This window comes from Methylocella tundrae (assembly GCF_038024855.1).
In the GTDB taxonomy this organism is placed as follows: Bacteria; Pseudomonadota; Alphaproteobacteria; order Rhizobiales; family Beijerinckiaceae; genus Methylocapsa; species Methylocapsa tundrae.
The window spans coordinates 2,257,844-2,313,268 of the sequence record NZ_CP139089.1 but is presented as its reverse complement, the minus strand read 5'-3'; the positions used below and the strand labels follow the sequence as shown (position 1 = coordinate 2,313,268).

Here is a 55,425-nt window from a genome sequence, read left to right as displayed (position 1 = left end):
GAGCCAAACTGGCGCGCCGTCGCCGCCGAGTTCAACAGCATCCAGCTCGATTTGCCGCTGACCTATTCCGACCCTGAGGGCAACGCAAAGAAGATTCTCGACACGCTGCGGGCGGCGGCCCGCCGACTCCCGAACCACCCCGAGATCGAGAATCTCAACGTCGTATTGTTCGGCTTTTCGGTCGGCGCGGCGGCGGCGGGCGGAACCGCGTCCAGCCCGCTTCTCTCAAACGCCGATTCGCGACTGCCGCCGCAAAGGGTTCTCGCGGTCATCGGCCTCGATGAACTCGATCAGCCGCCCTATCAGGCGCCGGCGTGGGTTCCGCAATTATTCCTTTCCGATCCGGACGACGGCTTTGGCGGACTTTTAACCGACGTCGAGGATGCAAACCCCAAGATTACGCACGACGCCTTCGCCCGCAACCTCGTCGCAAAAGCCGGCGCGCCCCTCACCTTGATCAGCCAGCCGGGGCATTGGCATGGCGGCTCGGTGCATGGATATCAGCATAGAATCGACTTTCGGTTTCTGCGGGTCTGGCTTGAGGAAGTGCTGAAGCTGCGCCTGCCCGCGACGCCTCCGCTCGCCGGCCCCGCTCTTGCGCCGGACTGGCGGAACCACGCCGGATGGCTTGGGACTTACGATGTCGCGGTCAGGACGTCGACGCAGCCCTGGAGCGACGGCGAGCGCATGGTCAATGTTGCGATCAGCCCGCGCGACAGCTACCACGATCCGCGGCCGTTCATCTGGCTGCCGAGCGAACGCGCCGCGAAGGTCTGGCGCGCTTACGCCGCCACGGGCAATATGCCGCCGCTGACGCCAGACCAGCCAATGACGCCTCTTGGCGCTTTCATCCGCCCCGGCCCCGATCCCACAGCCAAGGTCAATGATGCGATGGCGGCGGTTTCATCGGATCCAGCCGCCGCCGCGCCGCCTTCCGTGAATTGCGGCTTCGGCGGCGTCGGCGCCGATGGGTCGGTGCTGGTCGCCTTCGACAGGGCGATCAAGGCGGGCGAGGCTGCAAGCGAAGGCGTCGCGGCTGTCGACGCTCCGCCTGAGTTCTGGTCGAACGTCATGATCATCAGGCTGAAGAGCCTTGCGAGCGCGGGCCGGCTGAAGCTTACCCTGAGCAAGCTCACGCCCGCCGACGGCGGCCAGCCCGTTGACGCGGTGGTCACGGCGTCCTGCCGGTGACGACGACGCCTTAGCGGAGCGTCCAGGCGCCAGCGCGCCGATCGTCGTCTTTGGAAGCGTCCCGGGGGGCCGCGCGGTCGGGCTTGAGCCGGCGGCGGCGAACGTCTCCCTTTCATTCAAATGCCGAACATCTTTTTAGATCAGCGGCAAAGTTTCAAGGTCATCTTACCTTGCCAGCGCTGACCAGGCAGCGGCGCAACTTAAAATTGAGTGAATAAGGCAGGCGGGATCTTGGCGATTTACCGTAGAGAATAAATGATTATTAAAAACTGCGATCCCATCGAAATGATGTAATATATTTTCGATGGGTTTTTCAGACTGGTTATTGAGACGGCGCAGTTTTTTACAAAGCTCTAGCTTTGATCGTCAAAGGCCCCCGAAACGCTTTTGATCGGCGGTTCATATTTGGAGGGATGCGGTTATGCCCTATTTTTTTGATCGGCTGGAGGTGGAGTCGCCTCCTCTGACGCTGGCCGAGATCGGAGGCGCCGATCAGGGTCCGACGCCTTCGCTTTGGAGCAGGCTGGCGGCCCGTCCTTCGCCGAAGCCGGCTTTGAGCCCGTGGGGCGAGGTCGCCGATGCGAGGGAAATCGCCCCGGGCATCATGTGGTTTGCGACGCAAACGAGAAGCGGCTACCAGCTTTCTCCCTCGCGTCAGAAAGCCTTGCCGCGCTATCTGCGGACAGAGGACCGCTGGTACGAAGATACAACGGAATGGGCCGCCGTCGCCGTCGTGTTCGATCGAATCTTTGACAGAATGCCGTCGGGCGCGGCGACGGGCCATCAGTCGCTTTATGAGATCGGCAAGGAAACCCTGCGGCAGTGGAAACCGGAAGAATATGAAGCTTGGTTTCAGACGACCTTGGACCCGGACGAGATCTGGGGCCTCGCAGTTATGCAATTCCATCGGCTTCACGCCGACCACTGGATCGTCATCGATGTTTTCGACGATCGTCACGCTTTCGTTCCGGCCGGGCATCTTCATGCTCGGGCGAAGCGAGGGGGCGATCCGCCATACAGCGCCGAAGCCGGTGGAGCCAAGGCTCTGAGCCGCTGGTTCCGCGTGCACGCCCACGAGTTTACGCATAGGCGCGGCAGGCCGTTTCATATCGATCCGGTGAAACATCCTGAAATTGACGAGCCGAACTGCGCCGCCCGGTTTTTAGACGCGAATCACGCCGAATTTGGCGAAGCTTTCGCGATGTGAGGGTTTTCTCGCAGGGCGCGTTAAGGGGCGGCGAGCTATCTGCGCTTGCCAGCCCGTATTGTCGCTCGGCTGATGGACCGACCGCTTAATGTGCAGCTTCGCGCAAGGTTTCTGAAGCACTGTCTCCGCGATCGCAAGCATTGAAGCAATATCGGCGACGCGCAGCACAGGCTCAAAACTCAACTCCCCATGCGGCCGCAAACGGCATGACATCCGCACTGGCCTCGGCTCGCCCGGCATTGCGCCGCTTTATTATTTCCGCGCCAAGGACATCGAGTGATGGTCAGCCTAGTCCAAAGCACGATCGGCAGACGCGCCGCGAAGCCGTTCTCGACGCCTGTCTTTATTGGCATCGTGCGCGTCCTCGATTTCGCGCTTTTTCTTTTCGCCGCCTGCCTCGCGGCGAATGGACTCGCCGCCTGCTTCGAGGCGCCTTTGCCTGGTCCTTCCATGCTCGCCGCAATCATCGGCGCGTCGATCGGTTGCGCCATCCTCGCCTCGACGGGCTGCTATGCGATTGATCGCCTGCGCGTCGCGCAAACGCAGATGTGGGGGATCCTGAAAGCGGTTGTTTTCGCGGATGGCGCCGTGATCGCCTGCCTGTTCCTCGCCAATGCGCAGGCGCCGCCGCTTCGCGCCTTTCCCTTCGCCTTCGCGGCTTCGGGGCTTTTGACGCTGGCCGGCTTCCGCTTTGCCCTTGCGGCGTTGATGCGGCGCTGGATACAGGCTGGACGCTTTCGCCGCCGCATCGCCGTCGTCGCCGTCAGCGACTTCAGCCGTGAATTCATCGAGCGGCTGCGAACTGAGCCGGAGGCCTTCGAGATCGTTGGGATCTACGACGACCGCCTGCGCTCCGGCCGAGTCCCTGCGACGCACGCCAATGTCGCCGTTCGGGGTTCGGTCGCCGATCTCGTGCGCGATAGCCGCGAAGAGAAAATCGAGTTGATCGCCGTTGCGCTGCCGCTCAGCGCGGCGCAGCGCATATCGGATGTATTGGAGCAATTGAGCAGCACGGTCGCGGATGTCTGCCTCACCACGGACCTTGCCGGCCTCGCCTATCGCGGACATCAGTTCCGCGTCGTCGGCTCGAACCCGGTCATCTCGATCGGCGAAAATCCTCTGAAGGACTGGCGGGCCGCGAAGAAGCTCTGTTTCGACTATGCCGTCGGCGGGCTGGCCCTCATTTTTCTTTCGCCTCTGTTTGCCATGCTCGCTTTGATCATCCGGCTCGACAGCCCCGGACCGATCCTGTTCCGCCAACCTCGCCTCGGTTTCAACAACAGGATGTTCGTCTGCTATAAATTTCGCACCATGTATGCGGATATGACGGATGTCATGGCGGATCGCCAAACGAAGCGCGACGATCCACGCATCACGCGGGTTGGAAAATGGCTGCGCAAATCCAGTCTTGACGAGCTGCCGCAACTTTTCAATGTGATGAATGGCACGATGTCGTTGGTCGGACCACGACCACATGCGCCAAACACCAAGGCGGCCGATCGGCTGTTCGCGGATGTGGTGCAACAATATGCGCTACGTCATCGCGTCAAGCCTGGCATTACCGGCTGGGCGCAGGTCAATGGCTGGCGCGGCGAGACGACAACCATCGAACAGGTAGAGAACCGCGTGCGCTGCGATCTGTTTTATATCGACAATTGGTCTGTGCTTTTCGATATCAAGATTGGCGTCATGACCATCCTGCGCGAGATTCATAGTGAAAACGCATTCTGACCAGATTGCTTTATTCCGCAGCGCGATGCCGGAAGTTGCAGGCTCTTCGGACCAATAACGCGCGTTAATACAAACGCTTAAAGAGAGGAATGCGATTCCGCGACGAACGAATGAGTCGGGATAGCCACGGACGCGAGGCGCGTGGCATAGAAGAGGCCGCTTCAGTCCTCACGCTATCGCGCCCATCGCGTTCAAGGCTGCAATGACACCTTTCCGTCTGAAGCAAATTCGTGCTGGAGCGCATCGCTGGACAATTCCTCCAGGATGGCCTCGAGGTGAAGGCGAAAATTCGTGTTGAGATATTTCCGCTCGACCTTCTGACGGCCGCGTTCGCCCATCGCCTTCGCCAGCCCGGGCTGCGTCAGCAGGTCGTGGAGCCGATCCGCCAACGCTGGAACATTGGTCGGATCGATGACGTATCCATCAACGCCATCCGATATGATTTCACTTGGCGCGCCAACCGAACTGCAGATGACCGGCAAACCGTGTTGCCACGCCTCGAGATAGACAATGCCGAATCCCTCCTTGTTGGACGGCATGGCGAAGACCGAGGCCCGCGCGTAGGCCTTTTGCAAATCCTGATCGTCGAGACGCCCGTGAAATGTGACATTGTCGTCAAGACCCAGTCCCCTCGCCATCGCTTCAAGCTCGGGCCGTAGGGTGCCGTCGCCCACGATCTCATATCTGACGCCTGGCAGTCTCTCTTTCAGAGCGGCCACGGCGGTGATCATCAAGCCGACGTTTTTCTCGCGATCGGCGGAGCCGAGACGGGAGACCGTCAAAATTGTGAGAGGCTGCCCGGCGGAAGCGGCGGCCGCGCCTTCCAACGGATCGACCGCGTTCGGCAGCACCCTGAATTTTTCTGGCGCGACATGAAATTCCCGCGCCATGACATCTGCCGTGAACTGGCTAACCGAGGCGATCCGCGTCAGCACGCCGATCAACGGCGTTTCGTAGAAACGCTTCTTGCGGTGGATTTGCTGATTCCATACATCGTCTCCATGCACGAACAGCAAAATCGGCAGTTTGGGGCGAAATAGTCGGACCGCTACGGCGATGGGAAGCAGATTGATAAGGCCCAGAACCAGAATATCGGCTTCCATGACTCCGGCCCAAACGGACGCGATGAAAAATCGCCACCGTCCTTTGGGCGTCGCAATATCGAGCCCGTCGAAGGTTGGAATCTCGACCCCGTCGTCGCCAGCCAATATTGCAAGCGCGGACTGCTTTTGCCGGCCATCGCGTGAGCGCGACGCTACATTGACCAGCACTCGCCGGTTGAAATTCTGCAGGCCGCCAACGCATGAATAGGTCTCGAGCATGCAGATGACCGGGCGCGTCTTTTTGCGCCGCCAAATTGACAGCATAGCAGCCTCACGAATACGAATGACTAATAAATATGAATAAAGTTCAATAAGCGTTAGATATCGAATCGAATATTTTGCGATTCGCCAAGGATCAGCGGCGCAATATTCAGTATATCCCGCCGTTTTTTCAAAGTCTTGACGCGAATGGGTAATCAGCGGGTTGAAAAACGCCGAGGACGCAGGTTGAGGCGCCATGCCAGCAGAGCGAGCGCGCCGTCAGCTCCGGCCAGCCCATGCTCATCGCGGCGCCGGGCGCGCCGCTTTCGTCGGGACGCATCCAGCTAAAGCGTCTTTTCAAGGAGTTGCTCGATCCATTCGGCTTGCGTCTCGCCAATGGAGCGGCCTGTCTCCTGCGTCCCCTTGAAGCAGATCAACGTGCTTTGCAGATGCGCGCCAAAGCGGCGCATCAGCTCCTTTTGCGTGTCGAAATCTACGTTGAAAATCTCGAGTTCCTTGAAGCGCGGATCCGTGCGCAGCTTTTCGATGATCGGCTTTTGCGCCGCGCACACTGGACACCAAGGCGCGGTGATTTCCACGAGGATCGGCTTGCCCGCCTTTTGCGCCGCTTCAAAAGCGCTTTGATCGAAGGGCGTTGGCGGCCCTCCGGCGAGAGCCGCGCGGAAGCTGAGAGCGGCGATCGAGGCGGCAAGCAAAGCGCGGCGACTGAGCATGGCTTAACCCCTTTGGGCTGATCCTCGACCTGGCGGCCGCGGGCGCCATCCGCCCGAGGGCCCCTGATTGCAGCCGCGCCGTCGGTTATCGCGGCTGATCTGCCGGGTCCGCCTCCGCCCAGACCGGATCGGCCTTGACGGTGGCGGGGTCGCGCTCGGCCTGCCAGCCCTCCAGTCCTTCCGGGTACCAGTAAACCTCTTTGTAGCCGAGCCCGACCAGACGTTTGGCGGCGTTCCAGCTGCCCCAGCATTCGGGATGGCAGAAGGTGACGATAGGGCGCGACAGATCTCCGCCCGTCAGATCCGCGATGCGGCGGGCGAATGCGTCTGCAAAGGGCGCGTCGGACGATCCGCCGCCAGCGCCCGGCATCCACACAGCGCCCGGGATCGACCTGTGCGCCGGCATCCATGGCGTCGAATCGGACATGGATGGCGGCTTCTTGTCGGCGAGCGCGACATCGATCAGCACGGGCTTTTTTTCAGCGAGGAGCCTGGTCAGAGCCGCGGTGTCGAGGACGCTCGCGCCTTCGACCGTGTTCGGCGTATAACCGTGCATCGGCCCCTGCCACAGGCCGGTTGGCTCCGGCACATGGCCAGGACTGTCGGCCGGCGCCGCGGCGATCAAGGCGAGGCCGAAAGCAATCGCAGTGAAATGGCGCATGTTCGCCGATCTCAATTGCTCAGCTGCGGCCCGGGAAAACTCTTTTCCCAATGGGCTTTGTTGCTGTCGTCGACCGCGATTTTCACCTCGCCCTGCGGCACGAGGCCGAAGCTGATCACCGGGTTGCTGGCGAGCGAAATATCGGTTGAAAGGTCGAACACTTTTTTATCGCCAGTCGTGACGCTGATCGACTGGATATAGCGCGCCGGTGTATACATGCGGCTGATCTGATCCATCTGCATCCCGTTGAAGTTTGGATGGCGCACCATCAGCGTCGCTTGCGTCGCCTTGCCCGGCGCGGCGTCCGGCGGGAATTTCAGTCGGATGTCGCCTATGTCCTTCATCGCTTCTTCATTGGACATGCCCATCGGCGCGGAGCATCCGCCCGCCGCCTTGATGAACCTGACGGCCTCGTAAAGTCCGCCGTCCGCCGTTTCCGCTATGGCATGGACATTCGTGTAGGTGTTGACGCGCACGCGAAGCTTGATTTCGCGGGGATCGGCGGCGGGTCCGAAGATGAAATGCGCGGCGACGGGCGAGGGATTGTCGTCGATGATGAGATACATGCCTTTGATCGGCTCTTTGCCGGGGAGTGTGACGGTCATCGGCACGAGAGAGGCGTCCTCCGCGCGAAGCGACGTTCCGAGCTCTATGACGCCCGCGCCATCCTTCGGCGCGCGATCGCCGAACACCGTCTTGGCGATGTCCTGCCAGCGGGCTTCCCGCTCCGCCGGATCATCGCCCGCCGCCGCCCGCGCGGGAGGCGAGGCCATGAAGGCGGCCGTCAACGCCGCCACCGCAAAGCCGAAGGAAGCAACGGCCCTTGGCGCGAAAAATGCCCGCATTTTCATCTCCTCCAAGCGGTCTCATCGGTCTTGTGGACGCCGGATGCGCGCCGCCGATATTTTTTGATTTTGAACGTATAAACGGGGACAGGCAACTTCGCCATATCTGTTCCCGCCTCCAAACAAATGTGGGTTCTCGCCTTAAAAAGCAAGACAGCGCCCTGTCAGCCCTGACTTTTCGCGAGCCAGGCTCTGACCCCATCAAGACCGCGGAAATCTTCGAGACCGCGCGCCGGGATTTTGGGATAGGCCTCGCTCGTCATATTCGCTAGCGCCCGGCCGGGGCCAAGCTCGATAAATCTATCGACGCCTGCCTCGACGCAGGCCTCAAGGCAGGCCGCCCAGTCGATCGTTTGCGAAATCTGAGCGGCGAGCTTGTCGAGCCCCGCTTCGACATTCAGCACGGCCGCGGCGTCAATGCCGCTGATGAGGCGTATGCGCGACGGTGGGCGTTGCAGCGGCCGCTCTGCCGCTAAAGCTTGGCGATAGCGCGCGCTGGCGGCTTTGAGGCGGGGGGTGTGAGAGGCGGCGTTGACTTTGAGCGCGCCCGCCTTGGAGGCTCCCTGGCGCAGCGCCTCATCGCACAACGCGCCGAGTTCAATGCGATCGCCGCCGAGAATAAAGGTTTCGCCGGGGTTGATGATGGCGACGGCGCAAGCGTGACGCGCGCAGAGCGCGTCGATGCGCTGGCCGTGGAGGCCGCGGACGAAGGCGAGGCCATCGCCGGGAGCGCCCGCTTCATCCATCATCGCCGCCCGTTGCCGAGCAAGATCAATCGTCGCCGCCGGTGTAAAAAGCCCCGCGCAGCCCCAGGCCGCCAGCTCCCCTATGCTGTAGCCCGCGATCGTGGTGCGTCCGGAAAGGGATTCGACGACAGACGTGAGAGCCGCGAAGCCCGCGAGCGCCTGCGTCACGCAAAGAATTTGCCCGGCCGCGTTGGCGTGCATCGTCGCATCGCTGCTTTCATGAACGAAGGCGCGTGGATCGCAGCCGAGCGCCTCAGTCGCTGCCGCGAAGACGCCGGCGGCTTCCGGCGCGTCCGCCGTCAGAGCGAACATGTCGCGATGCTGGGTTCCCTGGCCCGAGCAGAGGATGGCGAGCGTCATTGCGCCTCGCGCGCATGATCGAATTCGCTCCGCACGGATCGGGCAGGTCGCTCGACCGCGCGGACAAAGAGGCTCATGCTCAGCAGATCAGCCGAACCGCCGGGGCTGAGCTGGCGAAGGACAAATTCGTCATGGACGCGGGCGGCGCTTTCGCGCCAGCCTGGTGCGCCGACGCCGCCCCGGTCCAGAAACTCCGCCGCGCGCCTTTGCGCGAAGGCGAGGCCCTCGGCGCCGCCGCGATGCAGAATATTGGTGTCCGCGACGCCAGCGATGAGCGCGAAGATCGCCTGCACCCGCGCGGCTTCCAGATCATGCGGCGCAAGCCTTAGGCCTTCGTCGAGAGCGGGCGCGCCCAACATGTAAACGCTTGGAAATCCCGTCGCCGCTTCGCCCCTCGCGCCGCTCGCGCCATATCTGCGGCCGGCCCGCGATCCGTGGCTATGCAGCGCGGCGGGGCCCTCGTGGATCGCCCGCCCCCAACGGCGGCTGACGGTCGCGCCAAGCGTTGGTTCGCGGGCGTTGCGCAAGGCGGCGGCGGCGCAAAGGAGGCCAAGGCCGAAGATCGCGCCTCTATGGGTGTTGACGCCGCCGGTCGCCGCCAGCATCTCGGCTTCCGCCGCCATGCCGACGCCGCGCAGGCGATCCATATCGGCGCCGGCGCCGGCGGCCTTTGCGATCGCCGCAAAAAACGGTTCAAGAACACCCGCGCTGCGATGAAGCAAAGCGGCGTCCATATCGGCGTGGCTGCCATTATCGACATGGCTGACGAGGCCGGGCTTTGGCCAGGTGTCGACCTCGAGGCGAAGACAGGCCGTGGCGAGCGCGCCGATCGCTTCCGGCGTCAAGGCGGCCTTTTCGCCGCTCGCCGGGTTTTGGGGCGCTTCCGGGCTGACGCGCAGAGCAAGCGCGGCGCTCACGAGGCGGCGCGCCAGTCTCGCGCTCCCCGAGTCGCGACGCCCGGAGTAAGGAATGCGCGCCGCGGCCATAGAGCGACGTCTTTGATGGTCTTGACCAGGATTTCTTCGGCTCCAGCGGCGAGTTCGCGCCAGTTTGCCGCCAAGCCCGCATCGAGCCGGAGGATCTCTCCGTCGAGCCGCATGGGAGCGCCGGCCTCGATCCGCGCCAGCCCTTCAAGCAGCGCCGCGACGTCAGCGTCGGGCGCGACGGCGAAAAGAAGATCGAGGTCGGAGGAGGGGCTCAAATAATCGAGGCCTGTCAGGGCGGACCAGGCAAGGGCGCCGAAAACGCGCGGCTCAACGCCAACGCCATTGCAAAAGTGGAAGATCGCCTCGATCGCCGGGCGCCACCCTGCTGGCGCGAAGGCTGCGCAATCGGCGAGGAGCGGCGGCGGCTCAAGGCTCAAAATCGCGCCGGGCGCGAGTTGCAAGGCGATGCGCTTCTTGCCATGCGCGGGCGGCAACGGAATGCCGGCCGGAACGAGGTCTCTTGCGTCGCAAGGCGCGCGGCGGCGGGCGATCAGCGGGCGGTCCGCCAGCACCCAATCTTTTAAGAGCGGGTCCGTGAGGTCCGGCCGCTCGGCGAGCATCAAGGCGTAAGCTTGCGCCTCGACGCGAAGCAGCGCGTGGCGCGCGGGCGAAGCTGGCGTTCCCCACGCCGCGAACAAACGATCAGACATCGCTGGCCGCGAGGGACTGGACGCGCAACGCTATGTCCGCGGCTTTGGGTCTCCCGCCGCGCGCCTTGCCGAGGGCGTCGCGGTGATCGCCGGCGGTCGGTTGGCGTTGAAGCAGCTCCGATAGCTGCGCGGCAAGCGATTTATTCGGGTCCCAGCTTTCGAGCACGGCGCCGGTCTGCGCGAGATTATCGAGCCCCGGCGCAAAGACGGGGGTCGATTTCGCCTTCTCTTTCAACACGTCGATTGAAAGCTTCGTCACGCGCGACATGGATGGCAGGTCCATCACTTCGGGGTCGGCGCCCGGCAGGGCGACCAGAACGCGCGTCGAAAGCGCGGTGGCGATGAAGGCGCCTGCGGCGGTGTGGCCATAGAGCAGGCCGATCGTCGCTATGCCGCGGAGATCAGCGAGAATGAGGCTTTTTGACAGATGCGCGAGATATTCGCTGAGGCCCAGCATCTCGTCGCGCTTGCTCATGCGCTGGCTGTCGCTGTCGACGAGAACGAGCAGGGGCCCCGTGTGGCCCGCCTCGATGACCGCCAGCACCTTTCGCGCCAATTTCACCGCGCCGTCGACGCCGAGCGCGGCCCTGTGCGCAATGCCGATCACTTCAGTGCGGGCGCCGTTTTCTGAAGGCCCCGAACCGAAGACAAGCCCTTCATCGTCGACCACGACATCATGGCCTTGGGGAAAGAGCGAGGCCAGGATTTCATCGGGCGTCATGGCTTTTCTCCTGAACCTTGTCGGCGATCTCGATGAAGGCGTCGGTTTCCATGTCGGGAATTTTTTCGGGCGCGGCGACGCCGAGCTTGGCCCAGATTTCCGTCGCGTCCGCGCAGGCGCCGAAGCGCTCCAGCCTTTGTTCGAGCCGCGCCTGCTCGGCCAGCATGGAGGCGAGATCGAAGCGCGGAGCGGTTTGGATCAGTTCCAGCGCCGCCTGGCGAAAACTCTCGATCGAATCATCGGCAAAACCGTCGGCGACGCCAAGCAGGCGGCGGCTCTTGCCGCCCATCGTCCGCCAGACGAGCGCGCGGTCTTGTGAATCGAATTCCTCGACGCCTTTGTTGGTCTCGATCACTTCGGGGCCTGAGACGCTGATGCGGCCTTGCTCGGAGACCACAAGAGCGCTGCAACAGCCGGAGATCAATCCGCCGCCGCCATAACAGCCGGCGCGGCCGCCGATCAGTCCGATGACGCGCCCGCCAGCGGCGCGCAAGTCAAGGACTGCGCGCATGATTTCAGCGATCGCCAGTTCCCCGGCGTTCGCTTCCTGCAGCCGAACCCCGCCCGTATCGAACAGGATGAGCACGTCGCTGACATTTGCGCGGGCGGCGCGCAAAAGCCCGACAAGCTTCGCGCCATGCACTTCGCCGAAGGCGCCGCCCATGAAGCGGCCTTCCTGCGCGGCGATGAAAAATTTTTTGCCTTTGAGCGTCCCGCGCCCGACGACCATGCCGTCGTCGAACTGCTTGGGCAGGTCGAAGATATCGAGATGCGGGCTTTCTTCGCGCTCCGCCGGGCCGATGAATTCCTGGAAACTGCCGGGATCGACGAGGCCCGCGATGCGCGCGCGGGCGCTCGCCTCGTACCAGCTCACAAGGGCGGGATTGGCGTTCAGCAAGGCGCTCAAGCGCTTTCCTCCTCGATCAGCCGCAGCCCCTGGGCGAGCCGCAAGGCGACGGTATCCGGCCGCGCGCCGCCATCATTGATCGACATGCGCAATCCTCCGGGCGAATAGCGCTCGACGAAATCGGCGACGACCGCCGACCAGACTTCCCCGAAGCCATGCGCGGCGGTGGCGACGTCGATCAGGCAATCCTCATCCGGCAGCATGCGCTCGACCAGCACTTCGAGATTGCCGGAGGCGACGACGCCGACGATCGCCTCGCGCTTCGTTCCCGATGCGGGCTTTCTGGCTTTATGACGAAATGTGAGATTTTCCATTGGTCCGCTCCTCACCAGTTGCGGAATTTCGACGGCGGCCGGTAGAGACCGCCCGACCAGCGCACAAGGTCCTTGATTGATCGCGCCGCGAGCAGGCTGCGGTCGGCGTCGAGCACGTCGACGCCAAGATCTTCCGGGCGCTGAATGACGCCGCGTTCGCGCAGGCGCCGCACCATTTTGGCGTCGCGCCCGCGGCCGACTTCTGTATAACCCGCGACGCCCCGCACGGCCTGTTCGCGCTCATCCCTGTCGCGGCAGAGGAGGAGATTGGCGATTCCTTCCTCGGTCACAATATGGGTCACATCGTCGGCGTAGATCATCACCGGCGCCAGATCGAGATGCAGTTTTTCGGCGAGCGCGATGGCGTCGAGCTTTTCAACGAATGTCGGCGCATTGCCCTCGCCAAAGGTCTCACCGATCTGGACGACGAGTTTCCGGCCCCGACGCAGAGCGGGGCTGCCGTCGGGGTCCGCCTCCTTGCCAGCCTGTAGCCAGGGCTGGCTTGGATGGCGCCGTCCGCGTGCGTCGGAACCCATGTTCGGCGCGCCGCCAAAGCCGGCGATGCGCGAAGTCGTGACCGTCGAGCTGTTGCCGTTGAGGTCGATCTGCAGGGTCGAGCCGATGAACATGTCGCATGCGTAAAGCCCGGCGGTCTGGCAGAAGGCGCGGTTGGAGCGCAGCGATCCATCGGGCCCGGTGAAATAAATGTCGGAGCGCGCCTCGATATAATCATCCATGCCGACCTCGGAGCCGAAGCAATGGATCTGCTCGACGAAGCCGGATTCGATCGCCGGAATCAATGTCGGATGCGGGTTCAGCGCCCAGCGCGTCGCAATTTTGCCTTTGAGGCCAAGACGCTCGGCGAAGGTCGGCAGCAACAGTTCGATCGCCGCCGTGTTGAAGCCAATGCCATGGTTCAGCCGCTTCACGCCATAGGGGGCGTAAATGCCTTTTATCGCCAGCATCGCGGTGAGGATCTGCGTTTCGGTGATGGCGCCGGGATCGCGCGTAAACAGCGGCTCAACATAAAAGGGTTTACGCGCCTCGATGACGAAATCAACGCGGTCGCCCGGGATGTCGACGCGCGGCACCTTGTCGACGATAGCGTTCACTTGCGCGATGACGACGCCGCTCTTGAAGGCCGTCGCCTCGACGACGGTCGGAGTGTCCTCCGTATTGGGTCCGGTGTAGAGATTGCCGTTGCGGTCCGCGCTGACCGCCGCGATCAGCGCGACATTGGGGGTCAGATCAATGAAGTAGCGTGCGAACAGCTCGAGGTAGGTATGGACGGCGCCAAGCTCGATCTGGCCGCCGAACAGCATTTTCGCGATGCGCGCCGCCTGCGGGCCGGAATAAGCGTAATCGAGCCGCCTGGCGACGCCGGTTTCAAAGACGTCGAGGTGCTCGGGCAGCACGACGCCCGACTGCACCATATGGAGATCGTGGATCTTGGCCGGGTCGACGTCCGCGAGCGCCCTTGCGAGCAGATCCGCCTGTTTCTGATTGTCGCCTTCGAGGCAGACGCGATCGAAGGGTTTTATCACCGCTTCGAGAAGGGAAACGGCCTTGTCCACGCCGACGATCTTGCCCGCCGCCAGCGATGCCCCCGCTGTGATCCGCTGCGCCCGCGCCGCCCGCTCCGCGCCCCATTGGCTCATGCTTCGCCCCTCGACATTCATTGGTTGGCGCGGGCTTCGGGCGACGGCCAATGTGCCGGCGCCCTCGGCCGCCGCGTCAGGCGCCGCGCCTGCTCGTGTTGTATACAAAAATATGAGAAAATCAATACGCCGTATACACAAAGTCCGTAAAAAGCCGACAGCTCCGCTTACGTATTCCCAGCTGCTCCAAGCGCGAGCTTAATCTTATCCAGCTCGGTCAAACTTATCGATGAGTGGCATAAAGCACCGTGTAATCAATAAATTGGAGACATAGAATAGCTCGCCCGGCTGTCGCATGGATCAAATCAAAAGGATTTGCTGGCTTGCGAAGTTACAGTTCGCCCGCGCGCCTGGATCTTTTTCGCGCTGGTTGCGTATACAAGATTGCGTTTTTAGGATGATCACGTATACTTCTGTCGCCGCCAGCAAGAGCGGCGCTTTTGCAGGAGGAAACGCGGAATGAGCCCTAGCCGTCTCATCATTGGCGCGTCGCGCCGTGACTTTGCCAGGAGCGCGGGATCATGACGATTTTCGGCGTCGCCCTTCTTTCGATCTGCACCCTCATCGGCGTCTTTCTCGGCGATGTTCTTGGTCTCCTTCTCGGCGTCAAGGCGAATGTCGGCGGCGTCGGCCTTGCGATGATGCTGCTGATCGCGGCGCGCGTCTGGCTGCAGAAGTCAGGCGCCCTCTCCCACGGCGTCAAGCTGGGCGTCGAGTTCTGGGGCACGATGTATATCCCCATCGTCGTCGCAATGGCGTCTCAGCAAAATGTCGTAGCGGCGCTTCGCGGCGGCCCGCTGGTGCTTGTGACGGCGATCGGGACCGTCATCGCCTGTTTCGGCGCGACGGCGCTCATCGGGCGGATCGGCAGAGAGCGGCCCTCGGACGTCCATGATGAAGCCGAGGTCGAACGTGGCGGGGAGATTATTTCCGGCGATCTCGTTCCCGATGCACCGAGCAAAAAGGCCTGATGCTCATGATGCATATGATCCAGCACATCTTCATCGAGCAAAGCCTCGTCGCCGCCTTCGCCTTCGTCGGCGTCGTCATGTGGGTTTCGCTCATTATTTCAAAACGGCTGACCATGGGGCGCATCCACGGCTCGGCCATCGCGATCGTCATGGGCCTTGGCCTTGCCTATGTCGGCGGCCTTGTCACCGGCGGCCAGAAAGGGATCGCCGACATTCCCGTCTTTGCCGGAATCGGCCTTCTCGGCGGCGCCATGCTGCGCGATTTCGCGATCGTCGCGACGGCCTTCGAGGTCGATGTCGTTGAGGCGCGCAAAGCGGGAATGCTCGGCGTTTTCGCTCTCGTGATCGGCACCGTGCTTCCCTTCATCATCGGCGCCGCGGCCGCGGTGGCCTTCGGCTATTCGGACGCCGTGAGCATCACGACGATCGGCGCCGGCGCGATCACCTATATCGTCGGCCCCGTCACCGGAGCGGCGCTCGGCGCGAGTTCGACCGTCATCGCGCTTGCGATCGCAACAGGCGTGCTGAAAGCCGTGCTCATCATGGTGACGACGCCGATGCTCGCGCGCTTCGTCGGCCTCGACAATCCGCGCTCCGCGATGGCTTTCGGCGGCTTGATGGGAACGGTGAGCGGCGTCGCCGGCGGCCTCGCCGCGACAGATCCGAAACTGGTGCCCTATGGCGCTTTGACGGCGACATTTCATACAGGCATCGGTTGCCTTGTCGGACCGTCCATTCTCTATCTGGCGGTCCGCGCGATAACAGGATGACTATGGCCAGGATCACGCAAAGCAGCAACGACAAGATTGAGTCGTCGCCACTCTCGGCAAAACGCGACCGCGAGGACCCAGGCCTGCTGTCGGATCAGATCCGCAACGCTCTTACCGATGAAATCGCGTCGGGCAAGCTCCCCGCCGGCGCGGCGCTCGACGAGCAGGATCTCGCCAATCGCTTCGGGGCCTCGCGCACGCCGGTGCGAGAGGCGCTTCGCCAATTATCGGTCAGCGGCCTAGTCGAGATAAGGCCGAGGCGAGGGGTCGTCGTCACGCGCCTGACGCCGGAGCAGATCATGGATATGTTCGAGACGACGGCGGAAGTTGAGGCGATGTGCGTGAGGCTCGCCACCTATCGCATGACGCCGCTCGAACGCAGCCATTTGCTCGATCTGCACGAGGCTTCGCGCAGTCTGGTCGAAAAGGGCGACATCGACGGCTATGACGCCTTCAACAGCCGTTTCCACGAGGCGATCTATCTCGCAACCCACAACAGTTTCATGGCCGAGCAGGCGCTCGCGATCCGCGCGCGGCTCAAATCATTCCGCCGCACGCAATTGCGCCAGGCCGACCGCATCCATCGCTCGCGGGACGAACATGAGGGCATCATGGTCGCCATCGCGCAAGGCGATGGCGAGGAGGCCTCGCGGCGGATGCGGGCGCATATGCTGAACGCTGCGAGCGCTATTGGCAGCTATATCGCGGCGCATTCGATCGCGGATTGAGGCTTCGCCGACGCGTGATAATGCCGAATTCCACACTTCGGAAGTGAAGTTGTCATATCGGAGTTATATGCAACCGCCTCATGTTGAACTGACGCGCTCAGGCCGTACTGGGCGGGCGTCTTTTTTTAACGGGGGGCTAAATGATCAGGTTGCTTCGGTTGGCGTTTGCGTCGCTGGCTTTCGCCGCGGCCTTGGCGATGCCCGGGATCGCGTCGTCGCGGGATTGGGATTGGCATGGTCCTGGCGGCTCTCACCGAATCGAACATGTGTTCGTCATAACGTTGGAGAACGAGGGCTATGACGTCACCTTCGGCGCCGCCTCGAAGGCGCCCTATCTGTCGCAGACCCTGAAGGCGAAAGGCGCGTTGCTGACGCAATATTTCGGCACGGGGCATTTTAGCCTTGATAACTATATCGCCATGATCAGCGGTCAGGCGGCGACCAACGAGACACGCGCTGACTGCCAGACCTACGCCGATTTCCAGCTAAGCGGCATGACGGCGGACGGCCAGGCGATCGGCATCGGCTGCGTTTACCCAAGAACGATCAAAACCCTGCCGGATCAGATGAGAGCGGCCGGCAAGACGTGGCGCGCCTATATGGAGGATATGGGCGCCGATCCCAGCCGGGAAGCGTCAACCTGCGGTCATCCCGTTCTCAACGCGGCTGACAACACACAGAACGCCGAAGCGCCGAACGCCAAAGCGCCTCGAGGCGATCAATACGCGAGCCGGCATAATCCTTTCGTTTATTTCCATTCCATCATCGACTCCGCCGATTGCGAGGCCAATGTCGTCAATCTCGATCGCCTGTCTCACGACATCGCATTTGAGGCGACGACGCCCAATTTTGTTTTCATCACGCCCAATCTTTGCAATGACGGGCATGACGCGCCTTGCGTCAACGGTCAGCCTGGCGGCCTCGTTTCGGCGGATCAATTTCTGCAAAAGTGGGTTCCAATCATCATGTCGTCGCCTGCCTATCAGCGCGGCGGCCTTTTGGTCATCAATTTTGACGAAGGCGGAATTGGGAGCGTCGCCAAAAATGCGTCCGGCGGCTATGTTATCAGCACCCCGGGAGAGAGCTGCTGTAGCGAACAGCCGGGACCCAATCTCGGATCGTTTCCGCAAACCATCAAGATCGGCTCGTATTCGCTCACCAATCAGGGGTTTGGCGGCGATAGGTCGGGCGCCCTGTTGCTTTCGCCTTTCATCAAGCCGGGCTCCGTCTCCAACACGCCCTTTAACCACTATTCTCTGCTGAAGACCGTGGAGGATATATTCGGCCTCGATTACCTCGGTTACGCGGCCCAGCCTGGCCTTGTCGGCTTCTTTGGTTGCGTCTCTTCGGACATCACCGTGAACACTGAAGATCAGTTCTCTACTTGCAGGCAGCGCCGATAATTCGGCTTTTGCGGGCGGGTTCTGGCGGGCGAGCGTCAGGCTCGCCCGTTTTTCCTGTATGAACGAATCGTTCGGGACGCTGAAATCCAACAGGGGCATCCAACAGGGATATGGCCGCTATGAGGTTAGCGGCGTCCCGTTCGCACAACACAGGGCCCGGGGCGGGGCGCCGCCGCGGCCTGCCTCAGGCCGGCACCGCGTCCGCGTCAGACGAGAGCCGCGTCGAGCGTGATTTCCGCTTTCAGAAGTTTGGAAACCGGGCAGCCTTGTTTGGCCTTGTTGGCGAGTTCGAGGAAAGTCGCCTGATCGGCCCCCGGCACTTGCGCGCGCAAGGTGAGGTGGACCTTGGTGATGGTGAAACCGTCGCCCTCTTTCTCGAGCGTCACTTCCGCTGTCGTGTCCATCTGTTCGGCAGTGAGCTTGGCCTCGCCGAGAATAAGCGAGAGCGCCATGGTGAAGCAGCCGGCGTGCGCGGCGCCGATGAGTTCCTCCGGATTGGTGCCGGGCTGACCCTCGAAGCGGCTGGCGAAGCCGTAAGGATAGGCTTTCAATGCGCCGCTTTCGGTCGAGATGGAGCCTTTGCCGTCCTTTATGCCGCCCTGCCAGGCGGCCGATCCGGTTTTTTTCATGGATGTTCTCCTTGCGCTCGTTCGGCGCGCATCCTGCCCGCCGCACCGAGCGATGACCTAAAACCGGCGGCGTGACAAGAGGGTTCCAAGCTGCAAGCAACAGCGCGGCTCAGCCGGTCAGCCAAAACGGTAGCCGGAAATAGCGGCGCCGAAAACATGGTCGCTATAGTCCCTGACGCCCTGATCGGCCCCGGCGGCGCCCGCCGCGACCATCAGCGGGATCAGATGATCCTCATAAGGCTGGCTGATGCGTGCGCCGGGCGCCTGATCCCACGCGGCCAAAGCGGCGTCGCGGGCGGCGGGGTCAGGGTTCGTCACGGCTTTGGTCAGCCATGCGTCGAATGTTTCGGCGACGGCGAGCACGCGGCGGTCGGCGCCATAGAAATTTTGCAGATTGTGGAAGCTGAGGCCGCTCCCGATAATCAGCACGCCCTCGTCGCGCAAGGGCGCCAGAGCGCGGCCGATGGCGATATGGCGCGCGGGATCAAGCGGATGGACCATGGAGAGCTGAACCACCGGAATATCGGCGTCTGGATATAACAGCAGCAGCGGGATGAAGACGCCATGATCGAAGCCGCGCGACAAATCCTCGCCGCTGTCGATCCCGGCGGCTTTCAGGCGAGCGACGACCTCGGCGGCAAGTTCTGGATCGCCGGGCGCGGCGTAACGCAATTCGTAGGTGTGCGGCGGAAAGCCAAAATAATCATAGATCAGCGGCGGATTGGCGGCCGCCGTAACGGTCGGACGGTTTTCCTGCCAATGGCCGGAAATAATCAGGATCGCGCGCGGGCGCTGGCCGACGGCGGCCGGGATGCCGCGCAGGTAAGCCTCCATGGCTTTCCATGCGTTCGGGGCTTTGGCTGGCGGGTCCATGAAGAAACACGGGCCGCCGCCATGCGGGATAAACCAGACGGGCAGGCGGTTTGTTGCAGTCATGGAGCCAGCTTTCTTTTTTCACTTTTTTGGCGGCCAAACAATTCGGCCATGATAGCGGCCTGAGCCCGATCGGCTCAAGTCCATTGTCCTGTTTGCGACACGCCCTTGCGCGAACGCCTCTGATCCAATGCGGCAAGAACCTTGCTTATGGGCCGCGCGGGCGCGCCGGCAAGGCGGAGTCGCAAGACAATTGACGGGGATGTTACATGCCAGCAGATTCGGGTTTCTTCGTGGATTGGGACGGAAATACGCGCAGCACCTCGGATCCAGGGGGCGGCTATCTCTGCGAGATCGACGTTCCAGCCCGCTATGTCGCCGTCACGACCAGGAGCGGCGCGCTGGTGCATGAGGGCACGCTCTACAAGACCCTGGCCGATGTCGAGAAGGCCGGACTGAAGACGCGGTTCGTGCCCGGATCGCATCCCTGGGGCCGTCCTGAAGACGGTTTTTGATCCGAACGTGCAGCGTCGCGCCGCCGGCAAAGCAGACTCGCGGCGGCGCGGGCGGTCGAGAGGATTGCGGACCGCTTACTCCTGCCGCTCGAACCCCGCGCTGATAATGAGATCGACCTCGTCGCCGATGAGCGGCAGATAGGTCTTCACGCCGAAATCGCTGCGCTTGATCGAGCCCGTCGCATTGAAGCCGGCGGTATATTTCTTGTTCAGCGGGTTGACCCCGGCGTCGTTGAATGTGACGGCGAGCGTGACGGGCTTGGTGACGCCGTGAAAGGTCAGATCGCCGGTGAGCTTGCCGGTTCCCTTGCCGGTCTCGACGACTTTGACCGACTTGAACGTAATGTCGGGAAATTTCGCCGCGTCGAACCATTGGTCGCCCTTCAGCTCGCCGTCGAGCTTGGCGTTGCTGGTCGAGACCGTGTTGGTTGGAATGTGGATCTCGACGGCGCTTTTTGCCGGCGCTTTCGGGTCGAGGTCCAGCGTGCCGGTGACATTGGTGAATTCGCCGTACCAGGTCGTAAAGCCCATATGCGAAACGCTGAACAGAACGCGGGTATGAATAGGATCGACCGCATAGGCGCCGGGCTGGACGGCGGCGGGATTGGTCTTGCGCGCGGACGTGGCGGGCGGCTCGGCCTTGACGCTCGACCCGGCGAGGGGCGACGTCAGAAGGGCCGCGCCGAGGAGGACTGGAAAGAGTTTTTGCAACATGGCTTTGGCTCGCTCTCCGTGGGGCTGAATGCGCCCCAGATCGGCGTGACATAGCCGCATCTTTGTGCCAAAAAAACTGATAAAGAATTGATAAGCTCTATCCGAAAGTTCGATAATGTCCGTCTCGGCCCCGTCGTTCGACCAGTTGCGCGTCTTGCTGGCGGTTGTCGAGGAAGGCAGCTTTTCCGGCGCCGCGCGGCGGCTGAACCGGGCGCAATCGGCGATCACCTACGCCGTCCAGCGACTGGAGGAGCAACTCGGCGTCGTCCTTTTCGACCGCGCGGGCTACCGTCCGATCCTGACGGAAGCCGGGCAAACGCTGCTGCCGCGCGCGCGGCTCATCGCGGACGAGATGCAGGCTCTTTGCAATCATGCAGAGGGGGTCAACGCGGGCATTGAGCCTGAACTGCGGCTTGTTGTCGACGCAATGTTCCCGATGTGCGCCCTTGTCGAGGCGCTGCGCGATTTCAGCGGGCGCTTTCCTTCGGCCCCGCCGCGCATTTTCGTCGAGACTTTGGGCTCTGCAACCGAACTGGTGCTGAACGAGACCTGCGCCATTGGGCTGCTCTTGGGCTTCAACAGCGATTTTGAATCGCTGCAACGGCAGAAGCTCATGGAAATCGCCATGATTCCCGTCGCCGCGCCAGATCATCCGCTCGGGCTCATGGGCCGCGCCGTCGGCAAGGAAGAGCTTCGCCAGCATGTGCAGCTCGTCCTTTCGGACCGCTCGGGGCTCTCGGGCAGCCGAGATTATGGCGTGTTCTCGCCGAAGACATGGCGGCTCGCCGATCTTGGCGCGAAGCACGCCATGCTGAAGGCCGGGCTTGGCTGGGGGAGCCTGCCGGCTCACCTTGTCGAAGAGGATCTGGCGGCGGGCCAATTGCGCCGGATCGAGATTCTGGCGGAGGACGGCGCAGTCGAGACTGTGACGCTGCCGCTCTGCTCCGCCTATCGCCGCGATCGGCCGCCGGGTCCAGCCGGGCGATGGCTGCTCAATCATCTCGCCGGGTTGACGGAAATCCGGAAGATCGCCGGATGAGCGTCCTCAAAGGACGCTCTTGGCCTCGACGTCCGGTCCGCGCACGCTTTCCCTCGGAGACGCCGCGAAGCGGCCTTCCTCGGCCTTGTAGAAATATTGGCTCGCCACCAGCCAGCCTTTGAGCGGTCGGAGCGGCAAAATGCAGGAGATCAGCAGCACGGGCAGGCTGGTCACGAGATGAACCCAGAGCGGCGGCGCATAGGCGTAGTCGAGCCAGACGGCGAAGAAAACCGCGGGGACGCAGAAGAAGCAGATGACGAAGAAGGCCGGGCCATCGGCCGGGTCCGCGAACGAATAATCGAGATGGCAGATCTCGCACTCTCGTCGCAGCTTCAGAAAACCCTGGAAGAGATGCCCCTTGCCGCAGCGCGGACACCGCCCTCTGACGCCCGTGCGGATCGGGCTGAGCGGCGGCCACTCCTCGTTCGTCTTGGATTCATCAATCATCGGCCTGTTCCAATCCCGGCAAATTGTATGCAATCAATTTGCGCGCCCGTAGCTCGCCCGACGCCAAACCCGCCCCGCCGGAGTCCGGAAACATTCCACAAGGGCAGAATTGCTCTCAGATTGTATGTGGACAGGCGCTCCGCCTTGTCAAGCGCAGCCGTGGGTCGGCCCGGCGGCGCGAATGTCGCAGTGCGCCGCTCGCCCAGGTGATCGCCTGGAGATGGGCGCTGGATCGCTGGCCGCGGCTAAACCACCGTCGAGGACATCGCTGGCGATTGCGCGAGAAGATCAGCGACGATCTCGAGGCTTTGCGCAAGCTCCTGCCGCGTCGCCGCCGCGCCGAGGCCAAGCCGCACCGCTTCCGGCGGCGCCGACAGCGCAAAGGCGTCGCTGGCGACGACGCTGACGCCGGCCGTGCGCAGCAAGCTGACGAATTCGCCGCGCGTCCAGGGCGCCGGCAGCCTGAGCCAGAGATGAAACGCTTCTTTATTGGCGCCGCGCGCCGCGATTGGGAGCTTCTCTGCGACGATCGCCTGCCGCGCCGCGGTCTCCTTACGGATGGCGGCGAGCGCGGCCTCGGCGACGCCGTCGTCGATCCAGCGTGTCGCGATCGCGGCGGTCAGCGGCGAGGCCATCCCCATTGTGGCGCGGATGGCGCCGGCGAGACGGGCGGCCATCCTGGCGTCCGGGGCGACGAGATAGGCGATGCGCAGCGCCGGCGACAGGCATTTGCCGAGGCCCGCGATATGATAGACGAGATCGGGCGCCAGAGCTGCGAGCGGCGGCGGCGCCTTCCTTGGCAGCAGGCCGTATGCGTCGTCCTCGATGATCGGAACCTTATGGCGCAGCGCCAGCGCGGCGAGCGCCTCGCGCCGCCCGAGCGACATGGTGGCGGTGGTCGGATTATGCAGGGTCGGCGTGCAATAGAGGGCTTTGGGCCGCTCCTTGCGGCAGATTGCGTCGAAGGCCTCCGGCACGACGCCTTCCGCGTCGATTGCGACCTCAGTAAGCTTGATGCGCAAATGCGCCGCCAGCGCGCGAAAGCCGGGATAGGTCAGCGCCTCGGCGCAGATGGTTTCTCCGGGCGCGGCGATGAGGCTCAAGATGGCGAGCAGGGCGCCTTGCGCGCCGGGAGCGACCAGCACGCGCTCGCTCAAAAGCCCCGGCAGGCGCCCCGAGAGCCAATGCGCGCCGGCCGCGCGGTCGGCGCTCGCGCCGCCCGGCTCCTGGTAGCGCATCAGGAGACCAAGGCCGTGGCTCGCTTCGAGTTTGGCCATGGCTTCCCACATCCGCGAGGACAAAGCTGGATCGTCAAAGCGCGGCGGCAGATTCATGCTCATGTCGATGAGGCCGCTCGCGGGACCCCCCTGAGGCGCCGCCCGCTTCTGGCGGACATAGGTGCCTTGCCCGACTCTGCCCTCGATGAGGCCGCGCCGGCGCGCCTCGGCATAGGCGCGGCTGACCGTCGTGAAGTCGATCCCCAGCGAATCGGCGAGCGTCCTCTGCGGCGGCAGGCGGACGCCGCCTGCAAGCGCGCCCGAAGCAATGTCGGCGGCGATGGCGTCGGCGATGGCGAGATAGAGAGGGCCCGCCGCTTTTCTGATCGACGGCGTCCAGACGCCTGCGTCAATATCGTCCATCGCGGTTCCTTGCTGCGGTTCCCTGCGGCAAATTCTATCAATGTATGTATATTGTATGCTTATGTTGCTGCGCAAGGGTGTTTGCGACGCCAGTTCCGTGAGGGACGTTCAGAACCGCGTCGTCAAGGCGATGAGCCAAGCAGGGCTTGCCGAAAGCGCCGCCGCCTCCAATGCGCGGTCGAACCCCGTGAGAATCGCGAGGCCGGCGGCGATCAGGACGATCGCGAAGGCGGCGCGCCCGAGCCGCGCCGTCCGTCCGGCCATCCAGCGCCCGCGCGCGGCAAGCCGGCCAAAGCCGTAGCCGACGCCAAGCAGCGCGAGCGCCGCCCCCAGCGAAAACAGAAACATGGTCGCGATCGCAGCGGCGACCGAGCCGCCGCTGGCGGCGAGCGCAAAGGCCGCCCCGAGGGTCGGGCCAACGCAAGGGGCCCAGGCGAAAGCCAGCACGACTCCCGCCCCGGCGAAGCCCCAGAGGCCCGCGGATGGCAAATGTTTTGAAAGACCTTCGCCCCATTGCGACAGGGAGGAAAGCGCGCGCTCCGATCCAAGGCCGAGCGCCGGGATCAGGATGATGACGCCGGCGGCCACCATGATCGCCGCGGCGATGGCGCGCACGACGCGCGCCTCGCCAAGCCCGACGCCAAAAGACGCGATGGCGCCGCCAACGACGCCAAAGGTCAGGGCGAGCCCCAAAGCCAGCGCGATCGGACCGCGCGGATCGCGCGATCGCGCGCCGGCGATGATGATTGGCGCCAGCGGCAGCACGCAGGGGCTGAAAACGCTGAGCAATCCAGCGATGAAGGCGAGGCCGAGATTCATAGTGTCAACGGCTGCCTGCGCGCGCGCGATTCTTTGCCTCCGCTGTGCTGCACGGCGGGCCGGCTCCTTGCATGATGGGCGATCGCAGTCTGACGCGAAAAATCAGCCGCGCCGACGGCGTCTTTTGCGCATCATAGCCGGTTTTGCAAAGGAAGTGGGGCGCAGGCCGTCGATTGAGGTCAGATCCTCGCGGCGGTGAGGCTCGCCGACCCCCAGGTCGTGCGCCAGCGCGTTTTCACCGACGTCAGGCCGACGAGAGCCAGCACAGCAAGCGCGGCGAAGACCATGAGGCCGAGCTGATAGCTGCCGGTCAACTGCTTTGAAAAGCCAAGGCTCGAGGCGAGGAAAAAGCCGCCGACGCCGCCGGTCATGCCGATAAGGCCCGTCATCACCCCCATTTCGGCCCTGAATCGCTGAGGCACGAGCTGAAAAACGGCGCCATTGCCCATGCCGAGCGCCAGCATCCCGATGATGAAGATCGCCAGCGCCATGCCCGCCTGGGGCAGATGGAAGCTGACGATGGCGAGCACCGCCGCGGCGACGGAATACATGATGGTCAGCGTTCTGATGCCGCCGATGCGGTCGGCGAGCGCGCCGCCGATCGGGCGCACCATTGAACCGGCGAAAACCGCCGCGGCCGTGAAATAGCCAGCGCTGATCGCGCTGAGGCTATATTCTGTATTGAAGTAGATGGTCAGGGATGACGCGAGGCCGGAAAAGCCGCCGAACGTCACGGCGTAGAAGAACATGAACCACCAGCTGTCCGGGATTTTCAGCACCGCCATATATTCCTTCAAGGTTTTCGGCGGCGGCGTCGTCGGGCTGTCTTTGGCGAAGACCGCATAGACGATGAAGGCGATGATGAGCGGTATCGCGGCAAGGCCAATGACATTCATCCAGCCATAGGCGGCGGCGAGCGCCGGCGCGAAAAGCGCGGCGAAGACCGTGCCGGAATTGCCGGCGCCTGCGATGCCGAGCGCGATTCCCTGATATTGCGGCGGATACCAGCGCGAGGCGAGCGGAAGCGCGACGGCGAAGGACGCGCCGGCGAAGCCGAGCACGAGCCCGAACAGCAGGATCTGGGCGAAGCTGTCTATGCCGATCAGCCAGGCGGCGACGACGCCAAGGATCACGATCGTCTGGCCGATGAGGCCGGCGGCCTTCGGCTTCACGCGATCGACGAGCACGCCCATGACGACGCGCAGCAAGGCCCCGGCGAGAATGGGGACCGCCACCATCAAGCCTTTCTGGGCGGGATCAAGATGCAGGCTGCTGGCGATCTGAACGCCGAGCGGGCCGAGGATCACCCACACCATGAAGCTCATGTCGAAATAGAAGAAAGCAGAAAGGAGAGTCGGTAAATGGCCTGCTTTTAAGAACTCTCGCTTGATCATCGCCCCTCGCGTATCGTTATTATGGATGGCCTCCCGCCAAATCTTGGCGCATCGGACCGTTCTTGAAGAAAGCAATCGTTGTGCCGGTTGAAACAAACGGGCGCCTCCTCGCCGCCGAGCCGCGGAGCCTTCGCCATTGACCCGAGATGCGCCGCCTCCCATCGCCGATAGCGGATCTGGCCGCCTCGACGTGCAAGCCGGCCTCAAAAGCGAGCGCGGCCGTCGTGAGCGCAACGAGGATTACGCGGGCGTCTATTTCGGCACGCCGGATCAAAGGGCGCGGCTTGGCGTCGTCGCGGCGATCGCCGACGGAATCGGCGGCGCCAAGGGCGGGCGCGTCGCGGCGGAGCTCGCCGTGCGCAGCTTCATCGACGGTTATCTCAGCCAATCGGAGACGCGCGGCGTGCGGCTCGCCGGCGCAAGATGCCTCGAGGCGATCAATCGCTGGACCCATGCGATGGGACGCGCCGACGCCGGCCTGCAGGGCATGGGCTCGACCTTCACCGCTTTGATTTTACGCGGGCGCCAGGCCCATATTCTCCACGTCGGCGATTCCCGGCTCTATCGTCTGCGAGACGATCGATTGAGCCTTTTGACCAATGACCACACGCTGAGAGGGGCGGGACGCAACCACATATTGACGCGCGCGATCGGGCCGGCGGCGGGGCTCCAGATTGATTATGTGATGGAGGACGCGCGCCCGCATGACCGCTTCCTTCTGTGCAGCGACGGCGTTCACGGCGTTCTGTCCGAGCGGGCGCTGGAGGCGGAACTCGCGCGCCGCGCCGCCCCGGAGGAGACGGCGGCGCAAATCGTCGATGCGGCGATCGACGCCCGCGGCGGCGACAACGCCACAGCCCTGGTGATTGACGTATTGAGTCTTCCGGCCGCCAATCTCGCGGATTTGCAACTGGCGGCCGCCGCCATTCCGATCGCGCCGCCGCCGAACGCCGGCGCACGCGTCGATGATTATTTTTTAGGCGCCATGATCTCCGATGGCCCCTACAGCCGCGTGTTTAGCGGGATCGACGAGGCGACGCACCAGCCGGTTATTGTCAAGTTTCCGAAACCGCTGGTCGCCGCCGACGCCATTCTGCGGCAAGCTTTTCTGCGCGAAAGCTGGATCGCGACGCGCGTGCGCAGCCCCTTTGTGGCTGAGTGCGTCGAGGTTCCATCGCAGCGGCGAAGCTGCCTCTATACGGTGATGCCGCTCTACCAGGGCGAGACGCTGGAGCGCCGGCTGCTGCGCGCGCCGACGATCCGCCTCGCTTCCGGGCTCGGCATTGCGATCAAGCTCGCCAAGGCGGTGGCGGCGCTGCACCGCGCGGGCGTCATCCATCGCGATGTGAAGCCGGATAATGTCATCCTTCAGCCGGACGGCGGATTGAAGCTGGTTGATCTCGGCGTCGCCCGGCTGCCGCAACTGGAGGATGTGCCGATGGCCGCGGCGCCTGGCACGCCGAGCTTCATGGCGCCCGAATTGATCGCGGGAGCGGCGGGGGATGAGAAGTCGGATCAGTTTGCGCTGGGCGTCACAATCTTTCGGATGTTTACGGGCGCGCTGCCCTATGGCGAAATCGAGCCGTTTTCGCATCCGCGCTTCGGCCGGGCTGTGGCGCTGACGAAATTGCGCCCGGATCTCCCGGCCTGGCTCGACAGGCTTCTTGCCCGCGCCTTCGCGCTCCGGCCGGAAGACAGGTTCGACGATGTGCTGGAGCTGATCTTCGAGCTCGAACATGGCGCCGACCGCGCGCGGCCCATCGATGACGCGCCTGCGCCGCTCTATGAGCGCAACCCGCTGATCGTCTGGAAGGCAATCTCAGCGATGCTGGCGGCGGCGCTCATTGCGGCGCTCGCCCTGCATCGGCATTGACGTCGCCGGTTCCGATCAGATCAAGCTTCGGCTTGAAACGTTCCGCTCTCACCGATGGACGAGCACCGGCACCTTGCAATGGGTCAGCACCTTCGAAGTCTCGCTGCCGAGGATCAGCGCCGAGATGCCTTTGCGGCCATGTGAGGCCATGATGATCAAATCGGCGCCTTTTGAGGCCGCCGTGTCGATGATCGCCTGATAGGGGCGGTCATCCTCGACCTGAAGCGTCTCGACGGGAACGCCGGCCGCCACCGCCACGGCTGAGGCCTCGCCGAGGGTTTTTTCCGCCTGTTCTGCGAGGCGGGTGGTATAGTCATCGGGCGTGTCTTCAATCATCGCAGCTTCAGCCGAGAAAACGCGGAAGGGCAGGGTGACCGTGAGAATCGTGACCTTCGCGCCGATCGCCTTCGCCAGCTCGACGCCGTGGCTGACCGCCTTCGACGCCAGTTCAGAACCATCGGTCGGGATAAGGATGTTGCTATACACGGGGGCTTCCTCCTTGGTCTTGATGATTTGAAGGCGTCTTGGGCCTTGATGATTTGAAGCTGTCTTGACGATTTAGCGAGCGGCTCGAAACCACGCCGACACTGGCCTACTCATGATACATGACGTAAGCGTTGACGCTGATCAATCCGTGATCGAAATACGCCCTTATGGTTTTTTAAGAAGGCGGCCGCCTTTACCGGGGCTTGCAAAGGAGCGCTCCAGAATTGTTGCCGGGCGTCACGCGATAAAGACTCGATCAAAGCATTATCGCGCGAAATCGCCGCCAATTTGTTTAGAGATAGTGCGACAGAATAAAGAACTCTGGAGCGCAATCCTGGAAAAGGTGTAGACTTTTTCGCGTAGTCTCATGCGCCCGAAGAATGAGATAACGAGCATGATCGATTCGGCGTCGAAACATCGTGCGTCTTGCGGCCTTTGTCGCCGTTGTGCGCGCTGGCATGAGCTTAATCTTCCGCTGAAATCGTTGCGGCGCAGGGTTGCGGCCGACGATTGCTTCCCGTGGTTTGACGCATCGCGCCGCCGATCACGCCATTGATCAAGACCGCCAACGATTAGAATAGGAGAAACATCATGATCGACTCACCAGCGGCGAGACCACTCGGTCCGTCCGGCATTTCAGCCGCGTTCGGCAAATCCATAGGCGGGCATTGGAAGCTCTTTCTCGCCGAAGGGGCCATCCTTGTCGTGCTCGGCATCCTCGCGGTGCTTGCTCCCTTCCTCGCCGGCGTCGCCGCCACGATCTTCATCGGCTGGCTGTTTCTGTTCGCGGGCGTCTCCGGATTGATATTCTCCTACCAGTCGCGGACGGCGCCCGGCTTCTGGTGGGCGTTGCTCTCATCTGCGGTCGCGTTGCTGGCGGGCATCGCCCTGCTGTGGAGCCCCCTTGCCGGTCTTTTTACTCTGACAGTGGTGTTGATCGCCTATTTCATCGTCGACGGCGTGCTCACTATCCTGCTCGGACTCGAGCATCGCCGCGAATTGACGGACCGGTGGCAATGGATCGTCGTCAACGGCGTCATCGACCTGGTGCTCGCCGCCATCCTTATATCCGGCCTTCCGGGTTCTGTCCTTTGGGCGCTGGGCCTGCTCGTCGGCATCGATCTCATTTTCGGCGGCGTCTCCATCATCAGCCTGGCGCTGGCGGCGCGCAAAGCAGCCGCCTGAGCTCCTCCAACTCCTGGGCGCAACGCCTTGCATTTCTGTTTCACGCGAGGCTGCGGCTGCTTCGCGTGGCGGGCCTTATTCCGCCCCCTTCAACACGGCGCGGACCTTTCGCGCCAATTGCTCCAGGGTAAACGGCTTTGTCAGGAAATTAACGTCGCGATCCAGCACGCCATTGTGAATCACGGCGTTGCGGCTGAAGCCTGTCGTATAGATAACTTTCAGGCCGGGGCGCTGGCGCAGAGCCTCCTCCGCCAGACTGCGCCCGCTCATCTCGGGCATCACGACATCCGTGAACAAAAGACTGATGTCGGGACGTTCAGCGATGATCCGCAGCGCTGTCGCGGGACCATCAGCCTGAAGCGCGGTGTAGCCGAGATCATGGAAAGCCTCGGACGCGAGGCGAAGCATTCGTTCTTCGTCCTCGACAACAAGGACGACAATATCGGGGCTTCCCATCGGAACGACGGTGGCCGCCGCCGCGGGCGAGGACGCCGGCTCGGTATCATCGCCGAAAAAGCGCGGCAGGTAGATCTTGATCGCTGTTCCCTGTTCAGGCTCGGAGTAGATTTTGACGTGGCCGCCCGACTGCTTCACGAAGCCGAACACCTGGCTCAAGCCGAGCCCGGTTCCCTTGCCGATCCCCTTGGTCGTGTAGAAGGGATCGAACGCTTTGGCGGCGACTTCTGGCGCCATGCCGACTCCGGTGTCAGTCACTGTGACGAGAACATACTGGCCCGCCGGAACGCCGACATGCTGCGCGGCGTAAACGTCGTCGAGACTGGCGTTTCCGGTTTCGATCGTGAGCCTGCCGCCGTCCGGCATGGCGTCGCGTCCATTGACGGCGAGATTGAGGACGGCGCTTTCGAGTTCGCTCGGGTCGACGAATGTGCGCCACAGGCCGCCGGCCAGAACGGTCTCGACCTTGACCATCTCACCGAGCGTGCGGCGGAGCAGATCGGACATGCCCGCGACGAATTTGTTGCAATCGACGGCCTGCGGCGAAAGCGGCTGCTGGCGGGCGAAAGCGAGCAGACGGTGCGTCAGCATCGCGGCGCGCTCCGCGCCGTCGAGCGCGCTATCTGCGAATTTCAGGAAATCTTTTTCGCCGCGCTCCGCCCGTCGTTTCAACAGGTTCAGGCTGCTAATGATCACCGCCAGCATATTGTTGAAATCATGCGCTATGCCGCCGGTCAGATGGCCGATCGCCTCGAGCTTTTGTGATTGCCGCAACTGTTGTTCGAGGCGCTCCTTTTGCTGTGATTCTTCAAGCACTTTCGTGTTGGCTACTCGAAGCGCTTCGTTGGCGTCGGCGATCTTTGCGAAGAGCCGCTGGCTGTCTTTGATCGTCAGCGCGCCGAGCGCGATCGCGAGGAGCAGCGCCAATATTTCTCCGGTGCGGGTCAGAGCCGCGGCGCCAGCCGAATAGGCCTGCCTTTCCACCAGGATTTGCTGTTCGGCGGCGCTCATGCGCTGCACCGCTTCGCGCGCGCGGCGCATCAAGGCCTGGCCTCTGTCGCTGCGCACCTCCTCAAGCGCGTCCTCCATCCTGCCGTCGCGAACGAGTTCTATCGTTTTGCGCAGTTCAGCAAGTTTTTCCTGGACGTCGACGCGGAGCGCCGCCAGCGCCGCGACCCGATGTTGGTTATCGGAGACCCTGGCGCCGAGAGCGGCGAATTCGGCGTCGAGTTCCCGCACGGCGGCTTCATAGGGGAGAAGATAGCTTTCCTTTTCAGTCAGGAGAAAGCCGCGCTGGCCCGTTTCGGCGTCCTGCACCAATGAGAAAACGTGGGCGAGACGAAGTTCGATGTCGAGGGAGCGCTGAACATTCGCCTGATCGTGCTGCTGGCGCGCGTTGATAAGGACGGTGGCGACGATGACGCCGAGCAACAGCGTGAAAGCGATAAGCAGGGAGACAATGGAGCGCTTCCTCAGGAAGGTCGGCATCAAAAGTCCCTTTTCGCGGCGCCGGCGCCCCTCACATGAAGAATACTTGCACATGAAGAATACTTGTCAAAGCGCCAGTTCGTCCACGCTTGATATGTATAAAACTAGACAAAGCGCGGGCGCGCGATGAAAAAGACAATAACTCTCCTCGCAAAGCGCGACAAGATTGCGGCTCATGTTGATTCGTGTCAGGCGTGCGGGCCGCGTCGCCGTCGGCGAACCGGTCGCGTCAACTCCGGCGGCGTCTCAGACCGATGAGGCCGGCCGGCGCGCGACGACCAGTTTCGCCGTGAGGATCTGCACGACTTCGCCGCGCTGATTGCGCGTTTCGCTGCGCACCGTGACCATTCCGCGTTCGGGCCGTGAGCGCGAAGGCTTTATGTCGATGATTTCGCTTTCGACCTGAAGCCGGTCGCCCGGCCGGGTTGGCCGCGGCCACGCGACCTCGCCGCCAGCGCCGATGACGCCGCCTGCGAGCGGCGCGCCGCCTTCGACGAGAAGCTTCATCGTGATAGACGCCGTATGCCAGCCGCTGGCGGCGAGCCCGCCGAAGAGCGAGTCTTTCGCCGACTCATCGTCGAGATGGAAGGGCTGAGGATCGAATTTGGCGGCGAAAGCCTTGATCTCGGCCTCGTCCATCGTGTGCGAGCCACTGACGAAGCGCTGGCCGATTTTGAGATCGTCGAGATAAAACAGGCTGCTTTCCTCGCCCTTGCTCTGTTCCATCAGACATCTCCAAGGCTGTTTACGATTTCTCGTCTACCATTCCGTAAACGCGATCGAGGCCATCAGAAGCGGCCTGATCGGTCTGCCGGGCGAGAGGCCGCTCCATGACTACGCAGGCCTGCAAGGGCTCGTCAACGATGCGCGGAGCGCCTTACGGAAGCTCACGTCGGAAGAAATCAACGCCCGCGAAGGAGCCGACGTCTTATTCAAGGTCGGCGACTCCGAACGGCTTTTCACGGCCGAGGGATTTTTGATGTCGTTCTCCCTGCCCAATTTCCATTTCCACGCGACAACAGCCTACGACATCCTTCGGATGAAAGGCGCGCCCCTTGGCAAGCGCGACTATATGGGCGCGTTGCGCCTCAAGGCGTGAGGCGCAACGGCGGCGATGGCTCAGACGGGCGGAGGATTGCGTTCGGCAAAATCGTGCTGATGCCAATAAGGATAGGCCGGCGTCCGATGGCTCGCCGCGTCCAGTCTGGCGATCTGTTCAGGGGTCAAGGACCAGCCGACGGCGCCGAGGTTTTGCCGCAGTTGCGTCTCGTCGCGCGCGCCGATGATGACGCTCGATACGGTCGGCCTCTGAAGCAGCCAGTTCAACGCGATCTGCGGCACGGATTTGCCGGTCTCCTTCGCGATTTCGTCGAGAGCGTCGACAACGCGATAGAGGTATTCCTCCTCGATCTGCGGGCCCTTGTCGCCGGTCTTATGGAGCCGGCTGGTCTCGGGAAGCGGCTGGCCGCGCCGGATCTTTCCGGTAAGCCGCCCCCAGCCGAGCGGGCTCCACACCATCGCGCCCACTTTCTGGTCGAGCCCGAGCGGCATCAGCTCCCATTCATAGTCGCGCCCAACAAGCGAATAATAGGCCTGATTGGCGATATAGCGCGGCAGATTGTAGCGATCCGCCACGGCCAGCGACTTCATGAGATGCCAGCCGGAGAAATTCGAGCAGCCGACATAGCGGATTTTTCCGGCTCGCACGAGGTCGTCGAGCGCCGATAGCGTCTCGTCCACGGGAGTCATGGCGTCGAAGCCATGCAGCTGAAACAAGTCGATATGATCGGTCTGCAAGCGCCGCAAGGCGGCTTCCACCGCTTCGATCAGATGAAACCGCGACGCGCCTACGTCGTTTGGACCTTCGCCCGACCGGAAGGTCGCTTTCGTGGAGATCAGCGCTTCGTTGCGCCGTCCCTTGAGGGCTTCGCCAAGGATCTCTTCGGCCGCGCCCGACGAATAGATGTCGGCGCTGTCAAAGAGCGTCAGGCCGGCCTCAAGGCAAATATCGACGAGGCGGCTCGCCTCTTTGACGTCGGTCGCGCCCCAGGCCGAGAAAAACTCTCCCTTGCCGCCAAATGTGCCTGTGCCGAAGCTCAAGACCGGAACGCTGAAGCCGGATCCGCCAAGACGTCTATATTCCATGTGCGGCCTCTTTACTTTGAGATTTTGAAAAACTCAGGCGCTGCCGGCAGCGCCCCTCAGCTTGGCTGTGTAACGCATGATCTCGTCCGGGCATGCGCAACTTTTCGCGAGGCTTGCTATGCGTATTGCGCCTCGCCATTGCCGAAGGACCAGTTCTCCTTAGCCGTCTCGACGAGGTTGATGAAGACGTCCTCGCGACGCAGATCGAGGCGCTGATGCAATCCGTCCGCGACCGCCTTGTAGAAGGCGCGCTTCAGATCCACCGATCTTCCAGCGTTGAGAGTCACCTGAATGACGATCACGTCGTCGGTGCGTTTGATGCCGAGATAATTCTGATCGACGATGAAGTCGTTTGGCGAATGCTCGGCGATGATCTGGAAGCGATCGTCGGCGGGCACGTTCAAGGTGGCGATCATGGCTTCATAGACCACGTCGCCGACGGTCTGGCGATAATGTTCCGTCTTGCCGCGGGCAAGATCGATGCGAACGAGCGGCATAAGAGGCGCCTCTTGGATTGACAGGGTCTTTTCCGTAAGCCTGGAGCGGCTCGATTGTCCAGAGCGCGCGAGCGCAAAGGCCAGGCGGTCACGCCGTCAAAGACGCGACCTTTGCTTTGAGAAGGGCGCTCGCCTCCCGCGGGTCGAGCCGCAGCTGCAAGCCGCGCTGGCCGCCGTTGACGAACACAAAGTCCTGTCTCAGGGCGGTTTCCTCGATCGCCGTTTCGACCTTGCGCTTCTGGCCGAACGGGCTGATTCCGCCGACGTGGTAGCCCGTCATCCGCTCAGCGTCGGCGGGGCGCATCATCCTCGCTGATTTGCCGCTGAAAGCCGCCGCCAGCTTCTTCATGCTGACTTCGCGATCCGAGGGAATGATGACGCAGACCGGCCTGCCGTCAACTTCCGCCATTAATGTCTTGAGAACGCGATGCGGCGGCTCGCCGATCGCTTCCGCCGCCTGCATCCCTATGCTGGCGGCGCCGGGATCGTAGACGTAGCTTCGCGTCGTAAAGGCGATTGCGGCGCGCTCAAGGGCGATGACGGCGGGCGTGCTTCTTGACATGCGCCCTTTTTATCAGGCCGCGCCCAACGGCCAAGAGGGATCAACGCTAGGGCGCGAAGCGTTCGCCCTTGCCGAGGATCACGCCCTGCGCGCCGGCGATTCCGAGCTCCAGACTTTCGGCGACGCGGCGCGCCCGCTCGATGAATTGATCGGCGGCCGCGGGCGGACAGGTCTCGCGCGCCGTTGCTTCGAACAAGGCAAGCCAGCGATCGAAGTGGGCGCCTTCGATCGGCAGCGGAAGATGCATGCGCATCGGCTGGCCATGATAGCTTCCGCTCATCAGCATGAGCGATGACCAGAAGGAAAACATGCGGTGCAGATGCGGCTCCCAATCTTTGATCTTCTCGGCGAAAACCGGGCCGATAAAGGCGTCCTCCCGCACGCGGCCGTAGAAAGCGCGCACCAGCTTTTCGATCATCATATCGTCAATTCCCGTCTCGGCTTTGAGCCTTTCGACGGCCTGCGCGCGACGCGTGGCGGCAGTCTCTGTCGCCGGCGGCATTTCATGATCTTTCTGTGCAAGCGCCGGGCGTGCATATCCCATATAGGCGGCGTCCGCTTCATGTGCGAAACAGGCGGGCGATGCGAATTCGTTAGGTTCATCCGCCATGGCGGCCTCTCTGGTGAGAAACGCGCGGATGGCTCCCGCGCTTTTGGAGGTAGGACGCAAGGACGACCGCCTGATTATGCTCACGATCATGCGCGGCGTAGAGCAGCGTCGCGGGGCCTTTTTGCAAGAGATCGCGCATACGTTCAACAGCCTCCCCGTTGGCGTCGAGCTCGGCGCGATAGCGCCGCTGAAATTCCGGCCATAGCGCGGGATCGTGAGCAAACCATTCGCGCAGCTCGGTGCTGGGCGCGATGTCTTTCATCCACAGCGTCAGCGCGGCGGCGGCTTTGCTCAATCCTCTCGGCCACAAGCGATCGACCAGAATGCGCATTCCATCATCGGCGCCGGCAGGCTCGTAAGCGCGCTTCAGTTTGATTTCGATGCTCATGCAATCCCCCATAGAGGACGCCGCTGCGATAAGGCGCAATCCTCGGAGCGCGCCGCCGCGACCATTCAGAATAAAGACCATCCCTGACTTCCGGCGACAGCGCCGAAGATCGTGACGAGGCTCAGCGCGAGCAAAACCCAATGACCGCGCTGCAAAGCGGCCAAGGCGCCGTCCGGATCGCGGCGCCCCCACTCATGGAAGCGCCTATGCAAAATCAGCGGCTCCGCGATGAACAGCAAAATGGCGAAGACGAGCCAGACAAAAACCATGGCGTGCATCCACCAGAATTCGGCGAGACGAAACCGCGCCCAAATATCCAGTCGGTAGAGCATATAGAGACCGCTGAGCCCGACCAGCAAGACGGCGATGCGCGCATGGCCGGAAAAACGGCGCTCGATCGCCTCGAAAGCCGCAATGCGGTTGGGGCCGAGATCGCCGCGCCGCGCCGCCGGCAGGACCGACAGCGTAATCAGGGCGACGCCGCCGATCCAGATCACGACGGCGAGAACATGAATCGCCCTCGCGGCGATAATGTCGTTCATGGGCGATCCTCAACTTGGCGTCCAACTCGGCGCGACGCGCAAAACATTGCGCGAAGGCGGCGCGGCGTCGTTGCTCCAGCACAAACCTTTCCCACATTTGCTGCTCTCGTCATAGAGCAGAGGGCGTTTGAGCGGAATCGCATTCCGCTCCTTAAGTCTTTGTTTTAACGCATGATGCGGGTCCGAAAAGTTTGCAACTTTTCGGCGTTATGCTCTAGGATAGCGTGAATGAGAGCTTCTCCTCCCTTGACCCCCAGCGTCCTCGCCGCGCTGGACCTGTTCACAGGGTTGACGGCTGCCGCGCTCACCGACGTCGGCGGCCGGGCGCGCCTCCGGCATATTCCGAAAGACACGCGCATTTTTGCGCAGGGCGATGCGATCGGACGTTGCCATGCGCTGATCGACGGTTCCGTTCGCATTTCGCAAACCGCGGGCGAGGGCGCCGAAGTCGTCATGCGTTTTATCGGCGCCCGCGAAATGTTTGGTTCGGTTGCGCTGTTCACCGACGGCCGCGCTCCGGCCGAGGCGGTCGCCTTGACCGATTGCGTCGAGATCAGCTGGAGCAAAGCCGATCTCATCGATCTCATCGCCCTTTATCCGGGCATCGGCTTGAACCTCGTCAAAATTATCGGCGCCCGCCTCGGGGAGGCGCAGGACAGGGTGCGCGAACTCTCGACCCAGCGCGTCGGGCGGCGCCTCGCCAACGCCCTGCTGCGTCTTGCCGGAGAGGACGGACGCAGCGCCGGCGAAGCCCGGATTGAGTTTCCATTGACTCGAAAAGATGTCGCCGAACTGGCGGGAACGACGCTGCACACGGCGAGCCGGATTCTGAGCGCCTGGGAAAAGGCGGGGCTGGTTTCCAGTGATCGTCAGCGCGTGACGATTTTAAGACCGTCCGGGATCAAGCGCATCGCGGACGACATCGGCGATTAGGGCGCGACCAGGAAACTCAACCTCGCCTGGCGAGACGCTCGCCGAGAAAATCAGCCAGCACTTCGACGCGGGCGGGGCGCGGTCCGCCCGGCGGCGTCACCAGAAAGAGACTGCCCTGCTGGGTCAGCCAATCCGTCAGCACCCTTTTGAGCCGGCCGTCCGCGAGGGCTTCCTTGACGATGAACTCCGGCAGGTCGCCAATGCCAAGGCCCGCGATCAGCGCCGGCATCAGAGCGTCGCCATTATTGGCGCGGAGCTGGCCTTTCGGTTTGACGGCGACTTCTTCCCCGGCTGCGTTGGAAAAGCGCCAGATATCGGGCGTCTGCAAATAGGTGTAGCCAAGACAGACATGGCGCGCCAGCTCGGCTGGATGCGCCGGACATCCGCGCCGCGCGAGATAGGAGGGCGCGGCGACGGTATAGCGCGGCGAGGCGCAGAGCCTTCGCGCAATGAGCGAGGAATCCGGCAGGAAACCGAGGCGAAGGGCGGCGTCGAAGCCGTCGCCGATCAGATCGACGATCGCGTCGCTGAGATGGAGATCGACCGAGACTTCCGGGTAAAGGTTGAGAAAATCCGGCAGGATCGGCGCGACTTCCCGCAGGCCAAACGACATCGGCGCTGCGAGCCGCACGAGGCCGCGCGGGTTCGCGGACTGCGCGAGGAGGTCATTTTCCGCCGCCTCCGCATCGGTGACGAGTCGGGTCGCGCGCTCGGCCAGCTGTTGCCCGGCGTCGGTGAGCGCGAGACGGCGCGAGGTCCGGTTGAACAGCCGCGCGCCAAGTCTTTTTTCAAGGCGGCTCAACGCCTTCGAGACGGTCGGCGAGGACAGCCCGAGATCGGCCGCCGTCGCGGCGATGGAGCGCATTTCCACAACTTTGGCGAAGATCGCCAGTCCTTCGAGATCGGGCAGCTTTGACATTCGAACCCGGCTAATCGTTAAATAATGGAAAGGGTGTATTTCCAAGCTTTCTATTTTTTATTTCAGCCCATGCCATAGATTTGGCCCATCGGCTAGGGCATGATCTCAAAGGTCATGCGTCGAGGCCACGACGGAGACCTCAAATGATCGAGCGCAGAAACTTCAACGGACTTGGCGGCGCGGACCACGGCTGGCTGAAGGCCAAACATCATTTCTCATTCGCGAGCTATTACGACCCGAAGCGCATGGGCGTCGGCGCCCTGCGCGTCTGGAACGACGATGAAATCGCCCCGAATACCGGCTTTCCGCCGCACCCGCATTCCGACATGGAGATCATCACCTATGTCCGCGAGGGCGCGATCACGCATAAGGACAACCTTGGCAATCAGGGCCGCACGGAGGCCGGCGACGTCCAGGTGATGAGCGCGGGGACCGGCATCCGCCATTCGGAATATAATCTCGAACCCAAATCGACGAAGATCTTTCAGATCTGGATCGAACCGACGCGTCCTGGCGGCGCGCCGTCCTGGGGCGCGAAACCCTTTCCGAAAACGAGCCGCGATGGGCGCCTTGTCACCCTTGCGAGCGGCTTTGCGGGCGACGGGGACGCGCTGCCGATCCGCGCCGACGCGCGGGTGCTGGGGGCGACGCTGAAGGCCGGCGAGACGATCGAATATCCGCTCGGCGCGGAGCGCGTCGGCTATCTCGTGCCGGCGACAGGCTCGGTCGACGTCAACGGCGTGCGTCTCGAGGCTCGGGACGGCGGAGCGATCCAGCACGAGGCGGCGCTGAAGATCACCGCGCTTGAAGATGCGGAGATCGTTCTCGTCGACGCCGCCTAATCGGCGGGGCCTGACGTTTTCCGATCACGGCATGTCCGAATAAAAATGAAGAGCATGGCTCCGAAGCGGTCATGCTCTCGTCATCCTGCCTTTGTTGAAGATCGAGCAGGACGTTTCCCAGGGGATCCAAATGGCAAAAGTTCTCGTTCTTTATTATTCCGCCTATGGCCATATCGAGACGATGGCGGAGGCTGTCGCGGAGGGCGCTCGCGAAGCCGGCGCAACCGTCGACATCAAGCGCGTGCCCGAGCTCGTGCCGCCGGAGGTCGCCAAGGCGTCCCATTACAAGCTCGATCAGGCGGCGCCCGTCGCAACGGTCGCCGAACTCGAACATTACGACGCGATCATCGTGGGGACGGGCACGCGCTTTGGCCGGGTCAGTTCGCAAATGGCGAATTTCCTCGATCAGGCGGGCGGCCTTTGGGCGCGCGGCGCCTTGAACGGCAAGGTCGGCGGCGCCTTCGCTTCGTCCGCCAGCCAGCACGGCGGGCAGGAGACGACGCTGTTCTCCATCATCACCAATCTTCTCCATTTCGGCCTCGTCGTCGTCGGGCTCGACTATGGCTTTGGCGGCCAGCTTAAGCTTGACGAGGTGACTGGCGGTTCGCCCTATGGCGCGACGACGATCGCCGGCGGCGACGGCTCGCGTAAGCCAAGCCAGAACGAACTCGACGGCGCGCGCTATCAGGGCCGAAGGATCGCCGAGGTCGCCAAAAAGCTTCACGGCTGAGACGCGTTTTCGCGGCTGTCCGCCCGCCCGCGCCGGTTCCCCTGCCTCGAAGGACAGAGTCCATGGTCAATCTCGATCGCTACGCGGCCGCCATCGGCCGATTATTGCTGGTCGCGCTGTTTTTCGTCAGCGCCATTGGCAAGCTGACGGCTCCCGCGGCCACCAAAGCCTATATCGTCGCCATGGGGCTGCCGTTGCCCGATCTCGCCTTCTGGGTTTCGATTCTTGTCGAGCTATGCGGCGGCGCCCTGTTTCTCCTTGGCTACCAGACACGGATCGTCGCCGCCGGACTGGCGCTCTATTCGATCGCGACGGCCCTCGTTTTTCATCACAACTTCGCTGAACAGAACGAGATGTTTCATTTTCTGAAGGACCTCGCTATCGCGGGCGGCTTTTTGCAGGCCGCGGCCTTTGGCGGCGGCGCCTGCAGCCTTGACGCCCGCAAGGCGGCCTAGAAAGCGCCGGCGAGCGCAGCCGCTTTGTCAACCACGAACCATGAACAAAAAGAATAGGCAAAGCTGTGCGATCAGGGCCTTGCTTCGCGCGTTCGAACGGCGTTTGCGCGGCCGCGGGCGCCCGCGCAGCTATCGCGCCGCCACGGCGCAGCTGTGATCGAGGAGGTTTTCCGTATGAACGGCGCCGCGCGGCGCCTGCTCCGCAAGAAGGACAAAGCCCGGCTTTCCGTCCGAAAAGCGGGCGCCGATGACGGCGAGCGAATCCTCGCTCAAAGGCGCTGACCGTTTGTCCTCGGCGAGCAGCCTGAAAGGGTCGGGGTCCGGCGCCTCCCCGTCGATTCGGCGGGCTCGATAGTGGCCGCCCAGCAAGGTGAAATCGGCCCAATGCGCGCCGATTTCGGCTGACCTGCCGGCAAGAGCGTCACGCACGTCCGGCCGCACGCAATCGATGTGAATGTGCAGCTGATCCTGCGTGCGCGCGCCGGCGCCGTTGATCGCCATGCCGATCTCATCGCGCGCGAGATCCCTCCGCGCGTTTTTGGCGACGAGATTGCGCGCATCCCAGGCGGCGCTCCAATAATTCGGCAATCCGTCCGTGCCGATGAGCGGATCTTCGATGCCGGTGAGGCGGCGCGTCGGAATGAGCAGGAACTGTGTCTTGCCAAGAATATCCTTCAACACCGCCGATCCCTGCGCTTCGCCGCCCTCGAGATCGACCGACGCGCAGGGCGCTGAGGTATGAAGGTGCGTCTTGTCAAACACGCAAAGCCCGTGGACGATGCTCCACAGGGCGTTAGGGTCGGAGGCGGCCGCGACTCCGACCGCGGCGGCGCCGATCAGGCAGATCGCGCCAAGCGCGGCGCCAAAGCGGCGAAGGCTTTTTGCCTCGGACGCCGCCGGCGCGGGGGGAGTTTCAATCAACATCGGGCGCCGGCAATCCTTTCGACGCCTTCACTAAGCAAGGTCGTGTTGGCGCGCCAGGCTCGCCTTGCTCAGAATGCCGTGATTTGGCGCCATTTTGATCCGAAAACCCCCATCCACTTTTCGGAGGTGATGCTTAGCGTCTCGCCGCGGTTTCGTCCAGCTCAGGAAGCCCCGCATGATGCGCCGCCTCCATCTTGCGCCGCCGCGCGCTCCATGCGCTCGCGCTCTTCGAGGCAGGCCATGTCTCGGCCGATCATCACGCTCGCCATCACCCGGCCATCGAGGAGATAGCGCGCCGTGCAATCCTGCTTCTCGACGTCGCCGTCCATATTGATCGTGTCCCACTCCGCCGCATGGCCGAGATAGAGCGGCGAAAAGTCGAACTGCCTGGTCCAAAAAAAGGGAACGTCGGTAAAGGGTCTTCGCGCGCCGAGCATATTCTGCGCGGCGACCTGCCCCTGCCGGACGGCGACATTCCAATGTTCGACGCGAAGCCGCTGGCCGGAGTGCGGATCGGGCCAGGCGGCGATGTCGCCCGCGGCGAAGATATCCGGATCGCTCGTGCGCAAAAACGCATCGACGACGACGCCATGATCGACCGTGAGGCCGGCGGCTTCCGCAAGGCGAAGGCGCGGCGTGACGCCGATGCCGGCCAGCACGAGATCGGCGGCCAGGCGCGCGCCGTCGTCGAGCGTGACGAACGCCCCGTCGAAGGCTGCGATTTTGCGTCCAAGATGGAGTCTGACGCCATGTTTTTCATGAACGCCGACGATGGCCTTTGCGATTTCGGCTCCGAAAACGCGCGCCATAGGAGCCGTATCCTGGCTGACGACATCGACTTCAAGGCCTCGATTGCGCAAGCTCGCCGCCGCCTCGAGCCCGATGAAGCTCGACCCCAGCACGACGACGCGCCGCGCCGATTTCGCCGCCGCGATGATCGCGCGGCAATCCGCCAGCGAGCGCAGGAGATGAACCCGCGGCAGCGCCGCCCCCTCGAAATCGGGCCGGCGCGGCTCGGCTCCTGTTGCAAGAAGAAGCTTCCGGTATGGCAATTCTCGGCCATCGGCCAGCGCCGCGACATGCCGATGGGGATCGACGCTGACGACTTCCGAGCGGAGCTCGATTGCGACGCCCCGCCGGTCGAGCGGCTCGGCGCCGAGGTTGATGCGCGGGTTGTCCCATGACCCCTCGAGATAATCCTTGGTCAGCAGGGTGCGCTCATAGGGCGGCGATTCATCCTGCGAAACAAGCGTGATCGCGCCCCCGGCGCCTTCACGGCAAAGCATGTCGGCCGCGGCGAAGCCCGCGCCGCCGCCGCCGATAATGAGGAAGGGCCCTGCGCTCGCCGCGCCGGAGGGCTTCGCCGCTTGCGCCGCCTGCGGCGTCTCCAGCCGCGCCTTGCCGTCTTTGATCTCGACGCCGTAGCGCTTCAAGGGCGCGAAAGCGGGCGCCGCGATGGCCTCGCCCGAGCGAAGATCGAAACAGGCCTGATGCCAGGGGCAGCGCACCCGGTCGCCAACAAGCAGGCCCTCGGCCAGCGGACCTCCAAGGTGGGTGCAGGTTCCGCGAAAAGCCCTGATGTCGTCGCCGCGCCGCAGAATGACGAGCGTCTTGCCGTCGAATTTGCCTCTGACGAGCCGCCCCTCCGGGATGGAGGCCACTGGGACTGGCTCATTGAAGTCAAGGGCATCGTTTTCGCTATCGTTCGCCGCCATTGGACGTCACCGGTAAAGAGTGGGATCGAAGCATTAACGCCACGACCGCGCGAACGTTGCGCCGTCCCCTCGGGCGCAGTGCAGCATTAAGCGCTTGCACATGGGTGAAGGTCGTGGCTATCTTGGCGGTAGTCAAGAAAGCTCCATACAACGTTCCGCTGCATCGCCAGCTCCCTCTGTCGCCAGCTTCACGCTTCTGGCGGCGGGCGATCGGCTGGCGCCATGATCGAGGGATTGCAATGGGCCTTTCCTACGCCGCCATGGGCCGGCTGTCGGCGCCGCGCCGGATCCGCGAAGCCTCTTCCGCCTCGCGCCACGGAGTCTATACGTCGATCGCCGATCTCGTCGCCCTCCATGCGACCGCTCGCGAGTTCAGCTTTCCCCCACGCCACCCTGTGCAGAGCCTGCATTCGGGCGGTCATCCGTCGCATCCGTTCGACGGCCATGCCTCCGAGGATGCGCTCCCGCCGCTGGCGGGAGGCGAAGAGACCGGCGTCATCGAGCGGCGCGCCGGCGCGCGCGCGCGGCAGGCCTTCGGGCCGCCCGGCTTCGAGGAGAAGGTCCGGCCCGCCCTGATCGTCGTCGACCAGCGCCCCAACATGTTCTTCGGTTCCCGCCGCTCCATGAAATCCGTCGCGGCGGCGGAGGCGGCGGCGCTCTGCGTTTGGGGGGTTCTCGATCATGGCGCGCCGATCGGCGGCGTCGTCTTCAATGATGCGCTGATCGAGCGCGTCGAGCCGCGTTGCAGCAGCACAGCGGCCATGCGGCTCATCGAGGCGGTGGCGACGCAGAACGCCGAACTGCGGGCGGATTCGACGCGAGCGCGGGGACCGTCAAAGCTCGACGCCGCGCTCGAAGCGGCCGCGCGCCTTGCGCCCCAGGATCATCTCATCGTGGTGATCAGCGATTTCGAGGGCCAGGGTCCGCGCACCCGGGAATCCCTCATTCGCCTCGCCGCAAAAAACGAGGTTCTCGCGGTTCTCGTCTATGATCCATTCCTGCTGGACCTGCCCAAGACCGGGGCCATCATCGTCAGCCGTGGCGAACTGCAGATCGATCTTGAATTCGGCAGCGGGCGCATCCGCAGGAGCCTGTTCGACTTCGCCGACGCCCGCGCGCAGGACATTCTCGCCTTCGAACGCACCATCGGCGTGCCCGTGCTGCCGCTGTCTGCAGCCGAAGAAACCGCGCCGCAGATGAGACGCTGGGTCGACCAGAGTTTTTGGCGGCAGGTCGGCGGTTAGCCCGCGCCTCACGCTTTCGGAGCGGCCGCGGCCTTCTTGCCGAAGCCGCCCTTGACCTTCTCGCGCAGCGCCTGGAACATCACATAGAGCGCCGGAATCGCGAAAATCCCGATGAAGGATGCGGCGAGCATGCCGCCGAACACCGGCGTCGAAACATTGCGCCGGGCAAGCATGGCCGCACCCGTGCCAAACACCAGCGGCGTCAGGCCGAGAATGAAGGCGAACGACGTCATCATCACCGGCCGGAACCGCAGCCTCGCCCCCTCCGTCGCCGCCTCGAGCAAAGGCATTCCGTGCTCGCGGCGTTCCTTGGCGAATTCGACGATGAGAATGCCGTTCTTGGCGGCAAGGCCAATCAGCACGATCATGCCGATCTGCGCATAGAGATCGAGCGTCAGATGGGCGACGACGATCGCCGCGAAAGCGCCAACAATGCCGATCGTCACAGACAGGAGCACGGGCACCGGGATCGTCCAGCTTTCATAGAGCCCGACGAGGAAGAGAAAAGCGAACAGCACCGCGAAGCCGAGGATGATCGCGGTCTTGCCTTCGGCGCGCTTCTCCTGGAACGAGATGTCGGTCCATTCGCCGCTATAGCCGCGCGGCAGCGCCTTGGCGGCGACGCTCTCCATGGCGTTCAGCGCCTGACCTGACGAAACGCCCGGCGCCGGAGATCCCTGCACCGTGACGGCGAGGCGGTTGTTGTAGCGGATCAGGGCTTGCGGCCCGATTACGACTTTCGTCTCGACGAGGCTGCGCAGCGCGATCATCTGGCCGTCCTTGCTGCGGACATTGATGCGGTTGATATCCTCGATCGACTTGCGGTCGGCGGCTTCCGCCTGCGCCTGGACCTGCCAGGTCCGGCCGAACAGATTGACGTCATTGATGTAGATTCCGCCAAGCGACGTCTGCAGCGCCTGGAAAATATCGCTGATGTCGACGCCAAGGATCTGCGCCTTGTCGCGATCGATGTCGAGATAGATCGATGGATTGCTGGCCGAGAAGGTGCTGAACACGCGCGACAGCTGCGGGTCCTGATTGGCGGCGACCAGCAGGCCGCGCAGCACCTGCGACAGCGCCTTCGCATCGCTGCCGCCCAGGGCGCGGAGCACATAGCTGAAGCCGCCGCCAGTGCCAAGCCCGATGATCGGCGGCGGCGCGAGGGGAATGGCGCGCGCGCCTCTGACGGCGGTGAGCTTCTGGCCGAGGCGCGCGATGATCGCCGGGGCGGAGTCGGCCTCGCCCTTGCGTTCATCGAAGGGTTTCAGTGAAACGATGACGAAGGCGGCGTTGGGCTGCGAATAATTGTCAACGAAGTTCAGCCCGACGATCGACGAATAGTCGGCGATCGCCTCCTCCTGCTTTAAGATCTCTTCGACCTGCTTGACCGCGTCCTCGGTGCGGCCGATCGAGGCGGCGTCAGGCAATTGCACAACGACGAAAAAGGCGCCCTGATCCTCCTCCGGCAAGAAGCCCGTGGGGGTGATCTTGCTCAGCGCGACGACGCCAAAAATCGCGACGGCGACCATCACCGCGCCAATGACCGAAACGCGCACGAGGCGCGCCACCACGGCGCCATAGGCGTCGCGCACATGATCGATGCCGCGCATGACGGCGCCGATCGGACCGCGTCGAGGTCCATGATGCGGCCGCAGCAAAATCGCGCAAAGCGCGGGCGACAAGGTCAAGGCGTTGATCGCCGAGAGGAACATCGAGACAGCGACGGTGACGGCGAACTGCCGGAACAATTCGCCGCTGATTCCGGGAATGAACGCGACCGGCACGAAGACCGAGAGAAGCACCAGCGTGATGGCGATGATCGGCGCCGTGATCTCCTGCATCGCGGCCTTCGTCGCGTCGGCGGGCGAGAGTTCGGGATGCTGCTCCATCTTGGCTTCGACCGCCTCGACCACGACGATGGCGTCGTCGACGACGATGCCGATCGCCAGCACCAGCGCGAGAAGCGAGACGGTATTGGCCGAATAGCCGACGGCGTTCAACACGACGAATGTTCCGATCAGGCTGACCGGCACGGCGATTGTCGGGATCAGCGTCGCCCGCAAATTGCCGAGGAAGAGAAAGACGACGAGCACAACGAGAATGAACGCCTCGACCAGCGTATGCTCCACGACCTCGATCGTCGCCGAGACGAAGGTCGTCGGATCGTAAGTCACTTTCCAGGCAAGATCCTCGGGAAAGTTCTTCTGGGCTTCCTCCAGCTTCTGCTTGACGGCCTTCAGCGTCTGCAGGGCGTTAGCGCCCGGCGATTGATAGATGCCCATGAGGGTCGCTGGCGCGCCGTTGAGGCGCGTCGCGCGGTCGAGGTTCGAGGCGCCGAGTTCGACGCGCGCGACGTCGGAGAGCCGGAGCACCGAGCCGTCGGGGTTCGTGCGGATGATGATCTTGTTGAAATCCTCGATCGACGACAGGCGGCCGAGAGTCTGTATGTTCAGCTGCAATTGCTGATCGTCGGAGATCGGCCGCGCGCCGATGCGGCCGACCGCGGCCTGCACGTTCTGGCTCTTGATGGCTTTGATAAGATCGGCCGAGGTGAGCCCGAGACCCGTCAGCCTGTCCGTCTGGATCCAGATCCTGATGGCGTAGTCCTGGGGCGCAAACAGTTTTGCGTCGCCGACGCCGGCGGTGCTTCTGACGTCATCGACGAGGTTGATCGTCGCGTAATTGGAGATGAAAAGTTCGTCGTGGGTGAGCTTCGGCGAATAGAGGGCGATAACGCCAAGAAGCGCCGAGGATTGCTTTTTGACCGTCACGCCCTGCCGCTGCACGTCCTCCGGCAGTTTCGACAACGCGACTTGCACCCGGTTGTTGACGTTGACGGCGTTGATGTCGGGATTGGTTCCAAGCTCGAAAGAGGCGAGCAGCGAATAGCTGCCGTCATTGCCGCTAACGCTCTTCATGTAGATCGCCTTGTCGACGCCGACGATCTGACTTTCGAGCGGTTGGGCAATTGTGGATTCCACCACGGCGGCCGAGGCGCCAGGATAGGTGGTCGTGACGGAAACCTGCGGCGGCACGATGTCTGGATATTGCGCAATGGGGATGGCGAGCAGCGACACAAGGCCCGCGATGACCGTCACCAGCGCGATAACGATGGCGAGCCGCGGCCGGTCTACGAAAACGGATGAGATCATCGCCTCAGCTCCGGCCGGGGGTCTTGGCCGCGGGCGAAGCGATCACCGCCGCGCCGGGACGCAAGGCCTCCATCCCTTCGACGATGACTTGCTCGCCCGCTGAAAGTCCGGACTCGACGATGGCGTTCGGCCCGCTCTCGCCGCCGATCTTCAGGCGCCGCACGGCGGCCTTGCCATCCTCCACGACAAATACATAGACGCCCTGCTGGTCGGCGATGAGCGCCGATTGCGGAACCAGTATTTTCTCCTCGGGCTTGGCGCCCTGCACCGAGACCTTGACCAGCTGGCCGTCGATCAGGCGGCCCTGCGGGTTCGGCACGCTCGCCCGCACCATTACGCTGTCGGTCGCCCGGTCCACCGACACATCGACGAAATTGATCTTGCCGGGGAACTCATAGGCCGCGCCGTTGGAAAAGCGCAGAGTGACGATCATATCCGCGGTCCCGGCCCGGCGCTCATTGGCCTTCAGCTGGAGGAATTCGCGCTGGCTGACGGGGACTGTCACATACATCGGATCCTGGCTGACGATCGTCGTCAGAATGCCGCTGTCGGGTCCGACGACATTGCCTTTAGTGACGCTGGTGCGGCCGATCATGCCTGAAATCGGCGCCTTGATTTCCGTGTAGCCGAGGTTGATCTGGGCGGTCTGCAGATTGGCTTGCGCAACCAGGGCATCGCCTCGCGCCGTCTGTTCTTCGGCTGTCCTTTGGTCTCGCACGGCGGCCGAGCCAGCCTGCGTCTTGAGAAGGGTCTCGGCGCGCTCGAGCTGGGCGCTAGCGTTCGCCACCTGACCCTGCGCCTTAACCAGCGCGCCTTGGGCCTGCTGCACCGCCGCCTGGAAAGGCTCCGGCTCTATGCGGTAGAGGGGCGCGCCTTCCTTGACCAACTCGCCTTCCTTGAACAGCACCTCGTGCAGATAGCCGGTGATGCGCGCGCGCACGCTGACCCGCTCCACCGCTTCGACGCGGCCGACGAATTCCTGCGCGGGATTGATCGGCTCCTTCGCGGCGAGGACCGTGCCGACGCGCGTCGCGGCCGGGGCTTGCGCCAGCGCCGTACTCGCCGAAAGAGCGGCGGCGGGAATGACAAGGAAAAGCCGGGCAGCAAAGCTCGCGGCGAGGATTGAAAGGCGCATCGCTGTCCTCCAGGATCAGGGCCGCTGCGGCGCGGCGGCCGGCGATGTGATCGACGCTACGCCGGCCTTGCGCGGTTCTGTGGCGCTGTCGGTTGAATGGGTGCGGACGGAGAAAGCAAAACAGGAATGGAGCTGATCTTTTGATTGGACCGCAGCCTGCTAGCGGCGCCTGCGAATGTCAATCTCGCGTGATCGCGCGCGGCGTCTTTTTGATCACGCGGGATTTTCGCGAACGACAGCCTTTTGCAGGCGCGCGGCCAGTGGCCGCCAGCGCCCCGCGTCCCGTCGGCAACAACCGATGGCGTTAGCGTGGGCGCATAAGAACCGCTACGCGGAAAATGCGTCGAGCCTGTCGAAATGTTCCGCCAGCAGATAGTAGAAGGTCAGGCGTGATTTATTGTGCTCGTCCTTCATCGCCTCGCAAACGGCCTTGATGGCGCCGTCGAGGTCGCCGCCGGTCAGCCCCAATTTCTTTTTGAGGAAGTTTTCCCGCACCGTGTCGCGCTCGGCCGGATCGGAACAGGCGACAAAACGCGAGTCGGCCTGGCTCAACACCAGCCGATAGGTCTTTTCAAGGCCAGCGAGAGCCGCTTCATTCACCGCTTTTTTGGCGTATTTCGTGACGTCGGCAAGATGATCAGCCATCGCAATGCTTCCCCTGTCTGTTTCTATCTGCTTTCAGCGCTCCAGCTGCTCCACATCGCGCACGGCGCCGCGCGCGGCGCTGGTCGTAAAAGCGGCATAGGCTTTGAGCGCCGTCGAGACCTTTCGCGTGCGGTGCGCCGGTTTCCAGCCGGCTTTGCCCTTTTCCTGCATCGCCGCCCGGCGATGGGCGAGCTCTTCGTCCGATACGGCAAGATGAATGCGCCGGTTCGGGATGTCGATCTCGATCCTGTCGCCATCCTCGACGAGCCCAATGGCGCCGCCCTCCGCCGCTTCCGGCGAGACATGGCCGATCGAAAGTCCCGAAGTGCCGCCGGAAAAACGTCCGTCCGTGATGAGCGCGCAAGCCTTGCCGAGGCCCTTCGACTTCAGATAGCTCGTCGGATAGAGCATCTCCTGCATGCCGGGTCCGCCGCGCGGGCCCTCATAACGGATGACCACGACGTCGCCGGCCTTGACGCCATTGCCGAGGATGCCTTCGACAGCTGAGTCCTGACTTTCGAAAACCCGCGCCGGTCCGGCGAAGACAAGGTTCAAAGCGTCGACGCCCGCTGTCTTCACGATGGCGCCATCCTCGGCGAGATTGCCGTAGAGAACGGCGAGGCCGCCATCCCTGGAATAGGCGTGTTCGGCGTCGCGGATGACGCCGGCCTTGCGATCGAGATCAGTCTCAGCCCAGCGCGCGCTCTGGCTGAAGGCGGTCTGCGTCGGCACGCCGCCGGGCGCCGCGCGATAAAATTCCGCCACCGTTTCGCTGGAGGTGCGCCGCACGTCCCAGCGCTCCAGCGCGTCCTTAAGGCTCAACGCGTGAACGACCGGGACATCGGCATGAACGAGGCCGGCCCGCTCCAATTCGCCGAGAATGGCCATGACGCCGCCGGCCCGATGCACGTCTTCGAGATGAACGTCGGGGACGGAAGGGGCGACCTTGCACAGAACCGGCACGCGCCGCGACAGCCGGTCGATGTCCTGCATCGTGAAGTCGATCTGGCCCTCATGCGCGGCGGCGAGCAGATGCAGCACTGTATTGGTGGAGCCGCCCATCGCAATGTCGAGCGTCATGGCGTTCTCGAACGCTTCAAAGCTCGCGATCGACCGCGGCAGGACGGTCGCGTCATCCTCTTCATAATAGCGCCGCGCCAGATCGACGATGAGATGGCCGGCCTCGACGAAAAGCCGCCTGCGGTCGGCGTGCGTCGCCAGCACCGAGCCATTGCCCGGCAGCGAGAGGCCGAGCGCCTCGGTCAGGCAATTCATCGAATTGGCGGTGAACATGCCGGAGCACGAGCCGCAGGTAGGGCAGGCGGAGCGCTCTATGGCGGCGACATCCTCGGCGGAGACTTTGTCGTCCGCGGCGGCGACCATGGCGTCGATGAGGTCGAGCGCTTTCGTTTTGCCGCCGAGCAGGACCTTCCCCGCCTCCATGGGGCCGCCCGAGACGAAAACCACGGGAATGTTGAGGCGCAGCGAGGCCATCAGCATGCCGGGGGTGATCTTGTCGCAGTTGGAAATGCACACCATCGCGTCGGCGCAATGGGCGTTGACCATATATTCGACCGAATCCGCGATGATTTCCCGCGACGGCAGACTATAGAGCATCCCGTCATGGCCCATCGCGATGCCGTCATCGACTGCGATCGTGTTGAATTCCTTGGCGACGCCGCCCGCCGCCTCGATCTCGCGCGCGACCAGCTGGCCGAGGTCCTTCAGATGGACATGACCCGGCACGAATTGCGTGAAGGAATTGACGACGGCGATGATCGGCTTGCCGAAATCGCTGTCCTTCATTCCCGTCGCGCGCCAGAGTCCCCGCGCGCCAGCCATGTTGCGTCCATGCGTTGTCGTGCGAGAGCGATATGGGGGCATTGGTTTGGTCCAGGCGTTTGAAATTCTGCGAACCCGCAGCTTATAGGGAAATCGATCCGGCGCGTCACCTTTTTAGCGCTTGTTCCCGGGGGATCCCTTGACGGTTTCCGCAGGCGGCGCGGATTGCCCGATGATGGCGAGCAGAGCCTTCGCCGCGCGGCTCTGGCTCCGCTCGCGATGGCTCAATGCGTAAAATGCGCGGTCGGGCAGATCAAGCGGCGCCTGACGCAGCAAGCCGGCTTCGAGACTGGGCGCGGCGACCGACGCTGAGAGCGCGGTCGCGCCAAGGCCCGCCTCGACCACCGCCCGGACGGCCTCGTTGGAGGGCATCTCCATGACGACGCGAAGCGCACGCGCATCAACGCCAAGCTGCATCAGCGCCGCCTCGAAGACGGATCGCGTGCCGGAACCCTTTTCGCGCAACACCCAGTCGCCGCGGATCAGTTCGGATGCGTCGAGCCCGGACCGTTCGGCCCACGGATGCTCCGGGCCGACGACCAGGGCCAGTTGATCGCGCGCGACGGGCGCCGCGGCGAGATGCTCGTTCTCAATGGCGCCCTCGACAAATCCGATTTCAACCGCGCCCTGCTCGACGGCGGCGGCGACCTGCGCCGTATTGCCGATCGTAAGCTTGATCTCCATCAGCGGATAGGCGCCGTGAAAAGCGACAAGGTGGCGGGGCAGCCAATAGCTGGCGATGGTCTGGCTCGCCTGCACGGTGAGCGCGCCACGCCGCAAGCCGTTGATTTCACGTAAGGCGCGTTCCGCCGACTCGGCTTGCGCCAGCACCGAACGCGCCTCGTCAAGGAAAATCCGGCCGGCTTCGGTCAGCTCGATCCGGCGCCCGACGCGATTGAAGAGTTTGGCGTCGTGGCGCGCCTCGAGCGCGGCGATGGCGCTGGAAGCCGCCGACTGCGCCAGATTGAGATCGCGCGCCGCTTGCGTCATGTGCTGGCGCTCCGCGACGGCGACGAAAATGCGAAGTTGTTCCAGTGTCATGGCGATCCTCGACTGCAAGAACAATCACAAATATAGATTATAATGATAAAATCAATATATTATCATGATTGATCGCTCCGCGCTAACTATCGCGCCACACACTGACGCGGAGCCGGATCATGACGCAAATCGACATTTTGAAGTTCCCGAACGCGGTCGCGGCGCGATCGCTCCCGTCGGGGCGAAGCCGAAAATTGCAACGCTCCCGCCTGCGGGAGATGGTGCGGCAGTTCACGCCCAACTGGTTCGCCGCCACCATGGGCTCCGGCGTGCTGGCGCTGGCGCTGAATCAGTTTCCGTTCGCCATTCCGGGGCTTCATGAGACCGCGAGGGCGCTGTGGATGTTCAACATCGCCCTTTTCGTTCTGTTCAGCCTTCTCTACACGGCGCGGTGGGTTTTCTTCTTCGACGGCGCGCGGCGCATCTTCGGGCATCCGGTCGCCTCGATGTTCTTTGGCGCGATTCCGATGGGACTTGCGACGATCGTCAATGGCTTTCTCGTGTTCGGCGTTCCGCTCTGGGGCGAGAGGGCGGTCGCCATCGCCGCGGCGCTGTGGCGGGCGGATGTCGCCCTGTCGCTCGCCTGCGGCATCCTCATTCCGTTCCTGATGTTCACGCGGCAGGATCACAGCATCGCGAAGATGACGGCGGTCTGGCTCCTGCCCGTGGTCGCGGCCGAGGTCGCCGCCGCGAGCGGCGCTTTGCTGGCCCCCCATCTCGCGCCGTCCGAGGCCTTCGGCGTCGTTATTGCGAGCTATGCGCTCTGGGCTTTTTCCGTGCCGCTGGCGATGAGCCTTCTCGTGATTTTGCTGCTGCGGCTTGCCTTGCACAAATTGCCGGAGCGGGAGATGGCGGCCTCCGGCTGGCTGGCGCTGGGGCCGATCGGCACCGGCGCTCTCGGCCTCCTGCTGCTCGGCGCCGACGCGCCGCATATTTTCGCAGCCTCCGGCCTTTCCGGCGTCGGAGACGTCGCCTTCGGGGTCGGCGTTCTCGGCGGCGTTATGCTGTGGGGCTATGGCGCCTGGTGGCTCATGCTCGCGCTTTTGAAGACGGCTTCGTATCTCCTCCGCGGCATGCCGTTCAACATGGGTTGGTGGGGCTTTACGTTTCCGCTCGGCGTCTATGCGCTGGCGACGCTCGCGCTGGCGAATGTCACGCATCTGGCCATCTTCTCCGCGATCGGCGGCGGCTTGACCTTTGGCCTCGCCGCGCTCTGGGTGATCGTCGCGGCGCGGACGGCGCATGGGGCCTGGCGCGGCTTTCTCTTCGTCTGCCCGTGTCTTGCGGTGGCCGAAACCGCTGGTGAGATCGAAGCGGAGGAGGCGGCGAAGGAGCTTCTATGAGACGGATGCTTCTCGTTTCATCCGTCTTTCGCCTTGCGCAGGAGATAGGCGTCCATCACCCAGCCGTTCTCGCGTTTCAAACGCTCGCGCAGGGCCTTGATCTCGTCCTTCACGTCGGCGAGTTTGCCGGAGGCCAGCAGCTCTTCAGGCGCGCCTATATTGGCGCCCCAATAGATCTCCATGTCCTCGTCATTGATGGACGCAAACGTCTGGTCGCCGTCGAGCAGCACGACGACGCTGTCCGCGTCGGACGGAAAGTTCTCCGCCAGTTTGCGGCCTGTGGTGACGAGGACGGATTCGCCGATGCGGTTCAAGGAGATCTTGTGCTTTGCCGCCAGCGCCTGGATGCTGCTGATGCCGGGGATGATCTCGTAATCGAAAGCGATTGCCCCGCTCGCCAGAAGGTTCTCGACGATGCGCAAGGTGCTGTCATAGAGCGCCGGATCGCCCCAGACGAGGAAGGCGCCGCATTGGTCTTCGCCGAGCTCCTCGGCGAACATGCGTTTATAGCTTTTTCCGATCGCCGCATGCCAGTCCGCGACATTGGCTTTATAGTCGGTAAAATCCCTCGCGCGCTCCGGCGTTCGAAACGTCACGAAGCGAGGCGCCTTCGCCTTGATATAACGCTCGCAGATGGCGAGGCGCTGGTTTCTGAGGCCGGCTTTTTCATCGCCCTTGTCGGGAATGAAGAAGACGTCGGCGCGGTTCAGCGCATTGATCGCCTGAACAGTCATGTAGTCCGGGTCGCCCGCGCCAATTCCGATGATCAGAATTTTCCGCAACCGCTCTCTCCTTGTCGCGCCTTCCCGTGATGCGCCTTTCGCCGAAGAATACCAGCGGCGGCCGCGGCGCAAGTTTTGTTTCGCCGGGTGACGGCGCGACCGGCTCAAGCTTGATGTCATGCGCGTCGGGATAGTATTGTGGCGATAGACGCGCCTGACGACGCGCTGGACGGGCGATGAGCCGCTGCCAGATGGGAGGAGAAGCCGATGTCCCTTTTTATCCCCGCAGCGGCCGCGATCGTCGCCGCGAGGCTCGCGTGAGCTCCCGTTTCGACGCGATCATCATTGGCGCTGGCCAGGCCGGGCCGCCGCTCGCCGGGCGTCTCACAAAGGCGGGACTGAAAGTCGCGCTTGTCGAGCGTAAGTTTTTCGGCGGCACCTGCGTCAATACCGGCTGTATGCCCACAAAAACTCTCGTCGCCAGCGCCTATGCGGCGCATATGGCGCGGCGGGCGGCCGATTTCGGCGTCATGATCAGCGGCGGCGTCGGCGTCGACATGAAGGCGGTGAAGGCGCGCGCCGACACCGTTTCCGGCAAGGCCCGCGCCGGCGTCGAATCCTGGTTGAGAGGCATGGCGAATTGCGTAGTCTACCAGGGCCACGCTCGCTTTGAGTCGACGCGGGAGGTCCGGGTCGGCGATGACCTTTTGGAAGCCGACCGCATCTTCATCAATGTCGGCGCCCGCGCGATCATTCCGCACATGCCGGGGATCGACCGGATCAATTATTTGACCAATTCCTCCGTCTTGCAGCTCGACGCTTTGCCGAAGCGTCTCTGCATCATCGGCGGCAGCTATATCGGGCTCGAATTCGCGCAAATGTACCGCCGCTTCGGCGCTGACGTGACCGTTGTCGAGATGCGGCCGCGTCTCATCGGGCGCGAGGATGATGATGTGTCGGCGGCCGTCAGGGACATGCTCGAAAAGGAGGGCGTCGAGATCCGGCTCGACGCGGAATGCGTCAGTTTCAGATCCGAAGGCGATGTCATCGGCGTCGGCGTCGACTGCCGATCGGGCGCGCCGGAAATCTCCTGCTCGCATGTTTTGCTGGCGGTGGGCCGGCGCCCCAACACCGACGACCTCGGGCTTGACAGAGCGGGCGTCGAAATCGATGAGCGCGGCCACATTGTCGTCGACGATCAGCTGCGCACCGCTGTTCCGGGCGTTTGGGCGCTCGGCGAGTGCAATGGCAAGGGCGCCTTTACCCACACGGCCTATCATGATTTCGAGATCGCCGCGGCGAATATGCTCGATGGAGATCCGCGCCGGATCAGCGACCGCATCGAGGCCTATGCGCTCTATGTCGATCCCCCTTTGGCGCGGATCGGCCTCACGGAAAGCGCGGCGCGCGCCTCAGGCAGGCGCGTGCTCGTCGGAGAGCGCCCCATGACGCGGGTTGGACGCGCTGTCGAGAAGGCCGAGACGACGGGCTTCATGAGAATACTCGTCGATGCCGACAGCAGGGAAATTCTCGGTGCGACGATACTCGGGACCAGCGGAGACGAGGCGATCCACTGTATTCTTGATGTGATGTA

Annotated in this window: 55 protein-coding genes (2 of these 55 only partly in view); 19 read left to right on the top strand and 36 right to left on the bottom strand. The window is 63.3% G+C overall.

Going from position 1 to position 55,425, the window contains the following annotated elements:
- The 3 genes from SIN04_RS13085 to SIN04_RS13075 all read left to right on the top strand — a co-directional run.
- Nucleotides 1–1,191 carry the 3' portion of a hypothetical protein gene (locus SIN04_RS13085; protein WP_134489839.1) on the top strand. It extends 192 nt beyond the left edge of the window, so the window shows 1,191 of its 1,383 coding nt (coding positions 193–1,383); the start codon falls outside the window, past its left edge; the stop codon is at nt 1,189–1,191.
- 421 nt (nt 1,192–1,612) lie between these two features.
- Complete coding sequence (locus tag SIN04_RS13080) at nt 1,613–2,398, top strand: DUF7007 domain-containing protein (protein WP_134489837.1); 786 nt, start codon at nt 1,613–1,615, stop codon at nt 2,396–2,398.
- A 279-nt stretch (nt 2,399–2,677) separates the two neighbouring features.
- Complete coding sequence (locus tag SIN04_RS13075) at nt 2,678–4,129, top strand: undecaprenyl-phosphate glucose phosphotransferase (protein ID WP_134489835.1); 1,452 nt, start codon at nt 2,678–2,680, stop codon at nt 4,127–4,129.
- 191 nt (nt 4,130–4,320) lie between these two features.
- Here SIN04_RS13075 and SIN04_RS13070 read toward each other — a convergent pair whose 3' ends face one another.
- From SIN04_RS13070 to mdcA, 11 genes are all read right to left on the bottom strand, one after another.
- On the bottom strand, nt 4,321–5,496 hold the full coding sequence (locus SIN04_RS13070; RefSeq protein WP_166795930.1) for a glycosyltransferase family 4 protein: 1,176 nt from the start codon (nt 5,494–5,496) through the stop codon (nt 4,321–4,323).
- Nucleotides 5,497–5,777: 281 nt separating this feature from the next.
- Complete coding sequence (locus tag SIN04_RS13065; protein WP_134489831.1) at nt 5,778–6,167, bottom strand: thioredoxin family protein; 390 nt, start codon at nt 6,165–6,167, stop codon at nt 5,778–5,780.
- 85 nt (nt 6,168–6,252) lie between these two features.
- Nucleotides 6,253–6,828 carry a rhodanese-like domain-containing protein gene (locus tag SIN04_RS13060; protein ID WP_134489829.1) on the bottom strand — a complete coding sequence of 192 codons (576 nt, stop codon included), beginning with the start codon at nt 6,826–6,828 and terminating at the stop codon, nt 6,253–6,255.
- 11 nt (nt 6,829–6,839) lie between these two features.
- Nucleotides 6,840–7,673 carry a quinoprotein dehydrogenase-associated SoxYZ-like carrier gene (locus SIN04_RS13055; protein WP_134489827.1) on the bottom strand — a complete coding sequence of 278 codons (834 nt, stop codon included), beginning with the start codon at nt 7,671–7,673 and terminating at the stop codon, nt 6,840–6,842.
- A gap of 164 nt (nt 7,674–7,837) precedes the next feature.
- Nucleotides 7,838–8,779: an ACP S-malonyltransferase gene (locus SIN04_RS13050; RefSeq protein ID WP_341263958.1), complete on the bottom strand. Its 942-nt coding sequence runs from the start codon at nt 8,777–8,779 to the stop codon at nt 7,838–7,840.
- Nucleotides 8,776–9,696 (bottom strand): triphosphoribosyl-dephospho-CoA synthase MdcB, encoded by a 921-nt coding sequence (gene mdcB / locus SIN04_RS13045; protein ID WP_244605799.1) that lies wholly within the window; start codon nt 9,694–9,696, stop codon nt 8,776–8,778. The genes SIN04_RS13050 and mdcB overlap by 4 nt, the downstream gene beginning before the upstream one ends.
- Complete coding sequence (gene mdcG, locus SIN04_RS13040) at nt 9,693–10,415, bottom strand: malonate decarboxylase holo-[acyl-carrier-protein] synthase (protein ID WP_134489823.1); 723 nt, start codon at nt 10,413–10,415, stop codon at nt 9,693–9,695. Before mdcG ends, mdcB begins: the two co-directional genes overlap by 4 nt.
- A complete protein-coding gene (locus SIN04_RS13035) occupies nt 10,408–11,136 on the bottom strand; it encodes a biotin-independent malonate decarboxylase subunit gamma (RefSeq protein ID WP_134489821.1) in 729 nt (242 codons plus the stop codon). Before SIN04_RS13035 ends, mdcG begins: the two co-directional genes overlap by 8 nt.
- Nucleotides 11,123–12,043 carry a biotin-independent malonate decarboxylase subunit beta gene (locus tag SIN04_RS13030; RefSeq protein ID WP_134489819.1) on the bottom strand — a complete coding sequence of 307 codons (921 nt, stop codon included), beginning with the start codon at nt 12,041–12,043 and terminating at the stop codon, nt 11,123–11,125. The genes SIN04_RS13035 and SIN04_RS13030 overlap by 14 nt, the downstream gene beginning before the upstream one ends.
- On the bottom strand, nt 12,040–12,357 hold the full coding sequence (gene mdcC, locus SIN04_RS13025) for a malonate decarboxylase acyl carrier protein (protein WP_134489817.1): 318 nt from the start codon (nt 12,355–12,357) through the stop codon (nt 12,040–12,042). The genes SIN04_RS13030 and mdcC overlap by 4 nt, the downstream gene beginning before the upstream one ends.
- An 11-nt stretch (nt 12,358–12,368) precedes the next feature.
- Entirely contained in the window at nt 12,369–14,015 is a 1,647-nt protein-coding gene (mdcA, locus tag SIN04_RS13020) for a malonate decarboxylase subunit alpha (protein ID WP_134489815.1), read from the bottom strand.
- A gap of 521 nt (nt 14,016–14,536) precedes the next feature.
- On the opposite strand from mdcA, the gene madL reads away from it, so the two are divergent.
- The 4 genes from madL to SIN04_RS13000 all read left to right on the top strand — a co-directional run bounded on the left by madL (nt 14,537) and on the right by SIN04_RS13000 (nt 17,887).
- The gene (gene madL / locus SIN04_RS13015) at nt 14,537–14,986 is read left to right on the top strand and encodes a malonate transporter subunit MadL (protein ID WP_134489813.1); all 450 of its coding nucleotides are present in this window, start codon (nt 14,537–14,539) and stop codon (nt 14,984–14,986) included.
- A gap of 5 nt (nt 14,987–14,991) precedes the next feature.
- On the top strand, nt 14,992–15,756 hold the full coding sequence (gene madM / locus SIN04_RS13010; RefSeq protein WP_134489811.1) for a malonate transporter subunit MadM: 765 nt from the start codon (nt 14,992–14,994) through the stop codon (nt 15,754–15,756).
- A 2-nt stretch (nt 15,757–15,758) separates the two neighbouring features.
- Nucleotides 15,759–16,484, top strand: a complete 726-nt coding sequence (locus tag SIN04_RS13005) for a GntR family transcriptional regulator (protein WP_134489809.1) — start codon at nt 15,759–15,761, stop codon at nt 16,482–16,484.
- Between the two features lie 140 nt (nt 16,485–16,624).
- Nucleotides 16,625–17,887 (top strand): alkaline phosphatase family protein, encoded by a 1,263-nt coding sequence (locus SIN04_RS13000; RefSeq protein ID WP_341263957.1) that lies wholly within the window; start codon nt 16,625–16,627, stop codon nt 17,885–17,887.
- A gap of 206 nt (nt 17,888–18,093) precedes the next feature.
- On the opposite strand, the gene SIN04_RS12995 is transcribed toward SIN04_RS13000, so the two are convergent.
- Complete coding sequence (locus tag SIN04_RS12995; protein WP_134489807.1) at nt 18,094–18,516, bottom strand: OsmC family protein; 423 nt, start codon at nt 18,514–18,516, stop codon at nt 18,094–18,096.
- 117 nt (nt 18,517–18,633) lie between these two features.
- Nucleotides 18,634–19,452 (bottom strand): DODA-type extradiol aromatic ring-opening family dioxygenase, encoded by an 819-nt coding sequence (locus tag SIN04_RS12990; protein WP_134489805.1) that lies wholly within the window; start codon nt 19,450–19,452, stop codon nt 18,634–18,636.
- 206 nt (nt 19,453–19,658) lie between these two features.
- Here SIN04_RS12990 and SIN04_RS12985 point away from each other — a divergent pair, with 206 nt between their 5' ends.
- Nucleotides 19,659–19,904, top strand: a complete 246-nt coding sequence (locus tag SIN04_RS12985; RefSeq protein ID WP_134489803.1) for a hypothetical protein — start codon at nt 19,659–19,661, stop codon at nt 19,902–19,904.
- Nucleotides 19,905–19,979: 75 nt separating this feature from the next.
- Here SIN04_RS12985 and SIN04_RS12980 read toward each other — a convergent pair whose 3' ends face one another.
- The gene (locus tag SIN04_RS12980) at nt 19,980–20,618 is read right to left on the bottom strand and encodes a YceI family protein (RefSeq protein ID WP_134489801.1); all 639 of its coding nucleotides are present in this window, start codon (nt 20,616–20,618) and stop codon (nt 19,980–19,982) included.
- A 115-nt stretch (nt 20,619–20,733) separates the two neighbouring features.
- Between SIN04_RS12980 and SIN04_RS12975 the strand changes: the two genes are divergently transcribed.
- Nucleotides 20,734–21,657 carry a LysR family transcriptional regulator gene (locus SIN04_RS12975; protein WP_134489799.1) on the top strand — a complete coding sequence of 308 codons (924 nt, stop codon included), beginning with the start codon at nt 20,734–20,736 and terminating at the stop codon, nt 21,655–21,657.
- A 6-nt stretch (nt 21,658–21,663) separates the two neighbouring features.
- Here SIN04_RS12975 and SIN04_RS12970 read toward each other — a convergent pair whose 3' ends face one another.
- From SIN04_RS12970 to SIN04_RS12955, 4 genes are all read right to left on the bottom strand, one after another.
- Entirely contained in the window at nt 21,664–22,104 is a 441-nt protein-coding gene (locus SIN04_RS12970) for a DUF983 domain-containing protein (RefSeq protein ID WP_134489797.1), read from the bottom strand.
- Between the two features lie 245 nt (nt 22,105–22,349).
- Entirely contained in the window at nt 22,350–23,744 is a 1,395-nt protein-coding gene (locus SIN04_RS12965; RefSeq protein ID WP_341263956.1) for a PLP-dependent aminotransferase family protein, read from the bottom strand.
- Nucleotides 23,745–23,852: 108 nt separating this feature from the next.
- Nucleotides 23,853–24,563, bottom strand: a complete 711-nt coding sequence (locus SIN04_RS12960; RefSeq protein WP_134489795.1) for a cytochrome c biogenesis CcdA family protein — start codon at nt 24,561–24,563, stop codon at nt 23,853–23,855.
- A 179-nt stretch (nt 24,564–24,742) separates the two neighbouring features.
- Complete coding sequence (locus SIN04_RS12955) at nt 24,743–25,957, bottom strand: nitrate/nitrite transporter (protein ID WP_134489793.1); 1,215 nt, start codon at nt 25,955–25,957, stop codon at nt 24,743–24,745.
- A 136-nt stretch (nt 25,958–26,093) separates the two neighbouring features.
- Here SIN04_RS12955 and SIN04_RS12950 point away from each other — a divergent pair, with 136 nt between their 5' ends.
- Nucleotides 26,094–27,830 carry a bifunctional protein-serine/threonine kinase/phosphatase gene (locus SIN04_RS12950; RefSeq protein WP_244605798.1) on the top strand — a complete coding sequence of 579 codons (1,737 nt, stop codon included), beginning with the start codon at nt 26,094–26,096 and terminating at the stop codon, nt 27,828–27,830.
- A gap of 48 nt (nt 27,831–27,878) precedes the next feature.
- Here the strand turns inward: SIN04_RS12950 and SIN04_RS12945 are convergent, their stop codons facing one another.
- Entirely contained in the window at nt 27,879–28,316 is a 438-nt protein-coding gene (locus SIN04_RS12945; protein ID WP_134489791.1) for a universal stress protein, read from the bottom strand.
- Between the two features lie 591 nt (nt 28,317–28,907).
- Between SIN04_RS12945 and SIN04_RS12940 the strand changes: the two genes are divergently transcribed.
- A complete protein-coding gene (locus SIN04_RS12940) occupies nt 28,908–29,501 on the top strand; it encodes an HdeD family acid-resistance protein (RefSeq protein WP_134489789.1) in 594 nt (197 codons plus the stop codon).
- A gap of 75 nt (nt 29,502–29,576) precedes the next feature.
- Here SIN04_RS12940 and SIN04_RS12935 read toward each other — a convergent pair whose 3' ends face one another.
- Nucleotides 29,577–31,445, bottom strand: coding sequence for a CHASE3 domain-containing protein (locus SIN04_RS12935; RefSeq protein ID WP_134489787.1), 1,869 nt, complete (start codon nt 31,443–31,445; stop codon nt 29,577–29,579).
- A gap of 246 nt (nt 31,446–31,691) precedes the next feature.
- The gene (locus SIN04_RS12930) at nt 31,692–32,171 is read right to left on the bottom strand and encodes a MaoC family dehydratase (RefSeq protein WP_134489785.1); all 480 of its coding nucleotides are present in this window, start codon (nt 32,169–32,171) and stop codon (nt 31,692–31,694) included.
- Between SIN04_RS12930 and SIN04_RS12925 the strand changes: the two genes are divergently transcribed.
- Nucleotides 32,158–32,544, top strand: a complete 387-nt coding sequence (locus SIN04_RS12925; protein ID WP_166795929.1) for a DUF1993 family protein — start codon at nt 32,158–32,160, stop codon at nt 32,542–32,544. The genes SIN04_RS12930 and SIN04_RS12925 overlap by 14 nt on opposite strands.
- A gap of 20 nt (nt 32,545–32,564) precedes the next feature.
- Here SIN04_RS12925 and SIN04_RS12920 read toward each other — a convergent pair whose 3' ends face one another.
- From SIN04_RS12920 to SIN04_RS12895, 6 genes are all read right to left on the bottom strand, one after another.
- A complete protein-coding gene (locus tag SIN04_RS12920; RefSeq protein ID WP_134489781.1) occupies nt 32,565–33,590 on the bottom strand; it encodes an aldo/keto reductase in 1,026 nt (341 codons plus the stop codon).
- A gap of 116 nt (nt 33,591–33,706) precedes the next feature.
- On the bottom strand, nt 33,707–34,087 hold the full coding sequence (locus SIN04_RS12915; RefSeq protein ID WP_134489779.1) for a tautomerase family protein: 381 nt from the start codon (nt 34,085–34,087) through the stop codon (nt 33,707–33,709).
- An 88-nt stretch (nt 34,088–34,175) separates the two neighbouring features.
- Entirely contained in the window at nt 34,176–34,649 is a 474-nt protein-coding gene (gene ybaK / locus SIN04_RS12910; RefSeq protein WP_134489777.1) for a Cys-tRNA(Pro) deacylase, read from the bottom strand.
- A gap of 46 nt (nt 34,650–34,695) precedes the next feature.
- Entirely contained in the window at nt 34,696–35,151 is a 456-nt protein-coding gene (locus SIN04_RS12905; protein WP_134492495.1) for a group III truncated hemoglobin, read from the bottom strand.
- Between the two features lie 97 nt (nt 35,152–35,248).
- Nucleotides 35,249–35,647, bottom strand: coding sequence for a DUF488 domain-containing protein (locus tag SIN04_RS12900; protein ID WP_134489775.1), 399 nt, complete (start codon nt 35,645–35,647; stop codon nt 35,249–35,251).
- 65 nt (nt 35,648–35,712) lie between these two features.
- Entirely contained in the window at nt 35,713–36,189 is a 477-nt protein-coding gene (locus SIN04_RS12895) for a hypothetical protein (protein ID WP_134489773.1), read from the bottom strand.
- A gap of 228 nt (nt 36,190–36,417) precedes the next feature.
- On the opposite strand from SIN04_RS12895, the gene SIN04_RS12890 reads away from it, so the two are divergent.
- On the top strand, nt 36,418–37,122 hold the full coding sequence (locus SIN04_RS12890; protein ID WP_134489771.1) for a Crp/Fnr family transcriptional regulator: 705 nt from the start codon (nt 36,418–36,420) through the stop codon (nt 37,120–37,122).
- Nucleotides 37,123–37,138: 16 nt separating this feature from the next.
- On the opposite strand, the gene SIN04_RS12885 is transcribed toward SIN04_RS12890, so the two are convergent.
- Entirely contained in the window at nt 37,139–38,041 is a 903-nt protein-coding gene (locus SIN04_RS12885) for a LysR family transcriptional regulator (RefSeq protein WP_134489769.1), read from the bottom strand.
- 143 nt (nt 38,042–38,184) lie between these two features.
- Between SIN04_RS12885 and SIN04_RS12880 the strand changes: the two genes are divergently transcribed.
- From SIN04_RS12880 to SIN04_RS12870, 3 genes are all read left to right on the top strand, one after another.
- Nucleotides 38,185–38,883, top strand: coding sequence for a pirin family protein (locus SIN04_RS12880; protein ID WP_134489767.1), 699 nt, complete (start codon nt 38,185–38,187; stop codon nt 38,881–38,883).
- A gap of 130 nt (nt 38,884–39,013) precedes the next feature.
- Nucleotides 39,014–39,613, top strand: coding sequence for an NAD(P)H:quinone oxidoreductase (gene wrbA / locus SIN04_RS12875; protein ID WP_134489765.1), 600 nt, complete (start codon nt 39,014–39,016; stop codon nt 39,611–39,613).
- A gap of 62 nt (nt 39,614–39,675) precedes the next feature.
- On the top strand, nt 39,676–40,068 hold the full coding sequence (locus SIN04_RS12870; protein ID WP_134489763.1) for a DoxX family protein: 393 nt from the start codon (nt 39,676–39,678) through the stop codon (nt 40,066–40,068).
- A 129-nt stretch (nt 40,069–40,197) separates the two neighbouring features.
- Here SIN04_RS12870 and SIN04_RS12865 read toward each other — a convergent pair whose 3' ends face one another.
- Entirely contained in the window at nt 40,198–40,992 is a 795-nt protein-coding gene (locus SIN04_RS12865; protein ID WP_134489761.1) for a CDP-diacylglycerol diphosphatase, read from the bottom strand.
- A gap of 161 nt (nt 40,993–41,153) precedes the next feature.
- Nucleotides 41,154–42,653 carry an FAD-dependent oxidoreductase gene (locus SIN04_RS12860; RefSeq protein WP_244605797.1) on the bottom strand — a complete coding sequence of 500 codons (1,500 nt, stop codon included), beginning with the start codon at nt 42,651–42,653 and terminating at the stop codon, nt 41,154–41,156.
- A 293-nt stretch (nt 42,654–42,946) separates the two neighbouring features.
- On the opposite strand from SIN04_RS12860, the gene SIN04_RS12855 reads away from it, so the two are divergent.
- On the top strand, nt 42,947–43,951 hold the full coding sequence (locus tag SIN04_RS12855) for a DUF58 domain-containing protein (RefSeq protein WP_134489757.1): 1,005 nt from the start codon (nt 42,947–42,949) through the stop codon (nt 43,949–43,951).
- Between the two features lie 8 nt (nt 43,952–43,959).
- Here the strand turns inward: SIN04_RS12855 and SIN04_RS12850 are convergent, their stop codons facing one another.
- From SIN04_RS12850 to SIN04_RS12830, 5 genes are all read right to left on the bottom strand, one after another.
- A complete protein-coding gene (locus SIN04_RS12850; RefSeq protein ID WP_134489755.1) occupies nt 43,960–47,103 on the bottom strand; it encodes an efflux RND transporter permease subunit in 3,144 nt (1,047 codons plus the stop codon).
- Nucleotides 47,104–47,107: 4 nt separating this feature from the next.
- On the bottom strand, nt 47,108–48,238 hold the full coding sequence (locus tag SIN04_RS12845; protein WP_134489753.1) for an efflux RND transporter periplasmic adaptor subunit: 1,131 nt from the start codon (nt 48,236–48,238) through the stop codon (nt 47,108–47,110).
- 327 nt (nt 48,239–48,565) lie between these two features.
- Nucleotides 48,566–48,883, bottom strand: a complete 318-nt coding sequence (locus tag SIN04_RS12840) for a DUF2853 family protein (protein ID WP_134489751.1) — start codon at nt 48,881–48,883, stop codon at nt 48,566–48,568.
- Nucleotides 48,884–48,916: 33 nt separating this feature from the next.
- Nucleotides 48,917–50,767 carry a dihydroxy-acid dehydratase gene (ilvD, locus tag SIN04_RS12835; protein WP_341263954.1) on the bottom strand — a complete coding sequence of 617 codons (1,851 nt, stop codon included), beginning with the start codon at nt 50,765–50,767 and terminating at the stop codon, nt 48,917–48,919.
- Between the two features lie 72 nt (nt 50,768–50,839).
- The gene (locus SIN04_RS12830; RefSeq protein WP_134489749.1) at nt 50,840–51,766 is read right to left on the bottom strand and encodes a LysR substrate-binding domain-containing protein; all 927 of its coding nucleotides are present in this window, start codon (nt 51,764–51,766) and stop codon (nt 50,840–50,842) included.
- 218 nt (nt 51,767–51,984) lie between these two features.
- Between SIN04_RS12830 and SIN04_RS12825 the strand changes: the two genes are divergently transcribed.
- Nucleotides 51,985–53,109, top strand: a complete 1,125-nt coding sequence (locus tag SIN04_RS12825; protein WP_244605976.1) for a TDT family transporter — start codon at nt 51,985–51,987, stop codon at nt 53,107–53,109.
- Nucleotides 53,110–53,126: 17 nt separating this feature from the next.
- Here SIN04_RS12825 and cobF read toward each other — a convergent pair whose 3' ends face one another.
- Nucleotides 53,127–53,891 (bottom strand): precorrin-6A synthase (deacetylating), encoded by a 765-nt coding sequence (gene cobF / locus SIN04_RS12820; RefSeq protein WP_134489745.1) that lies wholly within the window; start codon nt 53,889–53,891, stop codon nt 53,127–53,129.
- 257 nt (nt 53,892–54,148) lie between these two features.
- Here cobF and SIN04_RS12815 point away from each other — a divergent pair, with 257 nt between their 5' ends.
- A protein-coding gene (locus SIN04_RS12815; protein ID WP_341263953.1) for an FAD-containing oxidoreductase crosses the window boundary here: on the top strand, nt 54,149–55,425 show its 5' portion. 103 nt of this gene lie beyond the right edge of the window; 1,277 of the gene's 1,380 nt are visible here — the first part of the coding sequence; its start codon is at nt 54,149–54,151; its stop codon lies off the right edge, out of view.

Coding starts and splice junctions, on each gene's coding strand:
- SIN04_RS13080 (WP_134489837.1), top strand. CDS start 1,613: ATGCCCTATTTTTTTGATCGGCTGGAGGTGGAGTCGCCTCCTCTGACG.
- SIN04_RS13075 (WP_134489835.1), top strand. CDS start 2,678: ATGGTCAGCCTAGTCCAAAGCACGATCGGCAGACGCGCCGCGAAGCCG.
- SIN04_RS13070 (WP_166795930.1), bottom strand. CDS start 5,496: ATGCTGTCAATTTGGCGGCGCAAAAAGACGCGCCCGGTCATCTGCATG.
- SIN04_RS13065 (WP_134489831.1), bottom strand. CDS start 6,167: ATGCTCAGTCGCCGCGCTTTGCTTGCCGCCTCGATCGCCGCTCTCAGC.
- SIN04_RS13060 (WP_134489829.1), bottom strand. CDS start 6,828: ATGCGCCATTTCACTGCGATTGCTTTCGGCCTCGCCTTGATCGCCGCG.
- SIN04_RS13055 (WP_134489827.1), bottom strand. CDS start 7,673: ATGCGGGCATTTTTCGCGCCAAGGGCCGTTGCTTCCTTCGGCTTTGCG.
- SIN04_RS13050 (WP_341263958.1), bottom strand. CDS start 8,779: ATGACGCTCGCCATCCTCTGCTCGGGCCAGGGAACCCAGCATCGCGAC.
- mdcG (WP_134489823.1), bottom strand. CDS start 10,415: ATGTCTGATCGTTTGTTCGCGGCGTGGGGAACGCCAGCTTCGCCCGCG.
- SIN04_RS13035 (WP_134489821.1), bottom strand. CDS start 11,136: ATGACGCCCGATGAAATCCTGGCCTCGCTCTTTCCCCAAGGCCATGAT.
- mdcC (WP_134489817.1), bottom strand. CDS start 12,357: ATGGAAAATCTCACATTTCGTCATAAAGCCAGAAAGCCCGCATCGGGA.
- mdcA (WP_134489815.1), bottom strand. CDS start 14,015: ATGAGCCAATGGGGCGCGGAGCGGGCGGCGCGGGCGCAGCGGATCACA.
- madL (WP_134489813.1), top strand. CDS start 14,537: ATGACGATTTTCGGCGTCGCCCTTCTTTCGATCTGCACCCTCATCGGC.
- madM (WP_134489811.1), top strand. CDS start 14,992: ATGATGCATATGATCCAGCACATCTTCATCGAGCAAAGCCTCGTCGCC.
- SIN04_RS13005 (WP_134489809.1), top strand. CDS start 15,759: ATGGCCAGGATCACGCAAAGCAGCAACGACAAGATTGAGTCGTCGCCA.
- SIN04_RS13000 (WP_341263957.1), top strand. CDS start 16,625: ATGATCAGGTTGCTTCGGTTGGCGTTTGCGTCGCTGGCTTTCGCCGCG.
- SIN04_RS12995 (WP_134489807.1), bottom strand. CDS start 18,516: ATGAAAAAAACCGGATCGGCCGCCTGGCAGGGCGGCATAAAGGACGGC.
- SIN04_RS12990 (WP_134489805.1), bottom strand. CDS start 19,452: ATGACTGCAACAAACCGCCTGCCCGTCTGGTTTATCCCGCATGGCGGC.
- SIN04_RS12985 (WP_134489803.1), top strand. CDS start 19,659: ATGCCAGCAGATTCGGGTTTCTTCGTGGATTGGGACGGAAATACGCGC.
- SIN04_RS12980 (WP_134489801.1), bottom strand. CDS start 20,618: ATGTTGCAAAAACTCTTTCCAGTCCTCCTCGGCGCGGCCCTTCTGACG.
- SIN04_RS12975 (WP_134489799.1), top strand. CDS start 20,734: ATGTCCGTCTCGGCCCCGTCGTTCGACCAGTTGCGCGTCTTGCTGGCG.
- SIN04_RS12970 (WP_134489797.1), bottom strand. CDS start 22,104: ATGATTGATGAATCCAAGACGAACGAGGAGTGGCCGCCGCTCAGCCCG.
- SIN04_RS12965 (WP_341263956.1), bottom strand. CDS start 23,744: ATGGACGATATTGACGCAGGCGTCTGGACGCCGTCGATCAGAAAAGCG.
- SIN04_RS12960 (WP_134489795.1), bottom strand. CDS start 24,563: ATGAATCTCGGCCTCGCCTTCATCGCTGGATTGCTCAGCGTTTTCAGC.
- SIN04_RS12955 (WP_134489793.1), bottom strand. CDS start 25,957: ATGATCAAGCGAGAGTTCTTAAAAGCAGGCCATTTACCGACTCTCCTT.
- SIN04_RS12940 (WP_134489789.1), top strand. CDS start 28,908: ATGATCGACTCACCAGCGGCGAGACCACTCGGTCCGTCCGGCATTTCA.
- SIN04_RS12935 (WP_134489787.1), bottom strand. CDS start 31,445: ATGCCGACCTTCCTGAGGAAGCGCTCCATTGTCTCCCTGCTTATCGCT.
- SIN04_RS12930 (WP_134489785.1), bottom strand. CDS start 32,171: ATGGAACAGAGCAAGGGCGAGGAAAGCAGCCTGTTTTATCTCGACGAT.
- SIN04_RS12920 (WP_134489781.1), bottom strand. CDS start 33,590: ATGGAATATAGACGTCTTGGCGGATCCGGCTTCAGCGTTCCGGTCTTG.
- SIN04_RS12915 (WP_134489779.1), bottom strand. CDS start 34,087: ATGCCGCTCGTTCGCATCGATCTTGCCCGCGGCAAGACGGAACATTAT.
- ybaK (WP_134489777.1), bottom strand. CDS start 34,649: ATGTCAAGAAGCACGCCCGCCGTCATCGCCCTTGAGCGCGCCGCAATC.
- SIN04_RS12905 (WP_134492495.1), bottom strand. CDS start 35,151: ATGCCGCCGGCGACAGAGACTGCCGCCACGCGTCGCGCGCAGGCCGTC.
- SIN04_RS12900 (WP_134489775.1), bottom strand. CDS start 35,647: ATGAGCATCGAAATCAAACTGAAGCGCGCTTACGAGCCTGCCGGCGCC.
- SIN04_RS12895 (WP_134489773.1), bottom strand. CDS start 36,189: ATGAACGACATTATCGCCGCGAGGGCGATTCATGTTCTCGCCGTCGTG.
- SIN04_RS12890 (WP_134489771.1), top strand. CDS start 36,418: ATGAGAGCTTCTCCTCCCTTGACCCCCAGCGTCCTCGCCGCGCTGGAC.
- SIN04_RS12885 (WP_134489769.1), bottom strand. CDS start 38,041: ATGTCAAAGCTGCCCGATCTCGAAGGACTGGCGATCTTCGCCAAAGTT.
- SIN04_RS12880 (WP_134489767.1), top strand. CDS start 38,185: ATGATCGAGCGCAGAAACTTCAACGGACTTGGCGGCGCGGACCACGGC.
- wrbA (WP_134489765.1), top strand. CDS start 39,014: ATGGCAAAAGTTCTCGTTCTTTATTATTCCGCCTATGGCCATATCGAG.
- SIN04_RS12870 (WP_134489763.1), top strand. CDS start 39,676: ATGGTCAATCTCGATCGCTACGCGGCCGCCATCGGCCGATTATTGCTG.
- SIN04_RS12865 (WP_134489761.1), bottom strand. CDS start 40,992: ATGTTGATTGAAACTCCCCCCGCGCCGGCGGCGTCCGAGGCAAAAAGC.
- SIN04_RS12855 (WP_134489757.1), top strand. CDS start 42,947: ATGGGCCTTTCCTACGCCGCCATGGGCCGGCTGTCGGCGCCGCGCCGG.
- SIN04_RS12850 (WP_134489755.1), bottom strand. CDS start 47,103: ATGATCTCATCCGTTTTCGTAGACCGGCCGCGGCTCGCCATCGTTATC.
- SIN04_RS12845 (WP_134489753.1), bottom strand. CDS start 48,238: ATGCGCCTTTCAATCCTCGCCGCGAGCTTTGCTGCCCGGCTTTTCCTT.
- SIN04_RS12840 (WP_134489751.1), bottom strand. CDS start 48,883: ATGGCTGATCATCTTGCCGACGTCACGAAATACGCCAAAAAAGCGGTG.
- ilvD (WP_341263954.1), bottom strand. CDS start 50,767: ATGCCCCCATATCGCTCTCGCACGACAACGCATGGACGCAACATGGCT.
- SIN04_RS12830 (WP_134489749.1), bottom strand. CDS start 51,766: ATGACACTGGAACAACTTCGCATTTTCGTCGCCGTCGCGGAGCGCCAG.
- SIN04_RS12825 (WP_244605976.1), top strand. CDS start 51,985: ATGGTGCGGCAGTTCACGCCCAACTGGTTCGCCGCCACCATGGGCTCC.